Here is a 57,671-nt window from a genome sequence, read left to right as displayed (position 1 = left end):
GGAGTCCAGTCGCAGCCAGCCGCGGGTGGCGAAGTCGGCGAGCGCCTTGTTCACCGTCTCCCGGGAGGCGCCGACGAGCTGGGCCAGCTCCTCCTGGGTCAGGCCGTGTTCGACCCGGACACCGGCGGCCTCGTTTCCGGGCTGCGCCGGCTCACCGAAGCGTTCCGCGAGGTCGAGCAGCGCCTTGGCCACCCGGCCGGGAACATCGGTGAACACCATGTCCGCGACGTTGTCGTTGGTGCGACGCAGGCGGCGGGCCAGCACCCGCAGCAGCATCGCGCCCGCCTCGGGGCGGGAACGCAGCCATGGGCGCAGTGCGGTGTGTTCGAGTGACAACAGTGAGGCGTCGGTGACGGCGGTGGCTGTGGCCGTACGTGGGCCGGGGTCGAACAAGGAAAGCTCGCCAAACAGGTCACCGGGACCCATGACGGACAGCAGGTTCTCCCGCCCGTCGGCAGACTGACGCCCTATCTTCACCTTTCCGGACAGGACCACGAAGACCCGATCACCGACGTCTCCCTCTCGGAACAGCACGTCACCACGAGTGACATCCTGCCGATCAAGGTGGTCGGAGAGGGCCAGCCGGTCCTGCTCGGACAGCCCCACGAACAGCGGTACGCGGGCAAGCAGATCCTCCACGGTCCTGAGCATGCCAGGAGTGAGGGTGGAGGGCACGAGCAGGGACCCCTACACCTCAAATTACCCCGCCGACATACACACGCTGCAACCGACCATGCACCTATTGTCAAGCTCGTCGGCTGATCAGGCACTTTTGGATGACACGTCCGGGTGTTTCCTGCCCGGTTCGGGACACCCGGCCCGGGGAGACGAGCGCGCCGCCGCCCGGACGGGCCGGGTCCCGACAGGTCGATCGTCCCAAGCGGCCCCGGCCCGATCGTCCCCCGCCGCCATCGGACGGTCCGACTGGCCACAGGCAGGACGATCCGCCGCGCGGGCGGTGCGGCCCGGACGGCCATGGACCTCCCGTACCGCCGGAAGGGGGTCCGCGGACAGGGTCCGAGCTGGCCGCGGCAGCGTCGGCGACACCGAGGGCACATCTGGAAGCGAGGTCACTCGATGCCCATCCGGGCCTGGCCCGATTAGCCCGGTATGTCGCGATCCATGTGATATGGCAAGGGAGGCCGCCCGTCGGACCCGCACGCCGGTCAGACCGCCTGACAACTCAGACCGCCTGACAACTCAGACCGCGTGACAACTCAGACCGCCCGACAACTCAGACCGCCCGATGCTTGCCGGGTGGCGGTCGGCGTAGCCGGCGCCGGTATCGCTCCAGCGCCGCCGGCAGACCCTGGTTGGCCAGAGTGTCGACCTCGTCCGGCTGAGCGTTGTCCAGGAAGCCCTCGAGTCCCTTGCCGGTGTCGGCGGCGTTCAACGGACGTTCCACCCGTTCCATCGCCAGCAGAAGACCGAGAAGCAGGAGAGGAAAGCAGACCGCTGCAATGGCAAACATGACCCCCCCATGGTCGCTGACGATCGGCCGCGGGCCGCACCGGGGGTGGGCGTGTCGCGTGTCCGGTGGGCGGTGAGGCACCGGCGGCCACCCCCGGCGGGCGTCGACGACCATGGCGGGCCCGGCCGGTCGAGGGGCCGGATACGCTGCCAGACATGCCCGCCGCCGTCGACGCCGCAACCGAGACGCCGCTCGCGCGGACCCGGCGGGCCCGGCGAATCGTTCGGCTGCTGGGCGAGATCCACCCGGACGCCCGCATCGCATTGCACTTCGACAACGCCCTCGAGCTGCTGGTCGCCACCGTGCTCTCCGCCCAGTGCACCGACAAGAAGGTCAACGAGGTCACTCCAGGAGTCTTCGGCCGCTACCGGACGGCCGCCGACTACGCGGGCGCCGACCGGGCGGAGCTGGAGGAGACCCTGCGCCCCACCGGCTTCTTCCGGGCGAAGGCGAACTCCCTGATCGGGATCGGCACGGCGCTCACCGAACGCTTCGGCGGCGAGGTGCCCCGCTCCCTCGCCGAGCTGGTCACGCTGCCCGGCGTCGGCCGCAAGACGGCCAACGTCGTGCTCGGACACGCGTTCGACACCCCCGGGATCACCGTCGACACCCACGTCGGGCGACTGTCCCGCCGCTTCGGGCTGACCGAGCAGACCGACCCGGTCCGGGTCGAGGCGGACCTGGCCGCGCTGATCGAGCGCCGGGACTGGACCGTCGCGTCCGATCGGATGATCTTTCACGGTCGGCGATACTGCCACGCGCGCCGGCCGGCCTGCGGCGCCTGCGCGCTGGCCCGGCTGTGCCCCTCGTTCGGGCTGGGGCCCACCGAGGCGGAGCCGGCCGCCAGGCTGGTGCGGGGAACACAGGGCGACATCGAAGCGCTGCAGTGACGGACATGTCCACACCAACCTCGCCGTCCGCGCAGCCGCCCCCCGAGCCGTCCACCGATGCCACGGCCGCGCCGCCCTGGCTGCGTACCGTCGCCTCGCGGGCGGGTGCGGAGCTGACCCGCACCCTGCCCGTGCCCGGCCCGGAGGCCGACGGCGCCCGACCCGCCGCCGTGCTGGTCCTGTTCGGTGACGGCCCGGCTGGTCCCGACGTCCTGCTGCTCGAACGGTCCGCGGCGCTGCGCAGCCATGCCAGCCAGCCGGCGTTCCCCGGCGGACGGGTGGACAGCACGGACGCCAACCGCGTCGACACCGCGCTGCGGGAGGCCACCGAGGAGGTCGGCCTCGACCCGGCGGGAGTCGAGGTACTCGCCACCACTCCGCCGTTCTACCTGCGGGCCAGCCATCACCTCGTCACTGCGGTCCTCGCGTGGTGGCACAGCCCGCGCGCGGTGGGGCCGGTCGACCTGGCGGAGACGTCCTCCGTCGCGCGGGTGCCGCTGGCCGAGCTCGCCGATCCGGCGAACCGGATCGCCGTGCGCCACTCGGCCGACCTGCTCACTCCGGCGTTCCGGGTGCACGGCATGCTCGTCTGGGGGTTCACCGCCGGGATCCTCGACGGGCTGCTGCGGCTCGGCGGCTGGGAACAGCCATGGACCCCGGCCGTGATCGTCGACTACCCCTTCCAGCGCCAGCCGAGCTCCGCGCCCACGACAGCCTCACCGGGCGCCGGTGGAGCGCGGCCGACCGGCCCGGCGAGCGCGCCCTGAGCCGGCCGAACCACCCTCCAGACCCGAGAGGCCACTACCGATGACCTGTACCGCGGACCGCGCGGTGGCGGCCGGCCAGCCGCGCCGCGACGATCGGCCCGAGCGCTCCGGCGCGGCCCCGAGCCGCGGCGGCCCCGGTCGACGAGCTGGGCTCGCGCTGCTGACGGTGGTGCTCGCCGTCCTGTTGGGAGCCGCCGGCTGCGGCGGGAAGGGCGGTTCGAGCCCGTCCGCCGGGCCGACCCTGGCAGCGACCGACGGCGCGGACGGCGTCCAGGTGTTCGCGGTGACCGGCCTGCCCAGTATGAAGTTCTCGGCCTCCGAGCTGGTGGCGAAGCCGGGCCGGATCCGGGTCGACTTCTCGGTCGCGGCGGGCTCCGCGCCGCACAACTTCGTCGTCCCCACCATCCCGGGCGCCAACACGAAGATCGTTTCCGCCGGGGATAAGCAGAGCGTCACGTTCACGGTGACCAAGCCAGGGGACTACCAGGTGGTCTGTACGCTGCATCCCAATATGACGGCCACCTTGAAGATCACCTGAGTCGGGCGGGGACGGCGCTGTGCCGAATCTGCTCGACGTCGTCCTGCTGGCGGTCGCTGTCCTCTTCGCGATCTCCGGGTACCGACACGGCTTTCTGGTCGGCGCGCTGTCGTTCGTCGGCTTCCTGGGCGGCGGCGTCCTCGGCGCGAAGATCGCGAAGCCGTTCACCGATCTGATCAACCAGCAGGACCACGGCGCGATCATCGGCCTGCTCGTCGTGCTCGGGCTCGCCATGGCCGGCCAGATCCTCGGGACGGCCCTGGCGGTCGCGATGCGCGACCGACTGACCTGGCAGCCCGGCCGGACCGTCGACGCCCTCGCCGGCGGGGTGCTCTCCGCGCTGTCCGTGCTGCTCGTCGCCTGGCTGCTGGCGACCGCCGTGCAGCGCTCCCCGTACACCTCGCTCGCCCGGTCGGTGGCGAGTTCCCGCGTCCTCGCGGCCGTGGACGCCGGCATGCCGAACCAGGTCCGCGACGCCTTCGCCGACCTGCGGCAACTCGCCAACGGCCAGGAGTTCCCCGAGGTCTTCGCCGGCATCCACAGCCAGCGGATCGTCTCCGCCAGCCCGCCGGACCCGGCGACGACCACCGCCACCGGCGTGCGGGACGCCGCCGCGAGCATCGTCAAGATCCGCGGAGTCGCCCCATCCTGCGGTCAGCGGGTCGAGGGCTCGGGGTTCGTCATCGCCCCGCAGCGCGTCATGACCAACGCGCACGTCGTCGCCGGCGTGCGCCGACCCACCGTCGTCCTGTCGACCGGGACCCTTTCCGCCGAGGTCGTCCTGTTCGACCCGGACCGCGACATCGCCGTGCTGCGCGTGCCGGACCTGCAGCGCCCGCCGCTGCGGTTCCGGTCGTCTCCCGCGGCCGCCGAGGAGGATCCGGCGGTGATCGCCGGATACCCGCAGGACGGGCCCTACACCACCGTCGCGGCGCGCGTCCGCGACCACCAGCGGGCCCGGGCGGCGAACATCTACGAACGCGGCACCGTCGTCCGCGACATCTACTCGGTGCGCGGCCAGGTCCTGCCGGGCAACTCCGGCGGCCCGCTGCTCGCCCCGGACGGGACGGTGCTCGGTGTGGTGTTCGCCGCGGCGATCGGCGACTCCGACACCGGCTACGTGCTCAGCGCCGCGGAGGTCGCCTCCTCGGCGACCGTCGGACATACCGCCATGGCGGCGGTGAGCACCCAGGGCTGCGACTGACCCGCGCCGGTGTCGCTCAGGATTCCAGCCAGGCCGCCAGCTCGGCGTTGATGACGTCCGGGATCTCCTCGTGCGGGAAATGCCCGACGCCGTCGTGCAGCCGCCAGGAGTAGGCAGCGCTGACATAACGGCCCGAGCCCTGCGCCGTGGACGGCAGGAAACACCGGTCGGCCGCGCCGTGGATCTGGAGTGTGTCCACCCGCAGCGAGCGCCGCAGCACGTTCGCGAAACGCGCGCCGTCCGGCCGGAACAGCGACCGGAAGATCCACCGGTGGTATTCCAGCGAGCTGTGCGCGACCCCCGGGATGCGCATCGCCGCGCGGTAGCGCCGCTCCTCCTGCTCGCCCGGGTAGCCGGCCCCGCCCCAGCCCCGCAGCAGCGTCCCGACCTGGGTGGCGTCCCCGGTGACCAGCCCTCGCTCCGGCCGCCACGGCACCTGGAAGCCGAGCATGTACCGACTTGCCGCGCCCTGGCCGCGGGGGTCCACGGCGATCTGGTGGCGGAGCCGGAGCGGGTGCGGCATGGCGAGGACCGCCAGCCGGCGTACGACCACCGGATGGCGGACCGCCGTGGTCCAGCCGAGCAGCCCGCCCCAGTCGTGCCCCACGATGACCGCGTCCCGCTCGCCGAGTGCCCGGATCAGGCCGGCGACATCGTCGGACAGGGTGAACGCGTCGTAGCCCCGCGGCGGCTTGTCGCTCGCCCCGTAGCCACGCAGATCCGGCGCGACGACGCGGTAGCCGGCGGCGGAGAGCGCGGTGAGCTGGTGCCTCCAGGCCCACCAGAACTGCGGGAAGCCGTGCAGCAGGAGGACGAGCGGCCCGCGGCCGAGCTCGGCGATGTGCAGCCGGGTGCCGTTGGCGGACACGTCACGATGCCGCCACGGCCCGTCGATCAGTACGCTGCCGGGCTCGGGAACGGTGTCCTCCATCGCCCTGCCAGGATGGCAGACCCCCTGCCCACCGCCACCGGCGGTGGTGGTGAGCGGCTGGTCCGAGCGTCGGCGGGGCCGCACCCGGACCTGCCTCAGGACCCGGCGGGAGCGCCCGGCGGCGGCGTGGCAACCGAACGGGGCGACGGGCCGGGCCGAGCGGCCTGCGCCGGGGCGCCCGCCGGGGCGGCGGTCGGACTGCGCAGCCAGGCAATGTCGTCACGGACCGTCTGGATGGTCCGTTCGGGCGGTGAGAGCCGGCGGAAACGCAGCACCGCGAAGAGCACCAGCACACCCGCGAGCACCAGGTACAGCAGCGCGGTGAGCCCGTACGCCCAGAACCGCTCGACGCCCGCCCAGGTGAACAGCTCACCCAGGAAGACCGTGATGGCGATCAGCGCCCCCAGGCCAAGGCCCGCCGCGACCCCCAGGAAGCCGATTCCCAGCGTGGCCGACACGGCCTGCCTGGCGAGCTCGGCCTTGGCAAGGTTGATCTCCTGGCGGACGAGCAGTGAGACGTCGCGGGTGGCCAGCGCCACCAGCTCGCCCAGGGAAGGCTCCCGGCCACCCGGCGCCTTCCCGGCAGTAGTCGACGACACGCTTCGTCCTCCCTCTGGCCGCCGCCCGCCGCAGCGGTCGGGCCTCGCGGCCGATTGCCCAGCGCGGGGTGGCACGCGCCGGTGCTCCACCCCGGGTCGGGCCGGCAGGCACCGGCCCGGACCCCGCGGGATCACACCGCCGACGCCGCAGCGGGACCGGCCCGTGCACCGGCCGGTCCAGCACCCCATGTCCTGACCCCAGTCTCCCGCCAACAGGCCTCTCGCAGGGGCGAACGACGCGGCTGACGCGCTGTGACACCCCCGACGGCCCTCCGCGCGAGGGTCCACCGCCGACTGCCGGCGGGCCGCGGCCGGCCGACCGGCAGCCTGGCGGAACGCGGACCGGTAGCGTGCGAACGGTGAGCCAACGACCGTCGGGATCAGTCCTCGCCGCCGACCCGCTTGCCCGCGTCGCCGAGCTTCCCGGCATACGGGAGGCGGCGGACACGGCTCGCGCGGCCGTCGACACCCTGCTGCGGCATCGGATCCTGCGCCGGCAGAGCGCAGAGGTCACCACGGAGGCATCCCTGCGGGCCGCCCGGGCCTGCGCGGCGTTGGAAGGCGAGGACGTCGCGCTGGAGTTCCTGCGCCGCCACCTGACGGACAGCGATGACCAGGCGGCCGGAGAGCTGTCGCCGGTCATGCTGGGAACGGTGCGTCTCTACGGTGAGCTCGGGGTGCTGGCACCCGCCTGGGAGCGGGCGCCCCGGCAGGCGCTGGCGCGCATGCACGTCCTGCTGGGCCGCGGCGTGCTGCCCGACGACGTGCTTGGCCGGCCCCGGGCCGACGCCGGCTTCGGCGAAGCCACGGATCCGCTGCGGCTGGGTCCACCGCCCACCTCGGTGGAGACCTCGATCCGGCTGGATGGCCTGACCGGGCTACTCGTCGCCCCCACCATCGCCCCCGCGATCGTCGTGGCCGCCGTCGTGCACGGCGAGCTGCTCGCGCTGCGGCCGTTCGGCGCCCTGGACGGTGTGATCGCCCGCGCGGCCTCCCGGCTGGTGCTCATCAGCCGAGGTCTTGACCCCAAGGCGCTCACCGCCACCGATGTCGGCCATCTCGAGGCCGGCCAGGACCAGCCAGCCGGCAGCGGGCCCGCGGACGGGACGGCCGCCGCGGGTGCCGAGCCAAGCCCGGCGGATGCCGTGCTGCCCTACCGCGAGGCCGCCGACGCCTACGTGCACGGCGGTGCGGAGGGCGTTGCCGCCTGGGTGCGGCACTGCGCCCGGGCCATGGAACTGGCCGCGCGGGAGTCGCTGGCGGTCTGCGAGGCCCTCGGGCGCGCCTGAGTTGGCCCGGCCTGGCGCCCAACCTCGGAAGGGTGGGGATATGTGGCCTATCGTCCGTTTTGATCAGGTCGGGGCTGGGTAGCTTCTCCTACTGCCGGGGCCAGCGGGCCGCGTCCGCGAGGCGGCCTCACCCCCTTCGAGACCGCCTCGCCGACCGCCCACGGACCGGCCGGCGCTTCACCCGGCCCGCTCGACGCGATCAGCCTCGAATCCTCCATTGGACCACGATCAGGCCCTGTGGATGGCGCTCATCCACAGGGCCCCCGTCGGCGCATGGTGGGCCTCGTCTCCCAACCGACCGGGAATCGAGGCCGCCATGTCCCCCGCCCCGCCCCTGCTGACCGCCGCAGAAGCCCGCGGCCCCGCCGACCGGCCCCTTCTCGTGACCGGTGCCCCGGACCTCCTCGACGACCTGCTTCGCCTCGCCGACGCGGCCGGCGTGGACGCCACGGTCGCTGCCGATCCGGCCGCGGTACGCCGTTCCTGGGCGCACGCACCGCTGGTCGTCGTCGGCATGGACCGTGCGCAGGCCTGCATCGCCGCCGGCCTTCCGCCCCGGCCGCGCGTGGTGCTCGTCGGCACCCGGGTCGAGGACCGCAGCGTCTGGTCGGCCGGCACCCGGCTCGGCGCCGATCACGTGGTCTTCCTTCCCGCGGCCGAATCCTGGCTGGTGCGGATACTGGCCGAGTTCGGCGGACCGACCCGGCGCGCGGCAACGACGATCGGCGTGGTCGCCGGCCGGCGCGGCAGCGGCGCGTCGACGCTGTCCGCCGCGCTCGCTCTCGCGGGTCAGCGCCACGGGCTGGACACCATGCTCGTCGATGCCGATCCACGTGGCGGCGGGCTCGGAACGGCGTTCGCGCGGTTGATGCCGACGGTCGAAGGCGCCCCCCGGCCCGCCGCCCGCCCGCCCTCGCCCGGGACCGCGTCCGGTCGGTACGGCGAGCTGTCGGTGGTCTACTGGGATCAGCAGTGCGGCCCCGAACTCCCCACCGCGGCCATGGAGACCCTGCTGGCCACGGCGAGAGCCACAGCGGACCTGGTGGTCGTCGATCTTCCCTGGCAGCCGGACCCCGCCGCCGCGCTCGCCCTCGAGACCTGCCGCACCACGCTGGTCGTGCTGCGGGCCGATCCCCCGTCGATCCCGACGGCCCGCCGGGTCTGCTCCGCCGTGCGGCGCCGGTGCGGCGACGTCCGTGCCGTCGTGCGGACGGTCGCCGCCGTGGAACTCGCTCCGGCGAAGGTCGGCGAACTGCTGGGCACCCCCCTCGCCGGCGTGATCACGGACGGCGGCGAACCGGCCGGGTCGGTCCCGGTGCAGGGCGACCGCTCGTCGCAGGCGCAACAACCGCCGACGACCCCCGTCCCGCCCCTCGGCGACCGGCTGTTGGCCCGGCTGGGAATCCTCGACGGTCCCGTCGAGTCCGGCGAGTGGTCGTGAGCGGGCGCCGCGGCGGCGCGCCGCCCGCGGAACCGGCCGCCTCGACGGACGTCGGGCCCGCCGAGGGTGCCTCGGCCGGTCCACTTGATCCGTTCCTCGCTGACCCGCACGTCACCGATGTGCTGGTCAACGGGCCCGACGAGGTCTGGGTGGAACGGCGGGGCAAGCTGCTGCGCACCTCGGTCGCCTTCGCCGACGAGGAATCGGTCCGCCGCCTCGCCGTCCGGCTGGCCGCAGCCGCCGGGCGACGTCTGGACGCGGCCATGCCGTTCGCCGACGTCATGCTGCGGGACGGAACGCGGATGCACGCCGTTCTCGCGCCCACGGCCGTGCGGGGCACATGCCTGTCCCTGCGCCGACCCAGCAGGCGGCCGTTCACCTTCGACGAGCTGGTGTTGGCCGGAACGATCAGCCCGTTGGTCGCGGCGGTGCTGCACGCGGTTCTCACCGCACGCCTCGCGGCGGTCGTCACCGGCGGAACCGGAACCGGTAAGAGCACCCTGCTCGCTGCCCTGCTCGGCGCGGTGCGGCCAACCGAGCGCATCGTCCTCGTGGAGGACACCGCGGAACTCGTCGTGACCCGGCCCGGCCTGGTCCGGCTCGAGGCCAGACCGCCCAACATCGAGGGCGCGGGTGAGGTCACCCAGCGCGACCTGGTCCGCCAGGCGCTGCGGATGCGTCCGGACCGGTTGGTGGTCGGCGAGGTGCGCGGTCCCGAGGTGCTCGACCTCCTCGTCGCTCTCAACACCGGCCACGAGGGTGGCCTGAGCACGGTGCACGCCAACGACACCCGTTCGGTGCCCACCCGGCTGGAAGCACTCGCCGCCCTCGCCGGGCTGTCCCGTGCGGCGCTGCACAGCCATGTCGCGGCGGCCCTGCAGGCCGCCGTTCACCTGACCCGGGACCCCGACGGGCGCCGTCGCGTCCACGCGATCGGCGTCTTCCACCGAGCGTCGGACGGGCTGGTGCGGGTCGTGCCCGCGCTCATCACGCCGCCCGTGGCCGCCGGCCGCCACGGCCCGCGGCGGTACGACCCGGTGGCCGCGCCGGGCCTGCCACTGCTGCGCCGCCTGCTGAACGCCCGCGGTGTCGCGCTGCCCGCGTCCGCGCTCGCGGGACGATCGGCGTGAACGCCAGCTCGCCCGGGTCGGCCGGCGCCGGGTCTCACCGCGGGTCCGGCTGGCGCCGGCCCCGCCGCGGAGCGGGCCGCTCGGGAGTCCTCGCGCCGCTCGGCCACCTTCTGATCATCGGCGCGGCGGTGTTGCTCGCCGGGCCCGTCGTCGCGGGAGTCGTGGCCGTCGCCGGCGGCTGCCTCACTCGTGCCTCGCGGCGTGGCAGGCAGCGGCGGCGGCAGGTCGCGGTGCGGGCGCACGCCGAGGACTTTCTCGCGGCCTTCGCGGCCGAGCTCGACGCCGGCGTGCCACCCGGGCCGGCGCTGCGGGTTGCGGCGGGCAGCCTCGGCGATCTCGACACCACGGTTGACTCCGCGTCCGCCTGGATCCCGCTCGACCGGCTGGACGTCGAGCTGACCGGCACGGACGACCCTGGCGCCGTGCTGCACCGGATGGAGGCACCCGCGGTGCGGCAGCTGGGCATCGCCTACCAGGTCTGCACCCGGGCCGGCGCCCGGCTCTCACCCGTCGCCGCGATGCTGGCCACCCTGGCCCGGGCGGACGCCGTGCGGGCAGGCGAGCTGTCCGCGGCGCTGGCCGGTCCGCGGGCCTCCGGGCGGCTGGTCGCCGCCCTGCCGCTGGCCGGCCTCGCGTTGGGATCACTCGCCGGGGCCGCCCCGCTGCACGCGTTGGTGGCCACCCCCGGCGGCATCGCCTGCCTCGTCGTCGGCGGACTCGCCGACCTCGCCGGCCTACGTTGGCTGCGGGCGTTCGCGGACGGAGTGGAACGGCGGGCCGCTCCGGTTGCCCTCGACGCAGCCGGGTCACGCCCGCGGCCCAGCCCGGCCGCCGAACGGTCGCAGCTGATCGCCGATCTGCCTCTCGCGTTGGATCTGATCGCCGTCTGCCTACGCGGCGGCTCGACCGTCGGCGCAGGACTCTCCGCCGTCGGCACCGCCACCGGCGGCGTGCTGGGCCGGGAGCTGCGCGGCGCCGCCAGCGCCCTCGCGGCGAGCGCCGACGTCGCCGCCGCCTGCGCGCCGCTGATCGCCGCCGTCTCCACCCGGAGGTCCGATCCGCTGGCCCGGCTGCTGCGACGGCCTCACCCGTCCACCTCTCGCTGGCCGGCGGTAGCAGGCGCGGCGGTCGCGGCCTTCGAGCGGGCACAGACCTCCGGTGCGAAACCGGCAGCCGCGCTGACCCGCCTCGCCGAACGCGCCCGGGACGACGCGCACGCCGAGATCATCGCGGCGGCGCGGCGGGCGGGTGTGCTCGCCGTCGCGCCGCTCGGCCTGTGCTTCCTGCCCGCCTTTCTGCTGCTCGGAGTCGTGCCCGTCGTGCTCGGCTCCCTTCCCGGCCTGCTGCCCGCCTGAGCGAGCCCCGTCCGCCGGGCTCCCGATGGCCTCCCGCGCCCTCGCGCGCGTCCCGCTCCCAACCCGGAGGTGCCACCGTGATGCTGCCGTTCGACCTTCCGTCCTTCGGCGCCCTCCCGCGCCGCCCGCGGATCCGATCCGCGCTGCGCCGGGCCCTGTCCGCGCGGCGGTCCGGCACTCGACCCGACCACGGCATGTCCACCGCCGAGTACGCGGTGGGCACGCTGGCCGCAGTCGCCTTCGCTGGCGTCCTCTACGCGGTGGTGTCGAGCGCCGCGACCCACTCGCTGATCTCCTCGGTCGTGCAGCGTGCACTGTCCGTGTCGTTCTAGGCAGCTATGCGGCACCCGACGCCGGCCGGACCGTGACCAGGCGGACCGTGGCCAGGCGGACCGTGGCCAGGCGACCGCTGAACTCGCGGTCGGACTGCCGTCGCTGTTCGCGGCCTTCTTCGTGGCGGCCTGGCTGCTCGGCGCCGTGTCCGGTCAGGCCCGCTGCGCGGACGCGGCGCGAGTCGGTGCCCGGCTGGCGGCCCGCGGCGAATCGGATTCGACGGTGACGCGCGCAGTGGCCCGAGCCGCGCCGCCGCGTGCCGACATTCGGCTCCGACGCCATGAAGGTCTGGTCGATGTCGAGGTGTCGACCCGGCTCGGCCGGCCCGGTCTCGACAGGTTCGTCCCCGACCTGGTCGTGTCCGCGCGTGCCGTCGTTCCGGACGAGGCCGCCGTCGTCGAGAGCCCCCCGACCGACGCCGCCACATCCGCCGCCACCGCCACCGAAGCCCCCGCCGAACCACCCAGCTGCCCCGCCGCGCCCTGCGGCGGCCCCGGACCGTCGTGACCACGGCTGCGCGCGCGGGCGGGAGCGTCCCGCCCGGCGCTGCGGCAGAGCACCGCGACGGCGGCTCGGCGACCGTGTGGCTGCTCGCGATGATGTTCGCCCTGCTGTCCCTGGCCGGCGTCGCGTTCACCGTCACGGTGATCGGCGGCGTTCGGCAGCGGGCCGCCGGCGCCGCTGACCTGGCCGCACTGTCCGCGGCCGGCACGCCACCCGCGGACGAGGGCTCGGTGTGTGCGGTGGCCGCTCGGGTCAGCGCTGCCAACGGCGGGCGGCTGGTCAGCTGTCACATCGTCGCCGACGCGGTCGAGGTGGCCGTTCGGGTCCGGCTGCCGGCGGTGATCGGCGTGCGAGCCGAGGTGATCGGCCACGCCCGCGCCGGGCCGTGGGGCCGCGCGGGCGGCGCCTACCAGCCGGAACCCGTTCAGGCGGTTGGTCAGGACCGCACGTCGGCGGATCGGGCGGCCGTGCGGTCGTCGGCCTCGTCGTCGCCGCGGCGCCGCAGATCGGCCACCCTGGCGACGATCCGGTCGCCGCGGCGCGGGTGGGAGACCGGCTGCGGCGAGGGCGCGGAGACCGCCGGCTTGGAGTCGGATCGCGCCGGGGTGGGAACTCGTACGGCGGACCGACCGTCGGAGGCGTCCCCGGAGCGGGTGTCGTGAGGCTCCGCGTTCTGGATTCCGGTGTCGCGGGCCTTCGCGATGTTCACGCCGGACCGCTCGCTCTGGTCGCGCGCGCCGGTGGCTCGGCGATCCGCTGCCGCCGCGGTGACGGGCCGCTTGTCGGCGGACGCGGCCGTGGTGGCGAGCGGTTCCGTGGCCGCCGTCGGCGTGGGAGCTCCAGCCGGCTTCGACGTGCTGGGAACGGCCGTGGCGGACGCCCCTGCCGGCGTGCCCGCCCGAGCCGCGGCGCGGCGCGGGGCGGGGTTCGCAGGCGCGGCGATCGGGGCCGTCGCGGTGCGAGCCGTGGGGGCGGTGGCGTTCGGGGCGGTGGCGTTCGGGGCGGCGCTCGCAGCCGCGGACGCCGCCACCGCGGGGGTCGGTGCGGGGGCCGGGCGGCTCACCGCGGCCAGCTCCCGCTCCCGCTGCCGCTGGATCTTCCGCCGCTGGTGGTCCCGCGCCACGCCGTATCCGAGCAGATGAACGCCAGCGACCGCGAGTACCCCCGCAGCCAGGCCCAGCAGGAACAGGCCCCAGATATCGAAGGAAAGGGACTGCCCCATGATCATTACATCTGTGTGGCCACTGTTCTCGAGGACGAGGTCAGCGCCAAGAACGCCGACCACCAGCAACACCACGACACCGACGGTTACCACCGGGACCTCCAGAACCATCCATGGGTGCGGGACCGGCCACGAAAAGCCGCTGGGCTCGGCCTACCCTCATGAGGAGGCGGCGGAACCGCACGGGCGCAGGTTGATCCGCGTCCGCAAGGTGACCCGCGCTTCAGTCGAGCGCGGCGGTCACCGCAGCGAGCAACCGCCACGCCGCTGCCTTGTCGAGTGGCTCGTTGCCATTGCCGCACTTGGGCGACTGGACGCACGACGGGCAGCCAGCCGGACATTCACAGGCGCGTACCGCGTCCCGGGTCGCGGCCAGCCAGCCACCGACCCGCAGGAAGCCCCGCTCGGCGAAACCCGCGCCGCCGGCGTGACCGTCGTAGACGAACACGCTCGTCCGGCCCGTGTCCGGATGCAGCGCGGTCGACACCCCGCCGATATCCCAGCGATCGCAGGTCGCGAACAGGGGAAGCAGGCCGATCGCCGCGTGCTCCGCGGCGTGTACCGCACCGGGGACGTCGGCGGCCTCGATGCCGGCGTCGGCGAGCAGCACGTCGGTGACCGTGTACCAGACGGCGCGGGTCCGCAGCTGGCGCGGCGGCAGGTCCAGCGGCTCCTGGCCGAGCACCTCGCCCGTGGCGAGCAGCCGACGCTGGTACCCGACCACCTGGTTGGTGACCTCGACGACCCCCAGGTGCACCGCCACGTCCTGCAGGATCCGCTCCCGGGTCGACTCGACGATGCGGATGTCGGTGTGCTCCCGCGCGATCGTCGTCCACTCGGGCGACTCCTCGCGCACGAATGCCACCGAATCGAGCAGGTCGAGGTCGTCGACCACGAAGCTCGAGCCCTGATGCAGGTAGACGGCGCCGGGATGCACCGCGGAGTGGGCGGCGGCCGCGTCCACCGTGCCCAGCAGTCGCCCGGTGGCCGACTCGACGATGCGGACCGGCGGGCCGCCGGTTCCCCGGATGTCGACGTCCGGCCGGGACCGCTGGGTCCAGAACCAGCCGGTGGCGCGCCGCCGTAGCCGACCGCGGCGGACCAGGTCGTCGACAACCCGCGCGGTCGTCGGGCCGAACAGCTCGAGGTCGCCCTCGGCGAGGGGGAGCTCGGCGGCGGCGCATTCCAGCTGGGGGGCCAGGACGTAGGGATTCTCCGGGTCGAAGACGCTGGCCTCCACCGGGCGGCCGAACACCGCCTCAGGATGGTGGACGAGGTAGGTGTCGAGCGGGTCGTCCCGGGCGACCAGGACCGCCAGGGACCGCTGCCCGTCTCGACCGGCACGGCCCGCCTGCTGCCACAGCGACGCGAGGGTGCCCGGGAAGCCCGCGGTGATCGTCGCGTCGAGGCCGCTGATGTCCACCCCGAGCTCCAGAGCCGAGGTGGCCGCGACGCCGAGCAGGTCGCCGGCCCGCAGCCGTCGTTCCAGCTCACGGCGCTCCTCTGGCAGGTAGCCGGCCCGGTAGGCGGCGACCCGATCCGCGACGTCCGCCGCTACCCGGCCGAGTTCACGGCGCGCGGTCACCGCGATCACCTCGGCGGACCGACGGGACCGCACGAACACCAGCGTGCGGACGCCATCGGCGACAAGATCGGCCAGCAGGTCCGCCGACTCGGCGGTGACCGAGCGGCGCACCGGCGCGCCGTTCTCGCCCTCGCCGTGCTGCTCGCCTGGGTCCTCGCCGCCACCTCGGGACGGCTGACCCGTCCACAGCAGCGGAGGTTCGTAGAGCACGAAGTCCATCGGCCCGCGCGGCGCACCGTCGCCGTCGACCACCTCGACGTCGACCCCCGTGAGACGGCCGGCGGACAGCCCGGGGTCGGCGACCGTCGCGGAGGCGAGCAGAAAGATCGGGTTCGCGCCGTACTTCGCGCAGATCCGCCGCAGCCGGCGGATCACCGCGGCCACGTGCGCGCCGAACACCCCCCGATAGCCATGGCACTCGTCGATGACGACGAAGCGAAGGCCGCGCAGGAACTGGGCCCACCGCCGGTGCTGCGGCAGGATCCCGCGATGGAGCATGTCGGGGTTGGTGAACACGAGGCCGGCGTGCGCCCGGACCCAGTCCCGTTCGGCGGCCGGGGTGTCACCGTCGTACGTCGCGGATCGCACGGCGAGGCGCAGTGCTCGCACGGACCGGAGCTGGTCGTGCGCGAGCGCCTTCGTCGGCGCGAGGTAGAGAGCGCGCGACGTCGGCTCGGCCAGCAGGCGGGACAGCACGGGCATCAGGTAGCCCAGCGACTTGCCGGAGGCGGTGCCGGTCGCCAGCACCACGCTTCGGCCGGCGTGAGCCGCCTGCGCGGCCGCGACCTGATGGCTCCACGGCTCGTCGATACCCGCTGCCGCCCACCGTGTCCGCAGCACCGGATCGACCCACTCCGGCCAGGGGGCATGCCGTCCCGGCCGGGCCGGGACCTGCTCCACGTGCGTCACGCAGCGGGCGCGCCGCACATCGCGGAGCAGCCCGGCGAGGACCGTGTCCGCGCCGTCGATATTGGCCGGCGAACCCACGACCGTCGAGGATATCCGTGACCAGGATGTGATCATGATGCGCCGTCCGTCGCGGGGGCCGGGCACCGCAGGGAGGCGGGTATCTCCGGGCGGCAGGTCAGGCGGACGCGCGGGCCCGCGCCGGTCGCCGACGGTCGGACGATGGCCGACGACTGTCGACCATCCGACCAACAACCCGGACCACAACCGCGGGGCGGGACCGCCGACCGACCCCCGGGGAGACAAGATCGGGGATAGATTCCACCAGACATCGTTCTGCCGCGCCGCCGCGATTCGGATCCAGCGATCTGTGTCGCGGGCCACCGGATTGATCCCTCTCATGGGAGGGTAATGGCGCCGTGATGTCGGTCGCCCGATGCCCGGGCCGGCCAGAGGTATACAAGGAGGATCCGTGGACCTGTCGCTCACGACTCGCCAGGAAGACAACCACACGGTCGTCGTGGTGGGCGGCGAGATCGACGTGTACACCGCGCCGAAGCTCCGCGAGCAGTTGATCGACCTCGTCTCGGCCGGGTCCTACCACCTCGTGGTCGACATGGAGGGCGTCGAGTTCCTCGACTCGACCGGCCTCGGCGTGCTCGTCGGTGGCCTCAAGCGGGTTCGCGCGCACGAGGGCTCCCTGCGTCTGGTCTGCACCCAGGAGCGCATCCTCAAGATTTTCCGCATCACCGGCCTCACGAAGGTCTTCCCGATCCACTCCTCGGTGGAGGATGCACTCGCCGCCCACGAGTGATCAGCCGGACATCACGCCTTCGGAAAGGCAGGGCCGCCGTATGCCCACCGTTGAGCTGCGGTTCGCCGCGCTGGACGGGCACGTCCGAACCGCTCGAATGATCGCCACGGCGGTCAGTCGACGGGCGGGCATCCCCGTCGGCGCGGCCGACGAGATCAAACTTGCGGTCACGGAAGCATGCGCCCGGGCGGTGCGGGTCAACCGCAAGCACGCGCCGACGTCCCCGGTGCACGTGGCGCTCATCGACGCGCCTGACTCCTTCACCATCAAGGTCGCGGACTGCGGCCGGACCTGGGACGAGGTCGCGGCCGGACCGGACGGCGGGCTGGCCCCCGCGTCCACCCTGCTCGACCTCGAGCCCACGTCGGATGATCCGCCCTGGTGGGCCGCGGCGACGGACGATGACAGCGACGACGGTGGTGGCTTTCCGCCCGGCCTCGGACTCGCACTCATCGAGGGACTCGTCGACGAGGTCGAGGTCACCCGCGGCCCCGACGGTGTGGGCACGGTCGTCGCCATGACGTGGCACCTCGGCCTCGACGCCGCGCTCGCCAAGCACTCCTGACCCGTCACACCGGCGGTCGACCGCCCGGCCGCCGTCACCGGCGGCCGGGCATCTGCGTCTCACGCGTTGACGGCCTCGACGCGGGCGAACCCCGCCAGCGGCCAGCCTGGACCCTGCGGCGGACTTCCGCGATGACCGGCGACGGAGCCTGAATGTCGCCACACATAGCCCGGAAGCCGAAATTCCCGACAAAACAGCATGGGCGAAGATTGCCGTGGTTTGCGCGAATGATCCGGCCTGAGAGCCCAAATTCGGCGACCGCGCCGTCAGCCAGAGAAAAAGCAGCGCGCGTCACATCGATGTGATTAGACTCCGCCGCATCTCGCGGACGGTTGGACGACCGTCGGGGATTCCCCATGTGCTCCCAGGACGAGCCACCGGATGCATCGAAATCGGGATGAATCCGACGGATCTCAACCCGGACGTCGCCCGATGCGGCGGCCGGCCACCTTCTATCCGTACGGTCCGCATTTACCGAACTGGCACTGACGGGCCATCCGGGCAGGGGTGGAGGGCGCACGGAGAAGACCGGGAGGAGCCATGTCCCCGACCCAAGCCCTCCAGTCGGAGAGCACTGGAATCAACCTTAGTGGCGGATCCCTAGGCCTGGTCGCCGGTGTGGCGATCGTCGCAGCCCTCGCGCTCGTCGTGGCCGGTTACCTGGCACGGGAGGTGCTGGCCGCGGATCCCGGCACCACCCGGATGGTGGAGGTGGGCCGCGCGGTGCAGGAGGGTGCCGCCGCCTATCTGAGACGGCAGTTCCGGACGTTGGCCGGATTTGTCGTCGTCATCCCGTTCGTGCTGCTTGTTCTTCCGGCGGACGACACCGGAGCCAAGGTCGGGCGGTCAGTTTTCTTCGTCATCGGAGCGCTCTTCTCGGCGCTCGTCGGATTCGTCGGGATGTCGCTCGCGACCCGCGCGAACACCCGCACGGCGGCGGCAGCCATGACGCAGGGCGAGCGGGCCGCGGTCCGCATCGCGTTTCGGACCGGCGGCGTCGTCGGAATGTTCACCGTCGGCCTCGGCCTGCTCGGCGCGGCCGTCGTCGTCCTTGTCTTCCGGGACACCGCACCGCAGGTCCTGGAGGGATTCGGATTCGGCGCCGCCCTGCTGGCGATGTTCATGCGGGTCGGTGGCGGCATCTTCACCAAGGCGGCGGACGTCGGGGCGGACCTGGTCGGCAAGGTCGAGCAGGGGATCCCGGAAGACGACCCCCGTAATGCCGCGACGATTGCCGACAACGTCGGCGACAACGTCGGCGACTGCGCCGGCATGGCCGCCGACCTCTTCGAGTCCTACGCCGTCACCCTCGTCGCCGCGCTCATCCTCGGGGTCAGCGCGTTCGGCGAGCGCGGCCTCGTCTTCCCGCTGCTGATTCCGGCGGTCGGGGTCATCACGGCCGTGATCGGGATCTTCGCGGTATCACCGCGTCCCGGCGACCGCACGGGGATGTCGGCGATCAACCGGGGCTTCTTCGTCTCCGCCGTGGTCTCGGCGATCGGCGTGGTGATCGTTTCGTGGCTGTACCTCCCGACGAGTTTCGACGGCTTTCCCGGGCTGGCCGCCAGCACCCAGTCGGGCAATCCCCGCGTGATCGCGATCAGCGCGGTGCTCATCGGTGTCGCTCTCGCCGCCGCCATCCAGGTCCTGACCGGCTACTTCACCGAGACCTCCCGCCGGCCCGTGCAGGACATCGCCCGGGCATCCAACACCGGGCCCGCCACGAACATCCTCGCCGGCATCGGCGTGGGGCTGGAGTCGGCCGTCTACTCGGCGCTGCTGATCGCCGCGGCCGTCTTCGGTGCCTACCTGCTCGGCTCTGGCAGCGTGACGATCGCGCTGTTCGCGGTGGCGCTGGCCGGCACCGGCCTGCTGACCACGGTCGGCGTGATCGTCTCGATGGACACCTTCGGCCCGGTGAGCGACAACGCCCAGGGCATCGCCGAGATGTCCGGCGAGATGGACGAGGCCGGCGGCGCGATCCTCACCTCCCTCGACGCCGTCGGCAACACGACGAAGGCCATCACGAAGGGCATCGCGATCGCGACCGCGGTCCTGGCCGCGACGGCGCTGTTCGGCTCCTTCACGGACACCGTGACCACCGCGCTCGCGGCGGCGGGCGTAAGCCCGGAGGCCGGCCGCGGCACCGTCGGCGGGCTGAACATCGCCTATCCCGACGCCCTGGTCGGACTGGTGATCGGCGCGGCTGTCGTGTTTCTCTTCTCGGGGCTCGCGATCAACGCGGTCGGGCGGGCCGCCGGCCGGGTGGTGCTCGAGGTCCGCAAGCAGTTCCGCTCCAGGCCCGGCATCATGTCCGGCACCGAGCGACCCGACTACGGCGCGGTCGTGGACATCTGCACGCGCGATTCGCTGCGTGAGCTGATCACCCCGGGCACGTTGGCGGTGCTGGCCCCGATCGCGGTCGGCTTCGGCCTCGGGTATCCCCCGCTTGGGGCATTCCTTGGCGGCGCGATCGCCGGCGGCGTCCTGATGGCGGTGTTCCTCGCCAACTCCGGCGGCGCCTGGGACAACGCGAAGAAGCTGGTCGAGGACGGCTCGTACGGCGGCAAGGGCTCGGAGGTCCATGCCGCCACCGTGATCGGCGACACAGTGGGCGACCCGTTCAAGGACACGGCCGGCCCGGCCATCAACCCGCTGCTCAAGGTCATGAACCTGGTCAGCCTGCTGATCGCGCCGACGGTGGTGAAGTACTCGGTCGGAGTCGACCGCAACACGCCGCTGCGGGTCGCGGTCGCGCTCGTCGCGGTCGCCGCCATCGCGGCGGCGATCGTTGTGTCCCGGCGTCGAGGCTCGACGATCGGTGATGATCCAACGGTCGCGCAGCCGACACCACGCGACCCCGAGAAGATCAACGCCTGATCAGGCTGCCCGCCGGCCCGGCAGACCAGGCCGGGCCGGCGGAGCCGCATCGGCCGACCCGGCACACGGTGCGTGGGTGGCGCGGTGCGTGAATCCAGTCGCCACGCCCTGCCCACTTCATGCTTTCGTGGGACTACGTAGGGTGTCATCGGCGGGCCGGAGTTGGGGCGGCCGGTGCGGCCGTGTTACACCGTCGTGCGGGCCCTGACGGGCCGTCGAGGCATGATCGGGAATACCCGGGGTAGGCGTCGGACCACCCGGCGATGCCTGGACGGGAAGCTCCGCACATCCCGACGGCGGCGTACGGTCTGGCGGGGCGGCGCTCTCACTCCGGCAACCGCCGCCCGCCCGATCAGCACTCGCCGGATGCCCGTTCGGAACCATGCGAGAACCAGAACCACGCTCCGCCCGAGCAACATCCGCCATATCCGGGACCTACGCTCCGGAGGGTCGACCTACGCTTCGCCCACCGGGCACCGCATTGAGCACGCCGCAGCGAGGAGAGAAGTGCCACCGCGCACGAAGACGACGACACGGACGACCGCGCGGTCTTCCGCACCGGTCGCCGAGGCCAGCGAGCCCGCGGCAAACGGCGCACCGCCGAGTCCCGGCGCGAGCGTGACCTCGGCCGAGGTGCCCCCGGCCGCGCGCACGGCCGACCAGGCCGCCCCGAGCCCGAGCCGGACCGCGACGGGTCGGACCACCCGGCGGGCCGGCAGCCGAACGGCGGCGGCCGGTTCGAGCGGCTCCGCCAGCGAGGATGCCGAGCCCAGTCCCGGGTCGGGAACCCGGCTGGTGATCGTCGAGTCCCCGGCCAAGGCGAAGACGATCGCCGCCTACCTGGGCCCGGGCTGGCAGGTGGAGTCGAGCATCGGGCACATTCGTGATCTCCCGCGCAGCGCGGCCGATGTCCCGGCGGCGCACCGCGGCAAGCCGTGGGCCCGGCTCGGCGTCGACGTCGACAACGACTTCGAGCCGCTCTACGTCGTCACGCCGGACAAGAAGCTGCAGGTCAGCAAGCTCAAGGCGCTCGTCAAGGACGCCACCGAGCTGTATCTCGCGACAGACGAGGACCGCGAGGGCGAGGCCATCGCCTGGCACCTGCTCCAGACGCTGAAGCCGACGGTGCCGGTCAAGCGGATGGTCTTCCACGAGATCACCCCGCAGGCCATCCTCCGCGCCGTCGACAACCCGCGGGAGATCGACGAGAACCTCGTCAACGCGCAGGAGACCCGCCGCATCCTGGACCGGCTCTACGGCTACGAGGTCTCCCCCGTGCTGTGGAAGAAGGTCATGCCGAAGCTGTCGGCGGGCCGGGTGCAGAGCGTCGCGACCCGGGTCCTCGTCGAGCGGGAGCGGGCCCGGATGCGGTTCCGCGCCGCCGAGTACTGGAACATCGAGGGCCTGTTCGGGGCGACCGTCGCCCGCGACGGCTGGGCCGCCGACCCGGACGGCAACGGTTCACCGACCGCCGGCAAGGCCGGCGCCGGGGTGGAACGCACCCCGCTGCCGGCCACCCTGGTCGCGCTCGACGGCAGCCGGATCGCCACCGGCCGGGACTTCGCCCCCACCGGCGAGCTGACCACGGCGGGCGTCACCCGGCTCGACGAGCAGGGCGCGCGTGAACTCGCCGAGCGCCTCGCCGACGCGGCGTTCGCCGTGCGCTCGGTGGAGACGAAGCCGTACCGCCGCTCCCCGTACCCGCCGTTCATGACCTCGACGCTGCAGCAGGAAGCCGGGCGCAAGCTGCGGTACTCCAGCCAGCGCACCATGCAGATCGCGCAGCGGCTGTACGAGAACGGCTACATCACCTACATGCGAACGGACTCGACGAACCTGTCCGAGACCGCGCTCACCGCGGCCAGGGCGCAGGCCCAGACGCTGTACGGCGCGGAGTACGTGCCGGCGAAGCCCCGCACGTACACCAAGAAGGTCAAGAATGCCCAGGAGGCGCACGAGGCGATCCGTCCCGCCGGCGACCATTTCCGCACCCCGGGCGAGGTGCGCGGCGAACTGGACACCGACTCGTACCGCCTCTACGAGCTGATCTGGCAGCGCACCGTCGCCAGCCAGATGGCCGACGCCCGCGGCACCAGCGCCACGATCCGCCTCGGCGCGACCTCGTCGGCCGGGGAGAACGCCGAGTTCTCCGCCTCCGGCAAGGTCATCACCTTCCCCGGGTTCCTGCGCGCCTACGTCGAGGGCGCCGACGACCCGGACGCGGAGCTCGAGGACCGCGAACGCCGCCTGCCCGACGTGCGCGAGGGCGACCCGTTGACGACCCGGTCGCTGATGCCGCGCGGGCACAGCACCAGCCCGCCGCCCCGCTTCACCGAGGCGAGCCTGGTGAAGACGCTGGAGGAGCTCGGGATCGGCCGGCCGTCGACCTACGCGTCGATCATCGGCACCATCCAGGACCGCGGCTACGTGTGGAAGAAGGGCTCGGCGCTGGTCCCGAGCTTCGTCGCCTTCGCCGTCGTCGGCCTGCTGGAGGACCATTTCGGACGGCTGGTCGACTACCGGTTCACCGCGTCGATGGAGGACGACCTCGACGACATCGCCGCCGGCACGGCGGCGTCCACCGACTGGCTGACCCGCTTCTACTTCGGCAATGGCGTCGGTGGTGGTGGTGACGGCGCCGCCGCGGTCGCCGACCCGGGGTTGAAGACGCTGGTCAGCGAGCGGCTGGGCGAGATCGACGCCCGGGAGGTGAACTCGATCCCGCTCGGCGCGTCCGAGGACGGCACCACGGTGGTGGTCCGGGTCGGCCGGTATGGCCCCTACGTCCAGCACGGCGAGGGCCGGGCCAGCGTTCCCGACGACCTCGCGCCCGATGAGCTGACCGTCGAGCGGGCCCTGGAGCTGCTGGCGGCGCCCAGCGGCGACCGGGAGCTCGGGGTGGACCCGGCGAGTGGCGCGACCATCACCGCGAAGGCCGGGCGGTTCGGGCCGTATGTCACCACCGACACGGATCCGCCGCGCACGTCCAGCCTGCTGCGCACCATGTCGCTGGAGACGCTGACCCTCGACGACGCCGTGCGACTGCTGTCACTGCCGCGCAACCTCGGCGCCGCCGAGGACGGCGAGGAGGTGACCGCGCAGAACGGCCGCTACGGCCCGTATGTGAAGAAGGGCGCCGAAAGCCGGTCCCTGGAGTCCGAGGAGCAGTTGTTCAGCGTCACCATGGCCGAGGCGCTGGCGCTGCTCGCGCAGCCCAAGGCCCGGGGCCGCCGGCAGGCCGCGCAGACACCGCCGCTGCGCGAGCTGGGCACCGACCCGGCCACCGAGCGGCCGATGGTTGTCCGCGAGGGCCGCTTCGGGCCGTACGTGACCGACGGGGAGACCAACGCGAGCCTGCGCAAGGGCGACGCCGTCGAGACGATCAGCGATGCGCGCGCGGCGGAGCTGCTCGCCGACCGCCGTGCCCGCGGACCGGCCCCGAAGCGCGCCACCCGCGCCGGCGCGAAGTCCACCCCGGCCAAGTCCGGAACCGCCAAGTCCGGAACCGCCAAGTCCGGAACCGCCAAGTCCGGAACCGCCAAGTCCGGTACCACCAAGTCCGGAACCGCCAAGTCCGGGACGTCGAAGGCCGCCGCGTCGAAGGCCGGCGCTGCCAGGACGGCCACCGGCAAGTCCGGCGCGGCGAAGTCCACCGCGGCGAAGTCCACCGCGAAGAAGAGCAGCACCGGAAAGGCCGCAGCCACGAAGTCCGACGCGGCGGATCCCGACACCGGCGCGGTTGGTGACGACGCCCGTCAGGCGGACTGATGGTCCCGCCGATCGGCCGGTCCCACGGATCGGCCGACACGGCGCGGGCTGAGCCTGTCGTGGCGTTCCCGGCCGCCTCGGTCGCGCCGATCAGTGCTGCCGAGCACGCTGCCGCCACCGACCCCGCGGGCTCGCCGGCCGAGCCCGCTGCCAGCGTCCCGGACGGCGACGCCGCAGCCGGGCCTGCGGCGCCCGTGGACGACTCCCGGCCGGCCGACCCCCCGGCGGGTGCCTCACCGGGCAATCCCGCGGCAGGTGCCGGACGTCGCTCGCGGCTGGGACGCCGGCCCGCGGGCGGGACGGAGACGGCCGGTCGCCGTCGCTCCTGCGCGCGGCGCATTCCGAGCCGGCACCCCGTCACGACGGTTCCCTCCCCGCCGCCCCGGTCGGGCGGCGCGACCGGAGACGACAGCGACATCCGGGCCGTCCTGCGCATCCCCGAGTTCCGCCGGATGTGGATCCAGCTCAGCCTGTCCAGCCTTGGCGACTGGCTGGGCCTGCTGGCCACGACCGCCCTGGTCACCCAGCTGCAGACGAGTTTTTCCGGGCAGGCCTACGCGATCGGCACGCTGCTGATCGTCCGGCTGATGCCCGCGCTGATCCTCGGGCCGCTGGCCGGGGCGCTCGCCGACCGCCTGGACCGCCGGCTGACCATGGTCGTCACCGACGTGATCCGGTTCGGGCTGTTCGCGTCCATCCCGATCATCGGCACGCTGCAGTGGCTGCTCATCGCGTCGTTCCTGGTGGAGGCGGTCACACTGGTGTGGGCGCCGGCGAAGGACGCCAGCGTCCCGCACCTGGTGCCGCGGGAGCGGCTCGCCGCCGCCAACACCCTCAGCCTGATCATGACGTACGGCACGGCGCCGCTCGCCGCCGCGATCTTCACGCTGCTCTCGACGATCTCGCGGACGCTGGGCTCCAGCGTCTCGTTCTTCCGGGACTCGTCGGTCGACCTGGCCCTCTACTTCAACGCCGCGACGTTCCTCGGCTCGGCCGTCGTCATCTGGGGCCTGCGCGGTATCGGCCGGGCGGCCCGTCCGGAGGCCGGTCCCGAGCCCGGCTTCCTCGCCTCGATCACCGAGGGCTGGCGCTACGTCGGGCAGGACCGGCTGGTCCGCGGCCTGGTCGTCGGCATCCTGGGCGGGTTCGCCGGCGCCGGCTGCGTGATTGCCCTCGGCCGGCTCTACGTCGAGATCCTCGGCGGCGGCGACTCGGCGTACGGCGTGCTGTTCGGCGCGGTGTTCGTCGGCCTGGCCGCCGGGATGGGCGCCGGCCCGAAGCTGCTCGGCGACTACAGCAGAACCCGCCTGTTCGGCGTCTGCGTGACGGGCGCCGGCGTCACCCTCGTTGTCGTCGCCGTCATCCCGAACCTCGTCATCGCGTGCATCCTGGTCGTCGCGGTCGGCGCGTTCGCCGGCGTCGCCTGGGTCACGGGTTACACGCTGCTGCAGGCCGAAGTGTCCGACGAACTGCGGGGACGCACGTTCGCGCTGGTGCAGTCGCTGGTCCGCATCGACCTGTTGCTGGTGCTCGCTGCGGCACCCGGCCTGGTCGGCCTCATCGGCTCGCACGGCATCCACCTCTGGGGGGACATCACCGTTCGTGCCGATGGTGTGACCGTCGTGCTCCTCTGTGGTGGACTGCTCGCGGTGGCCGTCGGCCTGTTCGCCTACCGCCAGATGGACGAGCAGGCCGGGATCGCGGTCTGGCCCGAGCTGTGGAACGCGCTGCGCGGACGCCGGCCCACGCCGACGCGGCCCCGCCACGCCGGCCTGTTCATCGCCGTCGAGGGGATCGAGGGCGCCGGCCGCACCACCCAGGTGGAGATGCTGCGGTCGTGGCTCGCCGAGCACGGCCGCGAGGTTGTCATCACGAGCGAGTCCGGCGGAACCGAGACCGGCGCCGGGCTGCGTTCGCTGCTGTTCGATCCGGCCGCCCGGCTGCACGCCCGCACCGAGGCCCTGCTGGCCGCCGCGGACCGCGCCGAGCACGTGGCCCGGGTCATCGAGCCGGCTCTGGCCAGGGGCGCAATAGTCGTGACCGACCGCTACACCGATTCCTCGCTCGCCGGCCAGCCCGTCAGCCCGGCCACCGGCGCCGACGACGTCGCTATGATCAACATGTGGGCGACGCAGGCCCTCGTCCCCGACCTGACCGTCCTGCTCGACCTCCCCGCGGAGGTGGGGATGCGCCGAGCGAACGCCCTCACCACGGCCCTGACCGACCCCACGAGCCCGAACGACACAGGATCCCCGAACGACACGGCAACCCCGAACGGCACAGCAACCCCGAACGACGCGGTTCGGGCCGCGGACATCGACGACGAGGTGCTCGCCCACCAGCGGCAGCTACGCGACGGCCTGCGCCGACTCGCCCAGGACCCGACGCGGCGCTACCTCGTCGTGGACGCGACCCGTCCCCGGGACGAGATCCACGGCGAGATCCGGGCCGCGGTGGCCAGCAAGCTCGCCCTCGCGGCCAAGCCCGCACCGGTCTGAGCCCGCACCGGTCTGAGCCCGCCGTCCCGGCCCCTTCCCGCCGGGCCGGTGTCCGGCGCGGGGCATGATGTGCGGATGACGGTCTGGGACGCGCTGGTGGGGCAGGACGCGGTCGTCGCGACGCTGCGGGCCGCCGCCGCGGCCGCCCGGTCCGGCTCGACGACCGGTCCAGGCGCCACGGGCGGACAGCGGTCCGGGATGACCCATTCCTGGCTGTTCACGGGTCCGGCGGGCGCCGGCCGGGAGGACGCGGCCCGCGCCTTCGCCGCGAGCCTGAGCTGCGAACGGGAGCCTCCGGGCTGCGGAGAGTGCCCGGGCTGCCACACGGTGCTCACCGACACTGCCACCGATCTTCGTACCGTCACCCCCGAGGGCCTCTCCCTCGGAGTGAAGGACGTCCGTGCCCTGGTTCGGGACGCGGCGAGCGCCCCGGCCGGCGGCCGGTGGCGGATCCTACTGTTGACCGAGGCGGACAGGCTCACCGAGTCCGCGGCGAACGCGCTGCTCAAGGCATTGGAGGAACCGGCGGAGCGAGCGGTGTTCCTGTTGTGTGCGCCGTCGGTCGAGGACGTCCTGCCCACCATCCGGTCCCGCTGCCGGACGGTCGCCCTGCGCCTGCCCGCCGCTGCCGACGTGCGGGCCATGCTCCTGCGCGACGGCGTCGACGAGCGCACCGCGCGGGCAGTGGCAGCGGCGTCCCAGGGCCACCTGGGTTTCGCGCGCCGCCTGGCAACCGACGAGGCGGCCCGGGCCCACCGGACGGCGGTGCTGCGCATCCCGACCCGGCTGGGCCGCGTCGGCGACTGCCTGGCGGCGGCCGCGGCCCTGGTCGAGGCGGCCACCGCCGACGCCGAGGCGGCCAACGCCGAACGGGACGAGGCCGAGACCGCGGCGTTGAAGACCGCCCTCGGGGTCGGCGCGACCGCGGCGGGCGGCCGGTCGGCGTCGGCCCGCGCCCCGAAGGCCGGCGCCAAGGCCCGCGCGATGACGGTCCGCGGCGCCGTCGGCGCGCTCAAGGAACTCGAACGCAACCAGAAGAGCCGGGGCCGCCGCACGGTCCTGGACTCCCTGGACCGGGCCCTGGTGGACCTCGCCGGGCTGTACCGCGACGTGCTTGCCGAGCAGCTCGGCGCGCCGGTCGAGCCGATCCATCCCGACCATGCGGCCGACGCCGCCAGCCTGGGCGCGGCCTCGACGCCCGAGCGGACGCTGCGGCGGCTGGAGGCCGTGCTGGCGACCCGGTCGGCCCTGGCCGACAATCCCGGGCTCGTGCCGCTGCTCGCCGTCGAGTCGCTCGTCCTGGCCCTGCGCGAGGACTGACGTTCGGCGCCGGGCGGCCCGCGAGTCAGGCGAAAGCGCCCACGTGCCGGTCAGCCGGGCATATTCTGATCCGCGGCACGGTCCGGTCGGTGCGCGCGCCAGGAGGTGAGGGCCGGATGCCGATGATGTGCGCGGTGGCGTTCTCCCCGCGCGGCCGGCTCTACTACGCCGATCCGGGTGAGCTCACGCCGCGGGTCGGTGACCGGGTGCTCGTGCCCACCGACGCCGGGCCGGAGGTCGCCACCTGCATGTGGGCGCCCCAGTGGGTGTCGGAGGAGATCGGGGAACTGCCGGTGCTGGCCGGGCTGGCGGGGCAGGACGCCGTGGACCGCGCCGAGACGTCGCGGCGCCGCCGCGCCCAGGCCCGGGTCGCCGCGCGGCGGCTCGCCCGCGAGCACCACCTGGCCATGAAGATCGTCGGGGTGGACCACACACCCGACTCCGGCGCCTTCACCATCTACTTCACCGCGGACGGCCGGGTCGACTTCCGGGAGCTGGTCCGGGATCTCAACCGCACGCTCGCCGCCCGGGTGCACCTGCGGCAGCTCTCGGCCCGCGACAGCGCCCGGGTCCAGGGCGGCATCGGTTCCTGCGGGCGGGACCTGTGCTGCGCCACGTTCCTCACCGACTTCGAGCCGGTGAGCCTACGGATGGCCCGCGATCAGGACCTGGCGCTCAACCCGATGCGTATCAGCGGCGCCTGCGGGCGGCTGATGTGCTGCCTGCGCTACGAACACCCGTTGTACGAGGAGTTCGCCGACGCTGTTCCCGCCGTCGGTGAGCGGGCCCGCACGCCGGCGGGCGAGGGCCGGGTCGTGCGGCACGACGTGCCCCGTCAGGAGGTGGTCGTCGCGCTGGACGGCGGGGGGCGGAGCTCCTGTGCACGGGCGTCGGTGTGCCCCTCCCGGCAGGCACACGACGCCGCCCACGGGCCGGCCGACGATCACGGGTCGAAGCGGTAGCCCATCCCGCGCAGGGTGGTGACGAGCCGACGCTGCGGCGGACGCCCTTCCACCTTCGTGCGGACCCGTCGAACATGCTCGGTGACGGTGGCGGGGTCCTGGAATCGGGTTCCCCAGACCTGTTCGAGCAGTTCCTCCCGGCTGAACACCCGTCGCGGGTGGCGGGCGAGGAACGCCAGCAGCTCGTACTCACGCGCGGTCAGGTCGATGCGTTCACCCGCGACCGCGACCTCGCGGGCGCGCAGGTCGATGGAGACGTCCCCGTAGACCAGCGGGTCGTTGCCGTCGCCGCTGCGCTGGGGCGGCGGCTCGGCCGGCCGGCGGCGCAGCCGGGCCCGGACCCGGGCGACCAGCTCCCGCAGGGAGTAGGGCTTCACGACGTAGTCGTCGGCACCCAGCTCCAGGCCGACCACCCGGTCGACCTCCTCGGCGCGCCCGGTGAGCATGATCACCGGCACTTCGCTCGTCTGGCGCAGGCGGCTGAGCACCGCGAACCCGTCCATCCGCGGCATCGCCACGTCCAGCACAACCAGATCGATCTCCGTCGTCTGGAAAAGGCGCAGCGCGGCTTCGCCGTCCGCGGCCTCCAGCACGCGATAGCCGAATCTCTCCAGGCTTCGCGCAAGTGCTACGCGAGATGCCTCATCGTCCTCGGCGACGAGGAGTGAGGCTCCTCGCGTCGTCGCTGCAGGCGCAGCGTCCCCGGCCCCGGTCATGGAGCGAAACCCTACGCATCCTCTCCGGAACCACTGCGACCGGGGTGGCGATTTGCGCCCTTCGACACGCCAATGTGAGCAAATTCTTGCCAGAAGCAACTGTTTACTTACTTTAAGTAGCGAAAATGTGGGGTCGTGCCAGCCCCCACCCACCGGCGAACCCGCGCCGGAACCGGCCTGCGGCCACCGTCAGCGTCGACCCGGAGCGCCGTCTGGCATACTCAACCCCGGCCGGCAACTTCCCGGCCGATCGCCGGAGTAGCTCAGTGGCAGAGCAATCGCCTCGTAAGCGATAGGTCGCGGGTTCAATCCCCGCCTCCGGCTCACACCCCGTCTGACCAGGGCCGGACCAAACTAGCAGCGATCACGCTGGAGTAGCGCACCGGTCCGAGTCCTCAACTAAGTGCCACAGACGTCCCCGGGCCGAGTTGCGTCCGCTTCCGAGCCCGTACGCGAGGCCGCCCACGAGCCCGACCACCCCGCCCAGGAGCCCGATCGCGAGCCGGCCCAAGGGCCCGCCCCCGAACCCGCCTCAGAACCCGCTCAGGAGCCCGAGCCCGGCCACAAGCCCGCCCGCGAGCACACTGTTCCGATCCTGGACCAGGACGGTCCTGGGGGTTGCCGGGCAGCCCGGGTGAGCTAGCGGTGCGCGATCATTCGGCAGAGGTGTCGTGACCCCGTTGGCGTACATCGGCGGTTCGATTCCCGTCGCCGGCCCGCGCTCCCCGGCAATCATGGTCCGCCGACAGACCCGCGGCCGTCGCCGTCCCGGAGCACAGAGCACCGCCAGAAGCGACGTTCGCCTCTCCATCCACGCGACCCGTCCGGGCCGGTGCATGAAGAGGCGTCGCCGTCGTGCGGGTCGGCCGGTCACGCGGACTTCGGCTCGGCCTCCTCGTGCTCGCCGGACTCCTGTGCCTCGGCGTCGCGCAGCCGCTTGATCGAGGCGAGGATCTCCCGCTCGGCCTCCTTGCGGTCCACCCAGGAGGCGCCCTCGACCGACTTGCCGGGCTCCAGATCCTTGTAGACCTCGAAGAAGTGCTGGATCTCCAGACGGTCGAACTCCGGCAGGTGCCGCAGGTCCCGCAGGTGCTCCTGGCGGACGTCCGCCACCGGGACGCACAGCACCTTGTCGTCCGGGCCCTTCTCGTCGGTCATCTCGAACATGCCGATCGTCCGGCAGCGCACGAGACAGCCGGGGAAGGTCGGCTCCTCCAGCAGGACCAGCGCGTCCAGTGGATCACCGTCCCGCCCGAGAGTCCCCTCGATGAAGCCGTAGTCCGAGGGGTAGTGGGTGGAGGTGAACAGCATCCGGTCAAGCCGGATACGCCCGGTGTGGTGATCCATCTCGTACTTGTTGCGCTGCCCCTTGGGGATCTCGATGGTCACATCGAACTCAAGGTCCACTCCGCTCCCTGTCTCCTTCATGCTCAGGCCCGCCCGGTCCGTTCCGGGCGGCTGCCACGTGTGCGCCGCTCCCGGCCGCCGGCGCTGGCCGGCCGCCGTTCGCGCGGGCGGCCGGGCGTGGGTAGCCCGCGCCGGTTACGCGCCACGGCCCCGGCGGTACCCGGACGGGTACCGCGCATGACGACCGCTACCCCTCCCAGTCTCGCGGACGCCACCCCCCGCCCGAGCCACCCGGTCGGCATCGCCACAACGCGATGCCGCACGGTTCGCCCAACCGGATGGTTCTGGCCGGTGCCCGCCGGGCACGGCATCGACTCCCCCGCCTCCGGCCGCGCCACCGGGCGCTTCTGTCCTGGTCTGCCGAGTCCACGGCAGGCAGTCCGGTGACAGTCCTCGCGGAGCACCGCCGGGCTGGCACCTCGTGCCATACGGTGACACACCCCGACCGGTGACCGCCACCGCGGACGTCGGCCCGCACTCCGGCCCGCACCGGCCGAACGGCGGCAACGGCCACGCAGCCGGGCCACGTGACCCCGCAGGCGGCACGGCTTGCGTAGTGTCCGGCGAGTGACCTCACCCGCGCCGGTCGCCCGGACAGGTGCGCTGACCGCGCTCGCCGGCGCCCTGCTCGCCGGTTCCCTGGCCGCGGGCCCCGCCGCCGGTCGCCCGGCCGCCGCGCTGGGCGCCGGGGCGCCCACCAGCGCCCGCACGATCCTCACGGGCCTCGATCCCGCGGCGCCCACACCCAGCCCCACGGCTCTCACCGCCCGGCTCGCCGGTCCGCTCAGGGACCCCGTCCTGGCCGGGCCGGCCGCGTTCGTCGTCGACGCGCTGACCGGGAAGGTGCTGCTCGACGTCCGGGGACGGACGCCGGCCACCCCGGCCTCCACGCTCAAGACCGCGGTCGCCACGGCGGCCCTCGCCACGTTTCCCGACACCCGGCTGCGGACGTCGGTGGTCTACAGCCCGCCCGCCGGCGGCGCCGCGACGGCGCCGGGCGGCACCCTGTGGCTGGTCGGTGCCGGCGATCCGACGCTCACCGCCTCCCCAGCGTCCGACGACTACCCGACGCTCGCCCGGCTCGCGGACCTCGTCACCCAGGTCCGCGCCGCGGGCATCACCTCCGTCAGCCGGGTGGTCGGCGACGCGTCGCTGTTCGCGGGCCCTGACCGGGCGCCCGGCTGGCGCGACAACTACGTGACCGACGGCGACGTCGCACCGGTGTCCGCGCTCGAGCTGGACGCGGGACGCCCGGCTCCCGGTGCCACGGGACCGCGCGCCGCCGATCCGCCGGCGGCGGCGACGGCCGCGTTCGCCGGGGCGCTCACGGCGGCGGGGATCCACGTCGGCTCGGTCGGCACGGGGCGGGCCGAGCCGTCGGCCCACCAGCTCGCCGCCGTGGACAGCCCGCCGGTCCGGGTCCTCGTCGGGAAGATGCTGTCGGAGTCGGACAACGATCTGGCCGAAAGCCTGGGCCGGCTGCTCGCTCGCCACCGCGGTCTGCCCGCGTCGTTCGCCGGGGCGGTCCGCGCCGTGACCGGCACCCTCACCGAGCTGGGCCTGCCCACGGCGGGGGCGACCCTGTACGACGTCAGCGGACTGTCCACAGGCGACCTGATCGAGCCCGCGACCCTCGTCGCGCTGCTGCGGGCGGCCGTCCTCCCCGTCCGCCCCGCGCTGCGCGATCTGCTCACCGGGCTGCCCGTGGCCGGTTTCTCCGGGACCCTCGGCGACCGGTTCGGCTCCGGCGACACCGCGGCGGGGGCCGGCGAGGTACGGGCGAAAACCGGCACTCTGCGCAACGTCAGCAGCCTCGCCGGCCAGGTCGTGGACGCCGACGGCCGGCTGCTGCTGTTCGCGTTCCTCTCCCCGGCCGAGGAGGCCGGCGGGACCAAGACCGCGCTGGACCGGATCGCCACCGCCCTCGCCGGCTGCGGCTGCCAGGCGCCGGCGCGAGCGGCCGGCTCGCCCGCGCCGGCCCGCTGATCTCCGCCGCACCGGCACCGAACCAGCCTGTGGAACCAGCCCGCGCGGTCCATGCCGACCGTGCCGCGCCGGCCGGACACGCCGTCCCCGCCAGGTGTTCGATACACCAGCCCGGACCGGCATCCACGACGCGGGGGGCAGACCTGGGTCCAGCCCGGTACGCTCGGATTCGTGGATGCCGAGCTGGTCGACTGGGAACTCGCCGTGACGACGGCGAAGAAGCTGGTCCGCCCCGGCCCGCAGATCAGCCGTGAGCAGGCCGCCGAGGTCGTCGCCGAGCTGCGTCGTCTCGCGGTGGAAGCCGAGCGGCACGTCGAGGACTACACCCACCTCACGCCGGCCGGCGCGCCGACCCCGATCAACGTGGTGGACCGGCCCGAGTGGGTGCGCTCGAACGTGGCGGGCCTGCGCGTGCTGACCACCCCGTTGCTCAGCAAGCTCTCCGAGCAACAGCGCAGCAGGTTCTCGGCCGCCGTCGGGCGACGGGTCACCGGAGTCCAGCTCGGCACGGCGCTGGCGTACCTCGCCGGCAAGGTGCTCGGCCAGTTCGAGATCTTCCTTCCGCCCGAGGAGTATCTGGACGCTCAGGCGAAGTCGCTGGACGCCGACGCGGCGGCAGCGGTCGGCCGGCTCAGCCTCGTGGCGCCCAACATCGCCCACGCCGAGGCCACGATGGGCGTCGTGCCGCGGGACTTCCGGATGTGGGTGTGCCTGCACGAGCAGACCCACCGCAGCCAGTTCACCGCCGTGCCGTGGCTGCGAGCCCACCTCGAATCCGAGATCACCGCGTTCATCGAGGCCACCGACCTCGATCCGGATGTGCTCGCCGACCGGGTGCGCTCGGCGGTGGCGGCCCTGCGCGGAGCGGTGTTCGACCGCGGGCCGGACAGCCCGAGTGTCGTCGAGGCGCTGCAGACACCGGCACAGCGAGCCGTGCTCGACCGACTCCAGGCGATCATGACGTTGCTGGAGGGCCACGCGGACCAGGTGATGGACGCCGTGGGCCCCCGGGTCGTGCCGACCGTCGCCAACATCCGGTCGAAGTTCGAGGGCCGGCGCGACGGCGGCTCGCCGGTGGACAGGTTCATCCGGCGCCTGCTCGGCCTGGACCTGAAGCTTCAGCAGTACCGCCAGGGCGGCGCGTTCGTGCGGGCCGTCGTCGCCGAGGCGGGCGTGGGCGGCTTCAACACGGTGTGGGAGTCGCCGGCGACGCTGCCGACCCGGGCCGAGCTGACCGACCCGACCGCGTGGATGCAGCGCGTCCTGGGCAGTCGTCCGTCGATCTCGGCGTGACCGGCATGGCCCGCGGAGTCGTCGGCGTCTCCACGGTCCGGCCGCCCCGGTGATCTCCACGCTCACCGGCGATCATCCCGATGGTCCGCCGCGCGACCGCCCGAGCCGGGGTCCGATTCCCGCGGTGGCCGCCGTGCGGCTGGCGGTCCGCTCCGCCATCGCCGATCTCGACCCGGATGAACTGGTCCTCGTCGCCTGCTCCGGCGGGCCCGACTCGCTGGCACTGGCCGCGGCGCTCGCGTTTGTCGCCCCCCGGCGGGCACTGCGCGCCGGTCTGCTCGTCGTCGATCACGGTTGGGACGAGAACTCCACGACTCGCGCGCACGGCGTCGCGGACCTCGGCCGGGAGCTGGAGCTCCGGCCGGTCGAGGTGCTGTCCGCGCACACCCCGCGTTCGGAGGGCGCCGCCCGGGAGGCCCGCCGCACCGCGCTCTTCGCCGCGGCGGACCGGTTGGGTGCCCGCGCCGTGCTGCTCGGACACACCCTGGACGACCAGGCGGAGACCGTGCTGCTGCGGCTCGCCCGCGGTGCGGGGGCCCGGTCGCTCGGCGGCATGCGCCCCCGCGACGGCCTGCTGCGCCGGCCGCTGCTCGGCCTTCGCCGCACCGACACCCGCGCCGCCTGCGGCGCGCAGCGACTCGCGGTGTGGGACGACCCGACCAACGCCGACCGCGCCTTCGCGCGGGCGCGGGTGCGGCACAGTGTGCTGCCGCTGCTGGAAGCCGAGCTCGGCCCGGGCATCGCCGAATCGCTGGCCCGGGGCGCCACCCTGCTGCGGGCCGACGCGGACGCGCTGGACTCCACCGCCGCCGCCACGTTCGCCACCACTGCCACGTTCGCCACCACTGCCACCACTGCCGCCGGGTCCGCCGGCCCGGCTGGCGCCGAGGTCCGCTTCGAGGTCGGGGAACTGGCCGCCATGCCCGCCGCCGTGCGTGGGCGGGTGCTGCGCCGCGCCGCCGTCGACGTCGGATCATCCCCGTCGGCCCTGCTCGCCGAGCACATCTGGGCGGTGGAGGAGCTCGTGACCCGGTGGCGCGGCCAGAAACCGGTCCCGTTGCCGTCGGGCGTGCTCGCGCGCCGCTGGGCCGACCAGATCACACTGACCGGACCGGTGGTCGCGACGCGGTCACCGGTCGGATCGGCCGGCCGGGGACCGGGCAGCACCCCGTCGGCGTACACGGAGGAGGACGACCAGGTGAGTCAGGCCGCGACGACGACGCCCGACGCCGGCAGCCCACGCGACGACGCGCCGGCGACCAGCCCTCATCCCGACATCGACGAGGTCCTGGTATCCGCCGACGAGATCGCCGCGAAAATCGTCGAGCTCGCGACACGGGTCGACGCGGACTACGCCGGCCGGGAGATTCTGCTCGTCGGCGTGCTCAAGGGCGCCGTGATGGTGATGGCCGACCTCTCCCGGGCCCTGCAGGTGCCACTGACCATGGAGTTCATGGCAGTGTCGTCGTACGGGTCGTCGACATCGTCCTCAGGCGTGGTGCGCATCCTCAAGGACCTTGACCGGTCCATCGAAGGTCGGGACGTGCTCGTCGTCGAGGACATCATCGATTCCGGCCTGACCTTGTCCTGGCTGCTGAAGAACCTGCGCTCCCGGGGACCCGCCTCGCTGGAGGTGCTGGCGCTGTTCCGCAAGCCGGAAGCGCTCACCGTGGACATCGATGTCCGCTATGTCGGCTTTGATATTCCCAGCGCTTTTGTCGTGGGGTATGGCCTTGATTACTCAGAGTATTATCGCACTCTCCCGTTCGTCGGCACGCTGACGGCGGCGGCGATCGAGCGCGGTGCTCGCGGCTGACCGGCCGAGCGGGCGCGGACCGGGCGAACCGGGCGGGCCACCAACCTGGATGCACCCCGGTGGATCCCCGTGCGCCCCGGTCGGAACAGCACAGGCCGCCGATCCGTTGGTCGGATGTGCGCGCGGTGAGACACGCGCACCGGCGGTACCCTCGGCACAAGGGAATCCCGATCGAGGGCAGTACACACGTCAGGAGGGTGGAGCGCTCGTGTCCGGCGCTCCAGACAGATGACTCCAAGAAGAATCTTCCGCGGCTGGGTGCCACTACTGCTCCTGGTCCTGTTCGTGATCATCCTCACGACGGGCGTCTTGTCGGGTCCCAGTGAGTACGCCAAACGCGACCTGAACTTCGTCCAGCAACAGATCGACGATGGCAAGGTGGCGAAGGCCAAGATCCAGGACTCCAAGCAGCTCATCCAGATCCAGACGAAGGACGGCCGGAAGTACGCGTCGTCCTACGTCACCCAGCAGGGTGCCAATCTGGCCAATGAACTGCGGACCAGTCGGGTCCCGTACGACGTTTCGGTCGACCGCGGAAACATCCTGGTCTCCCTCCTGCTCAACCTGCTGCCGGTGCTGCTCGTGGTGCTCCTGCTGTTCTTCTTCATGAACCAGATGCAGGGCGGCGGCAACCGCGTCATGAACTTCGGCAAGTCCAAGGCGAAGCTCGTGAGCAAGGACACGCCCAAGACGACCTTCGGTGACGTGGCCGGCGCGGACGAGGCCATCGAGGAGCTCCAGGAGATCAAGGAGTTCCTGGAGAACCCGGCCAAGTTCCAGGCGATCGGCGCGAAGATCCCCAAGGGGGTCCTGCTCTACGGGCCGCCCGGAACCGGCAAGACCCTGCTCGCCCGGGCTGTCGCCGGCGAGGCGGGGGTGCCGTTCTACTCGATCTCGGGTTCCGACTTCGTCGAGATGTTCGTCGGTGTCGGCGCCAGCCGGGTCCGTGACCTGTTCGAGCAGGCCAAGGCGAACGCACCGGCGATCATCTTCGTCGACGAGATCGACGCCGTCGGCCGGCACCGCGGCGCCGGCCTCGGCGGTGGGCACGACGAGCGCGAGCAGACCCTCAACCAGCTCCTCGTCGAGATGGACGGGTTCGACGTCAAGGGCGGCGTTATCCTGATCGCCGCGACGAACCGGCCCGACATCCTCGACCCGGCGCTGCTGCGGCCCGGTCGGTTCGACCGGCAGATCGTCGTCGACCGGCCCGACCTGCTCGGCCGGGAGGCCATCCTGCGGGTGCACGCCAAGGGCAAGCCGATCGGCCCCGACGCCGACATGCTGATCATCGCTCGTCGGACCCCCGGCTTCACCGGTGCCGACCTGGCCAACGTGCTCAACGAGGCCGCGCTGCTGGCCGCCCGGTCGAACCTGAAGTTCATCTCCTCCGCGCTGTTGGAGGAGGCGATCGACCGGGTGATGGCCGGTCCGGAGCGCAAGACCCGCGCGATGAGCGACCGGGAGAAGAAGCGCATCGCCTACCACGAGGGCGGGCACGCACTCGTGGCCCACGCGCTGCCGAACGCGGACCCGGTGCACAAGGTCACGATCCTGCCCCGGGGCCGCGCGCTCGGCTACACGATGCAGCTCCCGCTGGAGGACAAGTACCTGTCCACCCGCTCGGAGATGCTGGACCGGCTCGCCGTCCTGCTCGGCGGTCGCACGGCCGAGGAGCTGGTCTTCCACGACCCGACCACAGGCGCCAGCGACGACATCGAGAAGGCCACCCAGATCTCCCGGGCGATGATCACCCAGTACGGGATGAGCGACAAGCTCGGCGCGATCAAGTTCGGCACCGAGAACAGCGAGGTGTTCCTCGGCAAGGAGGTCGGGCATCAGCGCGACTACTCCGAGGAGGTCGCCAGCGAGATCGACGTCGAGGTTCGGCGCCTGATCGAGTCGGCGCACGACGAGGCGTGGGAGGTGCTGGTCACCTACCGCGACGTGCTCGACAACCTCGTGCTGCGGCTGATGGACACGGAGACGCTGAGCAAGGACGAGGTCGCGGAGACCTTTGCGACGGTGGAGAAGCGCCCGGTGCGCGGTATTTACACCGGAGTGGGCCGGCGCATCCCGTCGGACCGCCCACCGGTGCAGACACCGGCCGAGCTGGGCCTCGTCCCCACCGCCGTCGCGGACCTGGTGAAGGAGCCCGGCCACGGCAGCGCCGGTAACGTCGGTCCCGGCCATGGCAATGGCCGGGACCGCGTCGGCCCGGCGGGCAACGGTGCGCCGGGAACGTCCGGTGTCGAGCCCACCGGCGCTCCGCACGGCAGCCAGGGCGGTTACGGCCCCGGCGGGAACGGCGGCCAGGGTGGCTACGGACCGCCGAGCGGGAATGGCGGTCCGGGCGGCCATGGTTATCCCCATGGCCAGGGGGCTCCGGGCAGCGAGGCGCCGCCCGACGGGCCACAGATCCACAACCCCTGGGCCCCGCCCTGGCCGAACGACGACGATAGGAGACGCCGTTGACGTCCGACTCCCACGACGGGTTCACCTCGGTGGACGAGGGGATGGACGCCGGCAGCACGGCATCGGACAGCTTCGGCGGCCCCGGCACCGGCGCCGCTACCGGCGCCGCTACTGGTGCCGGTCCGGCGGCCGCGGCCGCGAAGCGTGATCGGGCGCGCCCCCGGCAGGTACGCCCGTTCGACCACGAGCGGGTGGCCCGGGCCGTCCGTGAGCTGCTGATCGGCATCGGGGAGGACCCGGACCGGGAGGGCCTGCGCAAGACGCCCGACCGGGTCGCCCGCGCCTACCAGGAAGCGGTGGAAGGACTCGGCCGTGAGCCGAGCGAGGTCCTGACCACCGTTTTCGACGAGGGCCACGACGAGATGGTGCTCGTACGGGACATCGACTTCTCGTCGCTGTGTGAGCACCACCTGGTCGTCTTCTCCGGCCAGGCGCACGTCGCCTACATCCCGAACGACAAGGGTCAGATCACCGGCCTGTCGAAGCTGGCCCGGCTGGTGGACCTGTACGCCCGCCGGCCGCAGGTCCAGGAGCGGCTGACCTCCCAGGTCGCCGACGCGCTCGTCGACGTCCTCGAGCCCCGCGGGGTGATGGTCGTCGTCGAGGCGGAGCACCTGTGCATGTCGATGCGCGGTGTCCGCAAGCCAGGGGCGACCACGGTGACCTCGGCGGTTCGCGGCCAGTTCCTCAGCACCGCGACCCGTAGCGAGGGAATGTCCCTGATCCTGCGTGGCGGCGGCCGCGGCCGCTGACGACCCCCGGCGGCCCGCGACCTGCCCTGCACGCAGGGTGAACGCGGGCCGCCCGGCTGGAACTCGCCCGGCTGGAACTCGCCCGGCTGGAACTCGCCCGGCTGGAACTACAGCCGGCAGGCCTGAATGCCGGACACGAGGATGCCGCGGGCACCGATGTCCCACAGGTCGTCCATCGTCCGGTTGACGTCCGCCCGGAGCACCATCGCGCGCACCGCGACCCACTCCTCCCGCGCGAGCGGAGAGATCGTCGGCGACTCGTAGCCCGGCGTGATCGAACACGCCTTCTCCAGCACGGCCGTCGGGACGTCGTAGTCCATCATCACGTAGCGGCGGGCCACCAGAACGCCCTGCACCCGGCGCAGCAGCCGCTCGTGCCCGACCGACAGCACCGCACCACGCTTGGCGATGACGACCGCTTCGGAGCGCAGCACCGGCTCGCCCAGCAGTTCCAGCCCGGCGGCCCGCAGCGTGCGGCCGGTCTCGACCACGTCGGCCACCGCGTCCGCGACCCCGAGGCGAACCGCCGTCTCGACCGCGCCGTCCAGCGTCACGACCCCGGCCGGCGTGATCCCGCGACCGGCGAGGTCCGCCCGCACCAGCGCGGGGAACGACGTGGCGATCCGTTTGCCGTGCAGGTCGGCGACGTCCGCGTACTCGCCCTCCGGGGCCGCGTAGCGGAAGGTGGCGTGAGCGTAGCCGAGCGGCAGCAACTCCTCCGCCGCGGCGCTGCTGTCCAGCAGCAGATCACGCCCGGTGATCCCGAGATCGAGCCGTCCCGACCCGACATACACGGCGATATCGCGCGGTCGCAGGAAGAAGAACTCGATGTCGTTCTCGAGATCACTGACCACCAGCTCCGCGCCATCCCGCCGGGCCTCGTAGCCGGCGTCGGCAAGCAACTGGTTGGAGGCCGCGGACAGCGCCCCCTTGTTGGGAACCGCAATACGAAGCATCGTCACTACTCAGCGTCTACACGAATGGACCAGGGCGCGTTCACAGGTGGGAGTATACGTCGTCCAGGGAAAGGCCCAGCGAAACCATGAGCAGCTGACTCCAGTAGAGCAGCTGCGAGATCTCCTCAGCTGCCCGCTCCCGACCTTCGTACTCGGCCGCCATCCAGGCCTCCGCAGCCTCCTCGACAAGTTTCTTGCCGAGATGGTGAACCCCCTTGTCGAGGGCGGCGACCGTACCCGACTCCGGTGTCCGCTGGCGCCATTTTTCGGCAACCTCAACAAACAGCTCGTCGAATGTCTTTCTGTTAGCTGAGGTAGCCGCACCGGCGGTTGCCGCGAAGCCCGGCGCCACGCCTGCCCCCTCGGCGGCGCGCGCCTGACCGGACGCGCCCCCGCCCGCCTCGGGCCGCGCGGAGACCCCGGGCGTCGACGGACCGGGCCGATCGGCAGGAATCATGCCCGGCATGCTACCCGCAGGCGGCGGACCGACTGCCGCGTCAAGTCCCTGCCCGCCCGGTGACCTCCACCGATGCCGGCAAACCCGGTGCCCCGTCCACTGACTTGCTGGTTGACTGGACGACTGTGTCCCCGCCCGCCATTGTCGCCACGGATCTGGACGGCACGCTGCTCCGCGGCGACGGCACCGTCTCGGCCCGCACCCGCGCGGCCCTGCTCCGGGTGCGCGCCTGTGGTGCGATGGTCGTGTTCGTGACCGGCCGGCCGAGTCGCGTGATGGCCGGGGTCGTCGCCCAGACGACGATGTCCGGCCTCGCGATCTGCGCCAACGGCGCGTTGGTGCTCGACCTCAACTCGGGCCGGGCGGTCCGCCACCGCTATCTGGAGCACGCGACGGCGCTGCGCCTGGCCCGGGACATCAGGGCCGCGGTGCCGGACGTGACGTTCGCGGTCGAGAGCGGCCTGCGGTTCGGCCGCGAACCGGCGTTCGAGACCATGTGGCCGGATCCCCAGGAACTGGTCGCGGCTCTCCCCGACCTGGTGGTCACGCTGCCGGCGACGAAGCTGCTGGTGTGCCGCGGCAACGGCCGGTTGGCCGAGGTCTACGACGTGATCGTCGAACTGGCCGGGACGGACGCGGTGGTGACCACGTCGAGTGCGAACCTGGTGGAGATCGCCGGCGCGGGAGTGTCCAAGGCGGTGGCGCTCGCCGAGCTGGTGGCCGACTCTGGGCTCGGGGCCGCGGATGTGATCGCGTTCGGCGACATGCCGAACGACCTGCCGATGTTCGCCTGGGCCGGCTACTCGGTGGCCGTCGCCAACGCGCATCCGGACGTGCTCGCCGCCGCCGACGAGATCACCGCGTCGAACGACGAGGACGGGGTCGCCCTCATTCTGGAACGTCTGTTCCCGCCGTCGGACTGACGTCCGGCGACTCGCGCGGGACCTCGGAGGCGCCCCGCGTCTCGGCGGGTGCGACCGAGCGCGGTCCGGTGGGATCGGTCCGTCGCGGTGTCAGCAGCCCGGCGTAGGTGCTCATGTAGGTGGCGAGAATGGCCTGCGGATCGGATGCACTCAGCGCGGCGTACTCGTCGAAGATCTTTCCGTAGATCCGGATCTGGTCGGGGTGGTCGTATCCCGTCGCCTCCAGTGTCTCGACCACGACGAGGCTTTCGTCGAGAATCGTGAACCCCTGGACGTGCGGGTATTCGAGCTGCGCGCTGCTCGGAACTATCCGGACCATGACGTTCGGCAGCTCGGCCACGGCGGCGATTCTTCCGATCTGGCCGATCATGTACTCGGGCGGGGCGAACCGGTTCCCAAGCACCGACTCCATCAGAATGAACTCGAACCGTCGACCGGATTCATAGAGCAAATTCTGCCGTCGAATCCGTTGGCTCACCTTCTCCGCCGTGCGCTGGTACCAGGTGCCCTCGTCACCGCCGATGGTGATGCGGTGGTAGCCGTTCACCACCCGGCGCGCGTACTCGCTGATCTGGATCAGACCCGGCAGCAGGATGGGCTCGAACTCCCGGATCAGGGTCGCCTGCCGCTCGGCGTCGAGGACCTCCTGCTGGTCCAGGCTCACGCCGAGTAGCCGGGCCGCCTCCTCGCCGCCGGCCCCGACGCGCCGCCGGGAGGGCCGGCGCACGGGTTCGGACCGCCCCCGCACGGCCAGCTCCACCAGGTGCCGAACCTCGTCGGGCGGCGCCTGCAGGGCCTCGGCGATCCGCTCGGCGTCGGCTGGACTGACCCGGAGCAGACCGTTCTCAATCTTGGAGACGCTGCTCTGGCTGATGCCCACGGCAGCGGCCAGCGCCTGGCCGGTCATCCCCCGCTCGTGCCGCAGCCGCGCCAGCTCGGCCCCGAGCTCCTGTGCGGACGCGGGCAGCGGCGGATCCGGGGCCTCCGACTCCATCGCCACCTCCGCCACCATCTCGACCGCCGGCCCGACCGGCGGGGGGGTGCCCTGCCGTCACGCCCTCGCGGGCAGGTCCCGCGCGGCGGCCAGGAACACCTCGCGGGGAATGCGCACCAGCGCCTCGCCGGGCGGCATCGGACCGGCCGGGAGCCGCTGGTCCGGGACGCTGTATCCCTGGACGAAGATGTCCTGGTCCTCGTCGTTCACGTACACCGTCGGGCAGTTCGCGCTGGCGCACGTTGCGCCGGCGATCGGGACGAGCTGCATGGCTCCTGTCCTTTCCGCACCGTTGCGCACCATCCTAGAGATCCAGACCTCCCGTCTGGATCGGGACGTCGCGCGTCGGTGACTCTCCTCGATCGCCGCGAACCAGAATATTCGCGCGATTCGCCGCATAACATCAATTTGCCTATCGGCCCGGCCAAAAACAGTTACTCTGAGTCACAGGTATCCCGGCCAGACCCTCTGCCGATGAATATCACTGGCACTCTAGGTGCTCACGTAACTACCTAGAGATTTAAGCGCTCCGAGGGAATCGGGCCGTGCAGAGTGCGGTAAATACTACCCAACCCCCCGAAGCGTGAGGTCAGCCGGCTACCAGTGCCAGCCCGGTCGCAACGGAGCGAGAACGGACCCTCAGCGAATTGAGCCTTCTCGAGTCACTACATAGAGTTATATTGTGAATATTTGTGCCCACATGTTCCTGCGATGCTTCCGCGGGCGGCCCCTTCCTTGAAACCTCGTGGTCGCCATGGCCGGTCGCGGGCCGCGCACAGCCGGCCGTCGAACCCCGGGTCCGGAGCCCGGCGGCCGGGCCGGGGACAGCGGGACCAACCCCCCGCAACCCCGTCGCGCCATCGGCCTGGACATGGACGCCTTCCCGCTCGCCCACGCATCATGTGACGCGTCGGCCACCCGCCGGGAACCCGCGAGGTCCCGACCCGCCCGCCAACCCCAGGCTGGGAATATTCCAGTATTTCCTTGAGATTCAGCGCATCGCGCCGGATGATTGGGAAGGCCACCCGTCCCTCCTGACCGCCCGTCCCCCTGACCCGCTGCGACGCCGAGCACGCCGGAAGACCGCCGGCCCGAGCGTCCGTGTCCCGCCTGCCCCACGACTGCCGAGCCGCGTCGGACCAGGCTGTGACAAGCCGCCCGAACGCCCGGTGACCCGCCGTCAGATGGGAAGGTCGCATGCGCCCAACCGTCCAGCGACCGTCACGGCCCGTCCCGGCCACGAGCCGCGCGCAGATGCCAGCCACCGCGGGCCCAGGCATGACCGTTCTACGCCGACCGCGCCGGTGAGCGCGCTCGCCCCCACCGCGCTGGACGGCACCGCCATCCTCGGGACGCTGCCGTCGTGGCCGCTGGCCGTGACCGTGGCGACGGTCGCGGCGACGATGGTGACGGCCCAGGCGCTCGCCCGCGGCCCCGGGCGCCGTCGGTCCCACCTTCCAGCCGCCGGCCAGGACCCGGACCGCGGGACGACGTTCGATCATGTCCCCTTCGACTCGCTGTCCGACCGGATGTCCGTCCTGCTGCGCGACTTCCTCGCCGCCGCCGTTCCCAGGCCGGGCCGGCCGGCCCGGGTCGACCTGCGAGCACCGGCCACGGACTGGTTCGTCGATGCCTTCACCGCGGCGTCCGACCTGCTCGTCGGCACCTGCCAGACCGACTGTCCCGACCCCCTCGCCGCCGCGGTCCGCGAGGCCGAGCGGCGCTGGATGCTGCTCGACGGCTGGACCCGGCTGGCGTCGGGATCTGGCCGAGCGGCGCCGGGACCCGAGCCGGTGGGTCAGGGTGAGCCGGACGACCCCGGCGGCCTCGGCCCGGAGCAACGGTGGCGCTGACCGGTCAGCACCCCGGTTCGGCGGCGGGAGAGGCCGGGTTGTGCCGCGGCCGACGGCAGCAACGCGGGCGAAACACCACGACCCCGGCAGGGCGGGTCTGCGCCCTCTGGTCGTCGGCACGGGCCAGGATAGGTGCATGGCCACCCCCGTCCATCTGGAACCGGCCTCGTCCGGACTGCCGGCGCACGAGGTCGACGCCGAGTTCCTCGCGCTGCCCCGCTCCGCCCTCACCGACGCGGCCCTGCAGACCGCCCGCGACCTCGGCGTCTCCCATGCGGACATCCGCATCGAACGGTTTCGCGAGTCGTCGCTGTCCTTCCGGGACGCCTCCCTGGAGAGCCGGCACGAGGGCGCGACCGTCGGCCTCGCCGTGCGCGTCGTGCATGGCGGCGCCTGGGGCTTCGCCGCCGGCGTCGACCTGACCACCGACGAGGCGGTCCGGCTGGCCCGGGAGGCCGTCGAGATGGCGCGGGTCGCGGCGCCCTTGAACTCCGAGCCCGTCGAGCTCGCCCCGGAGCCGGCGCACGGCGACGTCGTCTGGGTGTCGGCGTACGCCGCCGACCCGTTCGACGTCGACGCGCGCGACCGTATCGAGCGGGTCGGCGGGCTGTGCCGAACCCTCTTCGCCGCGCCCGAGGTCGATCACGTCGAGGGCAGGTTCGACGCCGTGCGGGAGAACAAGTACTACGCGGACCTCACCGGCACGACGACGACCCAGCAGCGGGTCCGGGTGCTCTGCCAGATCGAGGCGACCCGGGTGGACCCGGGCGGTGGCTTCGAGTCGATGCGCACGATCGCCCCACCGGTCGGCCGGGGCTGGGAGTGGATGGTGGCCGGCCCGGCGGCCGGCTGCTGGGACTGGGACGGCGAGATCGACCTGATCCCCGGTCTGCTGGTCGAGAAGTCGAAGGCGGCCTCGGTGCAGCCCGGGCCCTACGACCTCGTCATCGACCCGTCGAACCTGTGGCTCACGATCCACGAGTCCGTCGGCCACGCCACCGAGCTCGACCGGGCGCTCGGCTACGAGGCGGCGTACGCCGGCACCTCGTTCGCCACCCTCGACCAGCTCGGGACGTTGCGCTACGGCTCACCGACGATGACGGTCACCGGCGACCGCACGGCCCTGCACGGTCTGGCCACGATCGGCTACGACGACGAGGGTGTGCAGACCCGGCGGTTCGACATCGTCCGCGACGGGACGCTCGTCGGCTACCAGCTCGACCGCTCGATGGCGGCCCGCAACGCGGCCGTGCTCCGCGCGGAGCGGTCCAACGGCTGCGCCTTCGCCGACTCCCCCGGCCACGTCCCGATCCAGCGGATGGCGAACGTGTCGCTGCTGCCGGCGCCGGGCGGCCCGTCGACCGAGGAGCTGATCAGTCGGGTCGACCGCGGCATCTACGTCGTCGGCGACAAGAGCTGGTCGATCGACATGCAGCGGTACAACTTCCAGTTCACCGGGCAGCGCTTCTACGAGATCCGCCACGGCCGCGTGGTCGGCCAGCTCCGGGACGTGGCCTACCAGGCGACGACGACGGACTTCTGGGGCTCCCTCGAGGCCGTCGGCGGCCCCGGGACCTACGTGCTCGGCGGCGCGTTCAACTGTGGCAAGGGGCAGCCCGGCCAGGTCGCCGCGGTCAGCCACGGCTGCCCGTCGGCGCTGTTCCGCGGCGTCAACGTCCTCAACACCCGGCGGGAGGCCGGCCGATGAGCCAGATGACCGGAACCGAGCCGCACGCCGACCGGGCCGGCTCCGTGCCGGCGTCCGCACCCGAGATCGTCGAGCGGGCGCTCGCGCTGTCCCGGGCCGACGGCTGCGTGGTGATCGCCACCGAGACCAGCACGGTGAACCTGCGCTGGGCCAACAACACCCTGACCACGAACGGGTCGAGCCGCGACCGGTCGGTGACGGTCGTCAGCGTCCTCGGGCGGTCGTTCGGGGTCCGGTCGGCCTCGACGATCGACGCGCCGGGCGGCGCCGACGGCCTGGCCGGGCTCGTCCGCGCCGCTGAGGAGGCCGCCCGGGAGGCGGCGGACGCCGAGGACTTCGCCGACCTGCTGGGACCGGCGACCGCCGGCGGATCCGCCAGCGAGGGCGCCTTCACCGACCCGGCGGTCCGCACCAGCACCTCGGTGTTCACCGCGTTCGCCGGTGATCTCGCGGAGGCGTTCGCGGCGGCGCGCGCCGAGAGCCGGCGCATGTTCGGCTTCGCCGAGCACACGGTCACCACCACGTGGCTGGGTACGTCGACCGGGCTGCGACTGCGGCACAGCCAGCCCACCGGCAGCGTCGAGTGGAACGCGAAGAGCGGGGTCCCCGGCGGATCGGTGTGGCACGGGCAGTCCACCCGGGACTTCACGGACGTGGATGTCGCGGCCACGGACGCGCTGCTGCGGTCCCGGCTGGTCTGGTGCGAGCGGTCCGTCGACCTGCCGGCCGGACGCTACGAGACGCTGCTGCCGCCGTCCGCGGTGGCCGACCTGATGGTGAACCTCTACTGGTCCGCCGCCGGCCGGGACGCCGCCGAGGGCCGCACGGTGTTCAGTCGGGCCGGCGGCGGTACCCGCCTCGGCGAGGCCCTCGGGCCAACGGGGCTCCGCCTGGCGAGCGATCCCAGGGACGCCGAGCTGGCCTCGACCCCGTTCGTGACCGCCGCCGCCTCGTCGTCGACGTCGAGTGTGTTCGACAACGGCCTGGCGCTCGGCGCCACCGACTGGATCCACGACGGCCGGCTCGCGGCGCTCGTGCAGACCCGCGCGTCGGCACGCTCGGCGGGCGGCCCGGTCACCCCGATGGTCGACAATCTGATTCTCGACGGCGGCGGCACCGCGTCGCTCGAGGACATGATCGCCTCGACCTCGCGCGGGCTGCTGCTGACCAGCCTCTGGTACATCCGCGAGGTCGACCCGGAGGTGCTGCTGCTGACCGGGCTGACCCGCGACGGCGTCTATCTGGTCGAGCACGGGGAGGTCACCGGGGCGGTGAACAACTTCCGGTTCAACGAGTCCCCGGTGGACCTGCTCGGCCGCACCAGCGAGATCGGCGCGACGATCCGCACGATGCCCCGGGAGTGGGCGGACTGGTTCACGCTCGCCCGGATGCCACCGATGCGGGTCGCCGACTTCAACATGAGCTCGGTCAGCCCGGCGAACTGATCCCGCGGGGTCCCCTGCCGTCGGCGGGTGGCCTCACGGGTGGATTCAGAGGTAGGCGCCGCGGCCGAACGTCTCGCCGCCGGGCTGCTGCTGGCCCTGACCGCTCGGCAGGGCCCGGCGGCGCATTTCCTCGAGCTGCGCGCGGGCGGCCATCTGCTGCGCGAGCAGCGCGGTCTGCAGGCCGTGGAACAGGCCCTCCAGCCAGCCGACGAGCTGCGCCTGGGCGATCCGCAGCTCGGCGTCGGACGGGATGCTCTGCTCGTCGAGCGGCAACGACAGCCGGTCCAGCTCGGCGCGCAGCTCCGGCGCCAGCCCCTCGGAGAGCTCACGGATCGAGCTTCGGTGGATCTCCCGCAACCGGACCCGGCTGGCCTCGTCCAGCGGCGCCGCGCGAACCTCCTCCAACAACTGCTTGATCATGGTGCCGATACGCATCACCTTGTCGGGCTGGGAGACGAGATCGGCGATGGGATTACCGTCGCCGGCCGCCGTCGCGCCCGCCTCGGCGCTCGGCAGGCCCGTCCCGTCGAGATGGCCGGGCGCCTGCACGGCCTCGTGCAGCGCGCCGTCCGGTCCGACGACCACGACGCGAGGTTCCGGTTGATCCGTCATGACTCCTATCCTGCCCCCTCCGCCGCCGACGCACGGCACCGCTTCGGCAACCGTTCAGCCCGGCACCGCGGCAGTCAGGCCCCGCCACGGCGACGGTCAGGCCGGCGGTGACGGTCAGGCCGGCACGGTCAGGATCACCTTGCCGACGTGGCCGAGGTCAGCGAGGTGCTGATGGGCCGCGACCACGTCGGTGATCGGCAGGATCCGGTCGATCACCGGCCGGATCGCACCGCGCTCGATCGCCGGCCACACCTCGGCACGCACCGCCGCGACGATCGCGGCCTTCTCGGCGAGCGGCCGGGCCCGCAGCGACGCCGCGTGCACCGAGGCCCGCCTGCCGAGCAGGGTCGCGAGATTGAGCTCGCCCTTCACGCCGCCCTGCATGCCGATGACGACGAGCCGGCCGCCGACGGCCAGCAGCTCGACGTTGCGGGGCAGGTAGGCGGCTCCCATGATGTCGAGGATCACGTCCGCGCCATGCCCGTCGGTGGCCGCGCGGATGACCTCGACGAAGTCCTCGTCCCGATAGGACACGGCGATGTCGGCGCCGAGCTCGCGAACCCGGGCGAGCTTCGCCGGGGAGCCCGCCGTGGTGGCGATGACCGCGGCCGGCCGCAGCGCGCGGACGGCCTGGATGGCGAACGTGCCGATGCCCGACGCGCCACCGTGCACGCAGAAGACCTCGCCGTCGCGCAGGCCGCCGACGCCGAAGACAGTGGAATGCACCGTGCAGGCGACCTCGGGCAGGGCCGCCGCCTCGACGAGATCAATCCCCGCCGGAATCGGCAGCACCTGGACCGCGGGCACGTTCACCCTGGACGCGTACCCCCCGCCGCTGAGCAACGCGCACACCCGCGCGCCGGGCTCCAGTCCGATGACCCCGGGCCCGACGGCGGCGACCGTACCGGCGCACTCCATCCCGAGAATCTCCGAAGCGCCGGGCGGCGGCGGGTAGAACCCCTGACGCTGAAGCAGGTCAGCCCGGTTGACCGCGGTGGCGGCCACGTCGAGCGCGACCTCGCCGGGCCCGGGCGGGGGCGGATCCGCCACGGTCGTCCAGGACATGACCTCAGGCCCGCCAGGGGCCGACACCGTCACCGCGCGCACCCGTCCACGCTATCTCCGCGGAGCCGCCGGCACCGCCGCCGAGGCCCCCGTCGCGGCACGGGCCTGGCGGGCTACCAGCGGTCGCGGTGCAGGACCGTCTCCAGCGGCTCCCGCCTGGCGGGACGGAAATCCGTCCCCTTCGTGTAGGCGACGGGCAGCAGAACCCCCTGGCTGTACCCCGCCGGGATGCCGAGCAGCTCGGCGACCTCGGCGGCGTACTGCAGGTGCAGGGTCGTCCAGGCGCTGCCCAGGCCCCGCGCGCGCAGCGCGAGCATGAAGCTCCAGGCCGCCGGGAACAGCGAACCCCAGAACCCGGCCTGGTAGGCGGGCGGGATCTGCTCGACGTCCCCGGCCAGGCAGCCCAGCACGAGCACGGGCACCCGGTGCAGGTTGTCGGTGAGATAGCGGGCCGAGTCGGTGACCCGCTGGTGGGCGGCCGCGCTCTCGCCGTCCGCGGACCCCGGCTCGGCCGCCCGGGAGTCGAGGTAGGGCAGCGCCGCGCGCCGGTAGCACTCGGCGATCCCGGCGCGCAGCGTCGGATCGGTCACCACGATCCAGTGCCAACCCTGCGCGTTGGAGCCGGACGGGGCCTGCAGCGCGATCCGGAGGCAGTCCTCGATGATCTCCGGCTCGACCAGGCGGTCGAGGTCGAGCCGGCGGCGCACGCTGCGGGTGGTGGTCAGCAGTTCGTCGGACGTGAGGCCAAGCTGGGCCACGGTGGACTCCTTCGTCACGGCTGCCGTCCGGCTCGCCCGACCCGCCGGCTCAGACGGGCTCGGGTTCCGGTTCCGCCGGCGCGTCCGGTGCGGGTTCGGTGTAGGGCGACGGCTCGTGCGGGGCCGGCGGCAGATCGGGCGTGTCGGGTAGCAGCGGCCCCGGATCGTCCGGGATCGGCGCGTCGGGGTCGAGGGGCGGCGGCGGGGAGTCCGGGCGGTGCGGACGGATTCCCGCGGATGCCTCCGCGCGCGCACCCTGCGGGTTGGACGGGGGGAACGGGCTGGACATAGGACCCGCCGTACCCGGCAGACAGCGCCGCGGAAACATCGTCCCAGCATCCCACGCCGTCGCGGCGACCCGCGCAGCGCCGCCGACGCCCCGCACCGGCGGTTCGAGCCCCGGATCAACCTGGTCAACCGCCATCCCACCGGGGGCACCACGGCGGGGGTCATGACATCCCTGCATCGACCTGGAAGACGAGATGGTTTCCCGCGGAGGTCGGGCAGCGCACCGACCCTGCCCGACCCCGCTCGACCGTTCGGGCCTGCCAGCGGCCTGACCTGGACGTTCCGGCCGGCGGCGGCGGGCTCGACGATCGCCACGCTGGTTGCGGACGGTTCGAGACACCACGTCCGTCTCACCGTGTTTACGGTGTGGCCATCGATCACCACCGAAGGGCCACTCCCAACACTAGGTACAACCGCTAGCGTCAGTCGCACATCACCCTGAACTCATGGTTCTCTGCAATCAGCAACAGACCACCACAGCATCGACTGTCTGGCCGGCTACGGGGATGCGCCGGCCTGGACGCGCCCGGGGAGCGTGCCAGTGGAAGCGGTCGCGAGCGACGACGAACACGAACATCCCCACAGACAGGCGGAGTTCCGTGCCTTCTTCGAACGACACCATCGAGAGCTCAGTCGCTTCGCCTACCTGCTGATCGGGGATCACGACGCCGCCGACGACATCACCGCCGACGCGCTCACCGCGGCCTGGACGCACTGGGACCGCGTGCGCGCGGCGGACCTGCCGCTGGCCTATGTACGCCGCATCGTCGCCAACCTCGCGGCCGACCGCGTCCGCAAGGTGGTGCGCGAACGACGTGGGCTGCTTGCCCTCGGCCAACGGGCCGAGCGGTCCGCACCGGTGCCCGACGTGCCGGCGGTCGTGGACCTGCGGACCGCGCTGATGGCGCTGCCGCCGGGGAAACGGGCCTGCGTGGTGCTGCGGTACGCCTTCGACCTCTCCGAGGGTGAGGTAGCTCGCACGCTGGGGATCTCCATCGGCACCGTAAAAAGCCAGACTGCTCGCGGCGTCGCCGATCTGGAGCGGATCCTCAAGGGCGGTGCGCTGTCGCCGGCCGAGACGACGACGGAGGAGGTGACCCCGGGCGTGACCGTGAACCGCGGTGTTGCCCGCGGCGGCTCGACGAGCCGCCCGGAGGCCTCCCGGGTGGTGAGCGCTGCGCGGCCCGACCCGCCGCGCCCCGGTGGTGTGCAGGAGGGTGGCCAGCCCGGCGGCCCCGGTCTGTCCACGTTCGCCCGCCCGCGGGGGCCGCTGTGGCGGGTCGGCGAGATCTAGATGGCCCCGGGCACGTCGGAGTTCGAAGGCTCCGACCAGCGGCTGCCGGCCGGAGCACACGCGCCCTCCGACGCCCGACACGCCGACGTGTTCCCCGTCGCCGGCCCCGCGTCCGAAACGCCACCCGCTGACGGCAGCGCGCCCGGCCCGGCCCGGGACGGGAACTCCTGGTTCCGGGGCACCGGGCCGCGACACGAGGAGGAGTTTGGGCCGGAGCCGCCTGGCGCGGCGGGATCCGGACGGCGCCTTGGCGCTGTCGCGGGGCGACGAGGCGCGGACGGCGGGCGTCATGGCCGCGTCCTGGACGCCAGCCGTGACGGTCGCGACGCCGCCGCCGCGCCCTTCCCGGCGGAGTTGCGCGGTCTACTCGGCACCGAGATGAGCCTGCACCGGCCCGATTCGGACCAGATCCGGCGGCGGATCGCCGCCGCGACCGGCCACGGCCCCTACCTCGGACCGTTCCCCGCCCCGACCGTGTTCACCCCGTACGACGGCACCGAGGGCCCCGCGGTGGGCCCCTCAACCCGCAACCGACCGGAACTCGCGGCCGTCGTCGCGGCGCGCCACGCCCGCCCGATCGACCTCGACGACGGCGATGATCCGGCCGGCGTGGTGATCGACCGGCCGACCGGGCTCGGTCGGATCCGGGTAGCCGACCGGTCGGACTCCGAGTCCGACTTCGACGGCTCGACGAGTCCCGCCGATCCGATGGCCCGGGGCGGGCGGCTCCTGCAGGCGGTGCGGTTCCCTCCTGACGACCACCCCGACCAGTACGACCAGTACGACCAGTACGACGACGACCACGACGGCCAGGACGGTCAGGACGAGCCGGCTGTTCCGCTGGCTGCCGGCGACGGGGCCACGCCCGACCGCCTCGCCGCCACCGCGGCCCGGACCGCCGTGATTTCCCCCGCCGGCCCTGGCCTCGTCGCCGCGCCGGATGGTCTCGCCGTCCCGACGGAGGCGGCCCTGGACCACCGGGCCGCCGGCTCCGACCTCCACCTGCGGGCGCCTGACAGCCCGGCGCCGCTCTACACACCCGGCGGCGGGCGTCGGTCGCGGCACCGCGGTCGCCGTCCGAGCCGCCGGTCGGAGCCCGCCGCGTCCCGGCCGAAGATGCGCGGGCGACGGCGGGGGCTCGTCGGCGCGGTCGGCGCGGTCCTGGGCCTGACGACGGCTTCGGCCCTGGCGCTGTTCGGCATGCCGGGATCGAACTCGCTCGATCCCTCGACCAGCACGGTCACCGCCCCGCCCCATCCGAGCGCGTCGTCCTGGACCTCGACCACCGGCACCCCGACCCGCCTGCCCACGACCCCCTCGGCCACGCCTGCCATCCCCCCGGGTGACGGCGTGTCCGACCGATCGCCGGCTCCGCCCACGAAGTCCTCGACCGCGCCAGGGACGTCCGGCTCCCGACCCGCTGGCGCCTCGCATCCCGCAGCCCCGGCCGCCGGGGTGGAGCGCGCTCCGACCCCGGAGCAGACCGGCATCTACACGGCGACGACCGCCCGGTTCCCGGCCGGTTCGCGCGTCCAACTTCCCGCCGCTGCCGCGGACTGGGTGCTGTTCGGTTCCGGCTGGGAGGGTGTTCAGGCTCGGGCGGCGCTGCCGATCCCGCTGCTGAAGACCCTCGTGGTCGGCACCCCCGTCAGCTCGGCCTCCGGTTTCGACTGGATCGGCGGGTTCCCGGCACCGTTCGGCGTCAACCAGACCGGCCGGCTGTCGGTGCGCGGCTCGGCGACGGTGTCGACGTACGTGCTGGGCTCCCGCGAGCTGCAGATCTACCTGGGTTCGCCATCGGGGCAGGCGCGGATCACAGTGGGCTCTGTCAAGGACTCCCGCTCCTTCGTCGTGTCGCTGCCCGCACCGCTGGCCGACGGCTCCTCCGACGCCCTGATCACGCTCACCCTGCCGGCCGGCATCGGTGCGACCACGGTGTCGATCGCCGGGGTGGGATCGGCGCCTTGGACGCTCGCGGCGGTCGTCCTGCGCTGACCCGTCCGAGCCATGGGATGGCCTGAAGCGGCCGGCTGGCCGCGAGAACTGTCCGGGACAGGCCGCCATGACGCCGCACACAACGTCTCTACCCCTTTATTGGGATGGCCTGTGGATAGAACAGGTCACGAAAAAAAATGAAAAATCTTGTCGACCACGGCAACCAAACGGGCCCCACGGACGACTGTCCTGGTGAATGCTCCTCCGGCCCCCGCGCCAGGAGGTCCGGCGGGCATTCCGGCTCGGCCGTCCCGGCTAACCCCCCCCAGCCGGGCGGACGGGCCGCACCGCGATCCCGGGGCTGGCCGGTCCGGCCAAGGCTGGCCAGCCCCGGTCATCCAGCCGGCCACGTGGACCGTCGACGATGTGACCTACCAGCCAGGGAACGCACCGGCCCGCACGCCGAGGGGAACCCGAGAGGTAGCGTCGAGGGCGTGCGCCGGCTGTTGTTTGCACCCTCGTGGATCGCGCGTCATCTGCTCGCGCTCGCCCTGATCGCCGTGTTCATCCGGATGGGGATCTGGCAGCTGTCCAAGGGCGAGTCCGCCCAGGGCACCCTGCAGAACCTCTTCTACGGGGTCGAGTGGCCGATCTTCGCCGCCTTCGTCGTCTTCTGGTGGGTCAAGATGATGAAGGAAGACCTGGCGCCGAAGGACCCGAACGCCCCGCAGTGGGGGGTCGGCGGCCGGATCGCTCCCGAGACGGCCTGGCAGCCGGATTCCGGCGGTCCCAGAATGCTGACCGCGGGCGACTCCTCCGAGCCGGACGAGGAGGTCGACGCCTACAACCGCTACCTCGCCGCGCTGTACGAGCGCGACGCGTTGCGCGATGCCCTGCGCCAGCTCACCCCCGCACAGCTCGAGAACGCCCGCCGGCCCGACCAGCGGCAGATCTCCCCCCTCGACCAGCTCGACCAGCTCGACCATCCGAACCAGGTTGACGATCCGGCTCGGGCTGAGCGCCCGGGCGGGGCCGGAACCCCGAAGCACATCAACGGAGTCCGCTGATGACGGATCTGCCCGCCCCCTCCCGCACCGCCGGAGGACGCTCCGCCGCACCGGCGATCCGCGCCGCCCTCCTGCGGTACCGCGTCATCGCCTACGTCGTCGGCGTGGGACTGATCGTCCTGGTCTGCATCGGCCTGCCGCTGAAGTACGCCGGCGGCAACAGCGCCGTCGTCGCCGCGGTCGGCCCGGTCCACGGCGTGCTGTACGTCGTCTACCTGGCCGCCACCTTCGACCTGGCCAGCCGCACGCGCATGCCACTGCCGCGGATGGTCCTGGTCATGCTTGCCGGCACCATCCCGTTCCTGTCGTTCGTGGCGGAGCGCTGGGTCAGCGGCCAGATCCGCGGCCAGTTCCTGACGCCCCCGGCGGGCGCCGCCGCCCCGGTCCGGCCCGGCACCGCCGCCGGGGGATCCGCGGGGGCGACCGCCCGCTGACCGCCCGCCAGCGGGTTCGTGGGGCGGCCTGGTCCGCGCGTCAGGTCGATCGCCGGTCCGGGCTTACTGGCAGGGGGCGGCGTCGCGGGCCGAGGCGGCGCTGGCCCGTGGGGGCACCACCACGAGTCGTTGCGGCCGTCGCCGGGCGGGCACCCGCACCGTCAGGACCTCGCCGCGGGCGAGCCATCGCGGCGGGGACCGGCGGGTTCCGCCGACCGCCAGACCGGCAGCCCGGATCTGGTCGAGCTCGGTGCCGAAGACGAACACCCGCCCGTCCGTCCAGGTGATCAGTTCGGAGCGGGTGGCGCTCGGCCGGGCAAGGAGCAGCCGGCACCGCGTCGGTTCCCACACCACCGTGATCGTCTGGGCCGCCGCGCCGCGCCGCGCGGCCCGCTCGGCGATCCGGTGGGCGACCGGCGGCGATCGCCGCGGGCCGACGGGCAGCGGTTCCAGATCGGCGATCACGACGAGGCCGGCCTCGTCCACGGCGACCGGTGGAGTCGGGTCGTCGTCGGTGTCCGCCGCCGTGACCGCGCCGAACACCCCGTCGAGATGCACCCCGCGCGCGGCCGGTAGCCCGCGGGCCGACGCGGCCAGCATCGCGGTCAGCGCCGCGCGCCGTACGTCGGCACCGTCCAGTCGGGCGAGCCCGCAGACAGTCATCGGCGCCTCCGTCTCTGAGCCCCGCTCGCCGTGCCCGGCACGCGGCAGACAGACGCGTCGAGGGCGGCCGAGGGGAGTCCTCCAGCGCCGGAACGTAACAGCTCCGCGACCCCGCGACCCCGCGGTCACGTGGAATGAACCAGACGGGCCGCGAAAGGTCCGTCCGCGGAGTTTCGCCGCGAGGACAAGGCCTCGCGGCTAACGGGTCAGTTGACCGTCATCTGACGCCCACGCCGGATCTCGCGCCTTCCCGCTTCATCGCGCGGGCGGCGATGACGGGATGCGCCGGGCAGTCGATCAGATGATCGTCGAAACCCTCCACCGTCGGCCAGCTCTGATGGCACGATCGGCAATGGGTCGTGGCCGGATCGGTCCACCGTTCGTCACAGCCAGAACAACTGGCCGTGACGGGCAGATGAACTCCGGCTGCGGGTTGCCGGCGGCGCGAAACCTGGATGGGCAACGACGCCTGATGGCTGGCCTGATCGGAATCAGGGTGGAGGGTCACGGATATCGCGCGGGGACGCCGGGGCGAAGAGACGGCGGCCGGGATCGCGCGAGGGGATGTCGACCGACGGGGAGGCACCCGGTCATCCTGTCGCAGACCTGCACAAGCGTCACGCAACCGGTCGTCGAGTCTTCCGGGTGTTTGTCCAGCGCCGAGGCCCCAGGGGGCGGTCGAGTCGGGGCCATTTCGCCCAGTCCGGGCATCTTGCGCAACCTTTCCGGCTGGCAGTGCAAGCCCTCCGTGGCGCACATCATTGAACACAGGCGACACAACTAATGAACACACAGACACCTGTTGACGAACGACGGAACGACCTGCACCAGCCAGACTGGCTACGGTCACCCGTATGACGGGTTCCGCCACCGAAAACCGCTCGCTCGCAACGCCGAACGGGGACACCCGGACGGGCGTGGGCCCGCTGTTGCGGCAGTGGCGTCAACGACGCCGGCTTAGTCAGCTTGAGCTAGCCCTTCGGGCGGACAGCTCCGCCCGCCATCTGAGCTTCGTCGAGACCGGACGGTCGACACCCAGCCGGGCGATGGTCCTGCGACTCGCCGAACATCTCGACGTTCCCATCCGGGACCGCAACACACTGCTGGTCGCCGCGGGCTACGCACCGGCCTATCCGGAGACCCCCCTGGCCGACCCGGCGATGGCCGCCGTGCGCGACGGGCTTGTCCGCCTGCTCGACGCCTGCGCGCCGAACCCGGCACTGGTGCTCGACGGGCAGTTCGACGTGCTGATGACCAATGACCCGGTGCTCGCGCTGCTCGACGGTGTCGCACCGGAACTGCTCCGACCACCGATCAACGTGATGCGCCTCGCGCTGCATCCGCACGGCCTCGCCCCGCGCATCGTGAATCTGCCGCAATGGCGGGCTCACCTGCTGGAGCGGATGCACCGGAACATGATTCCGCGGGCACCGTCCGCACTGCGCGCCCTCTACGAGGAGGTCGCCGCCTATCCCGTCCCGGACTCCGCCCGCGACAACGATCAGACCGACAACGATCCGACTGACAACGATCCGACTACGGACCTGTCACCGGCCGACCCGCCGGCACCGACCGCGCTGGCGCTGCCCCTGCACATCCTCGTCCACGGCCAGCTGCTGTCGTTCGTCTCCACCATGACGACGTTCAACACCCCGATGGACGTGACCGTCTCGGAACTGGCGCTCGAAATGTTCCTGCCCGCCGACCAGCAGACCGCCCGCGCCCTACCGTTGCGAGTCATGAAGCATGAGTAAGCCTCTGCCTCGCAGCCGTCGTCGACAGGACGGCGCTCCCGGTCTGAC

At 72.8% G+C, this 57,671-nt stretch carries 50 protein-coding genes, 1 tRNA gene and 1 pseudogene (1 of these 52 running past the window's edge); 35 read left to right on the top strand and 17 right to left on the bottom strand.

Annotation, left to right across the window (positions count from 1 at the left end; genetic code table 11):
• Both MXD60_RS11280 and MXD60_RS11275 read right to left on the bottom strand, forming a co-directional pair.
• Positions 1-675, bottom strand: partial view of a Crp/Fnr family transcriptional regulator gene (locus MXD60_RS11280; RefSeq protein WP_518467750.1) — the 5' portion only. 51 nt of this gene lie to the left of the window's left edge; 675 of the gene's 726 nt are visible here — the first part of the coding sequence; the start codon lies at positions 673-675; its stop codon lies beyond the left edge, outside the window.
• A 559-nt stretch (positions 676-1,234) separates the two neighbouring features.
• Complete coding sequence (locus MXD60_RS11275; RefSeq protein WP_248818971.1) at positions 1,235-1,471, bottom strand: hypothetical protein; 237 nt, start codon at positions 1,469-1,471, stop codon at positions 1,235-1,237.
• 155 nt (positions 1,472-1,626) lie between these two features.
• On the opposite strand from MXD60_RS11275, the gene nth reads away from it, so the two are divergent.
• The 4 genes from nth to MXD60_RS11255 are packed head-to-tail and all read left to right on the top strand — an operon-like array spanning position 1,627 to position 4,870.
• Entirely contained in the window at positions 1,627-2,361 is a 735-nt protein-coding gene (gene nth, locus MXD60_RS11270) for an endonuclease III (protein WP_248818970.1), read from the top strand.
• 5 nt (positions 2,362-2,366) lie between these two features.
• Complete coding sequence (locus MXD60_RS11265) at positions 2,367-3,128, top strand: NUDIX hydrolase (protein WP_248818969.1); 762 nt, start codon at positions 2,367-2,369, stop codon at positions 3,126-3,128.
• Positions 3,129-3,168: 40 nt separating this feature from the next.
• A complete protein-coding gene (locus tag MXD60_RS11260; RefSeq protein WP_248818968.1) occupies positions 3,169-3,666 on the top strand; it encodes a cupredoxin domain-containing protein in 498 nt (165 codons plus the stop codon).
• Between the two features lie 19 nt (positions 3,667-3,685).
• Positions 3,686-4,870, top strand: a complete 1,185-nt coding sequence (locus tag MXD60_RS11255) for a MarP family serine protease (RefSeq protein WP_248818967.1) — start codon at positions 3,686-3,688, stop codon at positions 4,868-4,870.
• A gap of 16 nt (positions 4,871-4,886) precedes the next feature.
• On the opposite strand, the gene MXD60_RS11250 is transcribed toward MXD60_RS11255, so the two are convergent.
• A complete protein-coding gene (locus tag MXD60_RS11250) occupies positions 4,887-5,801 on the bottom strand; it encodes an alpha/beta fold hydrolase (RefSeq protein ID WP_248818986.1) in 915 nt (304 codons plus the stop codon).
• A 95-nt stretch (positions 5,802-5,896) separates the two neighbouring features.
• Entirely contained in the window at positions 5,897-6,400 is a 504-nt protein-coding gene (locus MXD60_RS11245; protein ID WP_248818966.1) for a phage holin family protein, read from the bottom strand.
• A gap of 359 nt (positions 6,401-6,759) precedes the next feature.
• Between MXD60_RS11245 and MXD60_RS11240 the strand changes: the two genes are divergently transcribed.
• From MXD60_RS11240 to MXD60_RS11200, 9 genes are all read left to right on the top strand, one after another.
• On the top strand, positions 6,760-7,689 hold the full coding sequence (locus MXD60_RS11240; protein WP_248818965.1) for a hypothetical protein: 930 nt from the start codon (positions 6,760-6,762) through the stop codon (positions 7,687-7,689).
• A 316-nt stretch (positions 7,690-8,005) separates the two neighbouring features.
• The gene (ssd, locus tag MXD60_RS11235; RefSeq protein WP_248818964.1) at positions 8,006-9,130 is read left to right on the top strand and encodes a septum site-determining protein Ssd; all 1,125 of its coding nucleotides are present in this window, start codon (positions 8,006-8,008) and stop codon (positions 9,128-9,130) included.
• The gene (locus MXD60_RS11230; RefSeq protein WP_518467745.1) at positions 9,127-10,260 is read left to right on the top strand and encodes a TadA family conjugal transfer-associated ATPase; all 1,134 of its coding nucleotides are present in this window, start codon (positions 9,127-9,129) and stop codon (positions 10,258-10,260) included. Before ssd ends, MXD60_RS11230 begins: the two co-directional genes overlap by 4 nt.
• The gene (locus MXD60_RS11225; RefSeq protein ID WP_248818962.1) at positions 10,257-11,615 is read left to right on the top strand and encodes a type II secretion system F family protein; all 1,359 of its coding nucleotides are present in this window, start codon (positions 10,257-10,259) and stop codon (positions 11,613-11,615) included. The genes MXD60_RS11230 and MXD60_RS11225 overlap by 4 nt, the downstream gene beginning before the upstream one ends.
• 80 nt (positions 11,616-11,695) lie before the next feature.
• On the top strand, positions 11,696-11,947 hold the full coding sequence (locus MXD60_RS11220; protein WP_248818961.1) for a DUF4244 domain-containing protein: 252 nt from the start codon (positions 11,696-11,698) through the stop codon (positions 11,945-11,947).
• Positions 11,925-12,455: a TadE family type IV pilus minor pilin gene (locus tag MXD60_RS11215; RefSeq protein ID WP_308222436.1), complete on the top strand. Its 531-nt coding sequence runs from the start codon at positions 11,925-11,927 to the stop codon at positions 12,453-12,455. Before MXD60_RS11220 ends, MXD60_RS11215 begins: the two co-directional genes overlap by 23 nt.
• Positions 12,452-13,114: an Rv3654c family TadE-like protein gene (locus tag MXD60_RS11210; protein WP_248818959.1), complete on the top strand. Its 663-nt coding sequence runs from the start codon at positions 12,452-12,454 to the stop codon at positions 13,112-13,114. The genes MXD60_RS11215 and MXD60_RS11210 overlap by 4 nt, the downstream gene beginning before the upstream one ends.
• A 138-nt stretch (positions 13,115-13,252) precedes the next feature.
• A complete protein-coding gene (locus MXD60_RS11205; protein WP_248818958.1) occupies positions 13,253-13,594 on the top strand; it encodes a hypothetical protein in 342 nt (113 codons plus the stop codon).
• Positions 13,591-13,839: a hypothetical protein gene (locus MXD60_RS11200; protein ID WP_248818957.1), complete on the top strand. Its 249-nt coding sequence runs from the start codon at positions 13,591-13,593 to the stop codon at positions 13,837-13,839. The genes MXD60_RS11205 and MXD60_RS11200 overlap by 4 nt, the downstream gene beginning before the upstream one ends.
• Positions 13,840-13,897: 58 nt before the next feature.
• On the opposite strand, the gene sftH is transcribed toward MXD60_RS11200, so the two are convergent.
• Positions 13,898-16,282, bottom strand: coding sequence for a DNA 3'-5' helicase SftH (gene sftH / locus MXD60_RS11195; protein WP_248818956.1), 2,385 nt, complete (start codon positions 16,280-16,282; stop codon positions 13,898-13,900).
• Positions 16,283-16,637: 355 nt separating this feature from the next.
• Here sftH and MXD60_RS11190 point away from each other — a divergent pair, with 355 nt between their 5' ends.
• From MXD60_RS11190 to MXD60_RS11155, 7 genes and pseudogenes are all read left to right on the top strand, one after another.
• The gene (locus MXD60_RS11190; RefSeq protein ID WP_248818955.1) at positions 16,638-16,979 is read left to right on the top strand and encodes an STAS domain-containing protein; all 342 of its coding nucleotides are present in this window, start codon (positions 16,638-16,640) and stop codon (positions 16,977-16,979) included.
• A gap of 40 nt (positions 16,980-17,019) precedes the next feature.
• Positions 17,020-17,544, top strand: coding sequence for an ATP-binding protein (locus MXD60_RS11185; protein ID WP_248818954.1), 525 nt, complete (start codon positions 17,020-17,022; stop codon positions 17,542-17,544).
• A 540-nt stretch (positions 17,545-18,084) separates the two neighbouring features.
• A complete protein-coding gene (locus tag MXD60_RS11180; RefSeq protein ID WP_248818953.1) occupies positions 18,085-20,424 on the top strand; it encodes a sodium-translocating pyrophosphatase in 2,340 nt (779 codons plus the stop codon).
• A 507-nt stretch (positions 20,425-20,931) separates the two neighbouring features.
• Entirely contained in the window at positions 20,932-24,192 is a 3,261-nt protein-coding gene (topA, locus tag MXD60_RS11170; RefSeq protein WP_518467741.1) for a type I DNA topoisomerase, read from the top strand.
• Positions 24,192-26,690, top strand: a complete 2,499-nt coding sequence (tmk, locus tag MXD60_RS11165) for a dTMP kinase (protein WP_248818950.1) — start codon at positions 24,192-24,194, stop codon at positions 26,688-26,690. The genes topA and tmk overlap by 1 nt, the downstream gene beginning before the upstream one ends.
• 75 nt (positions 26,691-26,765) lie before the next feature.
• A complete protein-coding gene (locus tag MXD60_RS11160; RefSeq protein ID WP_248818949.1) occupies positions 26,766-28,010 on the top strand; it encodes a DNA polymerase III subunit delta' in 1,245 nt (414 codons plus the stop codon).
• Positions 28,011-28,126: 116 nt separating this feature from the next.
• Positions 28,127-28,945: pseudogene (locus MXD60_RS11155) on the top strand (PSP1 domain-containing protein); the annotation flags it as partial.
• A gap of 8 nt (positions 28,946-28,953) precedes the next feature.
• Here the strand turns inward: MXD60_RS11155 and MXD60_RS11150 are convergent.
• Positions 28,954-29,688: a response regulator transcription factor gene (locus MXD60_RS11150; RefSeq protein WP_248818948.1), complete on the bottom strand. Its 735-nt coding sequence runs from the start codon at positions 29,686-29,688 to the stop codon at positions 28,954-28,956.
• Positions 29,689-29,940: 252 nt separating this feature from the next.
• Between MXD60_RS11150 and MXD60_RS11145 the strand changes: the two genes are divergently transcribed.
• Positions 29,941-30,012, top strand: a tRNA-Thr gene (locus tag MXD60_RS11145).
• A 546-nt stretch (positions 30,013-30,558) separates the two neighbouring features.
• Here MXD60_RS11145 and MXD60_RS11140 read toward each other — a convergent pair.
• Positions 30,559-31,095 (bottom strand): inorganic diphosphatase, encoded by a 537-nt coding sequence (locus MXD60_RS11140; protein WP_308222438.1) that lies wholly within the window; start codon positions 31,093-31,095, stop codon positions 30,559-30,561.
• Between the two features lie 567 nt (positions 31,096-31,662).
• Between MXD60_RS11140 and dacB the strand changes: the two genes are divergently transcribed.
• The 5 genes from dacB to folE all read left to right on the top strand — a co-directional run bounded on the left by dacB (position 31,663) and on the right by folE (position 39,417).
• On the top strand, positions 31,663-33,081 hold the full coding sequence (dacB, locus tag MXD60_RS11135; RefSeq protein ID WP_248818946.1) for a D-alanyl-D-alanine carboxypeptidase/D-alanyl-D-alanine endopeptidase: 1,419 nt from the start codon (positions 31,663-31,665) through the stop codon (positions 33,079-33,081).
• 171 nt (positions 33,082-33,252) lie between these two features.
• The gene (locus tag MXD60_RS11130; RefSeq protein ID WP_248818945.1) at positions 33,253-34,374 is read left to right on the top strand and encodes an Rv3626c family coenzyme F420 biosynthesis-associated protein; all 1,122 of its coding nucleotides are present in this window, start codon (positions 33,253-33,255) and stop codon (positions 34,372-34,374) included.
• A gap of 52 nt (positions 34,375-34,426) precedes the next feature.
• Positions 34,427-36,190, top strand: a complete 1,764-nt coding sequence (gene hpt / locus MXD60_RS11125) for a hypoxanthine phosphoribosyltransferase (RefSeq protein ID WP_518467760.1) — start codon at positions 34,427-34,429, stop codon at positions 36,188-36,190.
• A 228-nt stretch (positions 36,191-36,418) separates the two neighbouring features.
• Positions 36,419-38,665 carry an ATP-dependent zinc metalloprotease FtsH gene (gene ftsH / locus MXD60_RS11120; RefSeq protein ID WP_248818944.1) on the top strand — a complete coding sequence of 749 codons (2,247 nt, stop codon included), beginning with the start codon at positions 36,419-36,421 and terminating at the stop codon, positions 38,663-38,665.
• Positions 38,662-39,417, top strand: a complete 756-nt coding sequence (gene folE, locus MXD60_RS11115; RefSeq protein WP_248818943.1) for a GTP cyclohydrolase I FolE — start codon at positions 38,662-38,664, stop codon at positions 39,415-39,417. Before ftsH ends, folE begins: the two co-directional genes overlap by 4 nt.
• Before the next feature lie 107 nt (positions 39,418-39,524).
• On the opposite strand, the gene hisG is transcribed toward folE, so the two are convergent.
• Together hisG and MXD60_RS11105 are read right to left on the bottom strand one after the other, a co-directional pair.
• Positions 39,525-40,373 (bottom strand): ATP phosphoribosyltransferase, encoded by an 849-nt coding sequence (gene hisG, locus MXD60_RS11110; protein WP_248818942.1) that lies wholly within the window; start codon positions 40,371-40,373, stop codon positions 39,525-39,527.
• Positions 40,374-40,413: 40 nt separating this feature from the next.
• Positions 40,414-40,830, bottom strand: coding sequence for a phosphoribosyl-ATP diphosphatase (locus MXD60_RS11105; RefSeq protein ID WP_248818941.1), 417 nt, complete (start codon positions 40,828-40,830; stop codon positions 40,414-40,416).
• A 125-nt stretch (positions 40,831-40,955) separates the two neighbouring features.
• Between MXD60_RS11105 and MXD60_RS11100 the strand changes: the two genes are divergently transcribed.
• Positions 40,956-41,753, top strand: coding sequence for a Cof-type HAD-IIB family hydrolase (locus MXD60_RS11100; RefSeq protein WP_248818940.1), 798 nt, complete (start codon positions 40,956-40,958; stop codon positions 41,751-41,753).
• On the opposite strand, the gene relB is transcribed toward MXD60_RS11100, so the two are convergent.
• Both relB and MXD60_RS11090 read right to left on the bottom strand, forming a co-directional pair.
• Complete coding sequence (gene relB / locus MXD60_RS11095) at positions 41,719-42,747, bottom strand: type II toxin-antitoxin system RelB family anti-toxin (RefSeq protein ID WP_248818939.1); 1,029 nt, start codon at positions 42,745-42,747, stop codon at positions 41,719-41,721. The two genes, MXD60_RS11100 and relB, sit on opposite strands and share 35 nt — an antisense overlap.
• Before the next feature lie 57 nt (positions 42,748-42,804).
• Positions 42,805-43,017 carry a hypothetical protein gene (locus MXD60_RS11090; protein ID WP_248818938.1) on the bottom strand — a complete coding sequence of 71 codons (213 nt, stop codon included), beginning with the start codon at positions 43,015-43,017 and terminating at the stop codon, positions 42,805-42,807.
• Between the two features lie 1,034 nt (positions 43,018-44,051).
• On the opposite strand from MXD60_RS11090, the gene MXD60_RS11085 reads away from it, so the two are divergent.
• From MXD60_RS11085 to MXD60_RS11075, 3 genes are all read left to right on the top strand, one after another.
• The gene (locus tag MXD60_RS11085; RefSeq protein WP_248818937.1) at positions 44,052-44,600 is read left to right on the top strand and encodes a hypothetical protein; all 549 of its coding nucleotides are present in this window, start codon (positions 44,052-44,054) and stop codon (positions 44,598-44,600) included.
• A 136-nt stretch (positions 44,601-44,736) separates the two neighbouring features.
• Entirely contained in the window at positions 44,737-46,308 is a 1,572-nt protein-coding gene (locus tag MXD60_RS11080) for a TldD/PmbA family protein (protein ID WP_248818936.1), read from the top strand.
• A 5-nt stretch (positions 46,309-46,313) separates the two neighbouring features.
• Entirely contained in the window at positions 46,314-47,753 is a 1,440-nt protein-coding gene (locus MXD60_RS11075; RefSeq protein ID WP_518467758.1) for a metallopeptidase TldD-related protein, read from the top strand.
• Positions 47,754-47,798: 45 nt separating this feature from the next.
• Here MXD60_RS11075 and MXD60_RS11070 read toward each other — a convergent pair whose 3' ends face one another.
• From MXD60_RS11070 to MXD60_RS11055, 4 genes are all read right to left on the bottom strand, one after another.
• Positions 47,799-48,365 carry a bacterial proteasome activator family protein gene (locus MXD60_RS11070; protein ID WP_248818934.1) on the bottom strand — a complete coding sequence of 189 codons (567 nt, stop codon included), beginning with the start codon at positions 48,363-48,365 and terminating at the stop codon, positions 47,799-47,801.
• 114 nt (positions 48,366-48,479) lie between these two features.
• On the bottom strand, positions 48,480-49,457 hold the full coding sequence (locus tag MXD60_RS11065) for a zinc-binding dehydrogenase (RefSeq protein ID WP_308222437.1): 978 nt from the start codon (positions 49,455-49,457) through the stop codon (positions 48,480-48,482).
• Between the two features lie 86 nt (positions 49,458-49,543).
• Positions 49,544-50,188 (bottom strand): nitroreductase family protein, encoded by a 645-nt coding sequence (locus MXD60_RS11060; RefSeq protein WP_248818984.1) that lies wholly within the window; start codon positions 50,186-50,188, stop codon positions 49,544-49,546.
• Positions 50,189-50,237: 49 nt separating this feature from the next.
• On the bottom strand, positions 50,238-50,477 hold the full coding sequence (locus MXD60_RS11055; RefSeq protein ID WP_248818932.1) for a hypothetical protein: 240 nt from the start codon (positions 50,475-50,477) through the stop codon (positions 50,238-50,240).
• Positions 50,478-51,011: 534 nt separating this feature from the next.
• Between MXD60_RS11055 and MXD60_RS11050 the strand changes: the two genes are divergently transcribed.
• From MXD60_RS11050 to MXD60_RS11035, 4 genes are all read left to right on the top strand, one after another.
• Complete coding sequence (locus MXD60_RS11050; protein WP_248818931.1) at positions 51,012-51,770, top strand: SigE family RNA polymerase sigma factor; 759 nt, start codon at positions 51,012-51,014, stop codon at positions 51,768-51,770.
• Entirely contained in the window at positions 51,771-53,765 is a 1,995-nt protein-coding gene (locus MXD60_RS11045; protein ID WP_248818930.1) for a hypothetical protein, read from the top strand.
• 434 nt (positions 53,766-54,199) lie between these two features.
• Positions 54,200-54,772: a hypothetical protein gene (locus MXD60_RS11040; RefSeq protein WP_248818929.1), complete on the top strand. Its 573-nt coding sequence runs from the start codon at positions 54,200-54,202 to the stop codon at positions 54,770-54,772.
• A complete protein-coding gene (locus MXD60_RS11035; protein ID WP_248818928.1) occupies positions 54,772-55,206 on the top strand; it encodes a DUF3817 domain-containing protein in 435 nt (144 codons plus the stop codon). The genes MXD60_RS11040 and MXD60_RS11035 overlap by 1 nt, the downstream gene beginning before the upstream one ends.
• 63 nt (positions 55,207-55,269) lie before the next feature.
• Here MXD60_RS11035 and MXD60_RS11030 read toward each other — a convergent pair whose 3' ends face one another.
• Positions 55,270-55,869, bottom strand: coding sequence for a hypothetical protein (locus MXD60_RS11030; protein WP_248818927.1), 600 nt, complete (start codon positions 55,867-55,869; stop codon positions 55,270-55,272).
• 217 nt (positions 55,870-56,086) lie between these two features.
• On the bottom strand, positions 56,087-56,377 hold the full coding sequence (locus tag MXD60_RS30305; protein WP_518467733.1) for an FDXHR family putative zinc-binding protein: 291 nt from the start codon (positions 56,375-56,377) through the stop codon (positions 56,087-56,089).
• 346 nt (positions 56,378-56,723) lie between these two features.
• On the opposite strand from MXD60_RS30305, the gene MXD60_RS11025 reads away from it, so the two are divergent.
• The gene (locus MXD60_RS11025) at positions 56,724-57,623 is read left to right on the top strand and encodes a helix-turn-helix transcriptional regulator (protein ID WP_248818926.1); all 900 of its coding nucleotides are present in this window, start codon (positions 56,724-56,726) and stop codon (positions 57,621-57,623) included.
• Positions 57,624-57,671: the final 48 nt, after the last annotated feature.

The organism is Frankia sp. AgB32 (assembly GCF_023243045.1).
In the GTDB taxonomy this organism is placed as follows: Bacteria; Actinomycetota; Actinomycetes; order Frankiales; family Frankiaceae; genus Frankia.
This window is presented reverse-complemented; position numbering and strand designations above follow the sequence as displayed.

Bases quoted from the DNA above. Each gene is read 5' to 3' on its own strand.
- MXD60_RS11275 (WP_248818971.1), bottom strand. From the start codon at position 1,471: ATGTTTGCCATTGCAGCGGTCTGCTTTCCTCTCCTGCTTCTCGGTCTT.
- nth (WP_248818970.1), top strand. From the start codon at position 1,627: ATGCCCGCCGCCGTCGACGCCGCAACCGAGACGCCGCTCGCGCGGACC.
- MXD60_RS11265 (WP_248818969.1), top strand. From the start codon at position 2,367: ATGTCCACACCAACCTCGCCGTCCGCGCAGCCGCCCCCCGAGCCGTCC.
- MXD60_RS11260 (WP_248818968.1), top strand. From the start codon at position 3,169: ATGACCTGTACCGCGGACCGCGCGGTGGCGGCCGGCCAGCCGCGCCGC.
- MXD60_RS11250 (WP_248818986.1), bottom strand. From the start codon at position 5,801: ATGGAGGACACCGTTCCCGAGCCCGGCAGCGTACTGATCGACGGGCCG.
- ssd (WP_248818964.1), top strand. From the start codon at position 8,006: ATGTCCCCCGCCCCGCCCCTGCTGACCGCCGCAGAAGCCCGCGGCCCC.
- MXD60_RS11220 (WP_248818961.1), top strand. From the start codon at position 11,696: ATGCTGCCGTTCGACCTTCCGTCCTTCGGCGCCCTCCCGCGCCGCCCG.
- MXD60_RS11200 (WP_248818957.1), top strand. From the start codon at position 13,591: ATGAACGCCAGCGACCGCGAGTACCCCCGCAGCCAGGCCCAGCAGGAA.
- sftH (WP_248818956.1), bottom strand. From the start codon at position 16,282: ATGATCACATCCTGGTCACGGATATCCTCGACGGTCGTGGGTTCGCCG.
- MXD60_RS11185 (WP_248818954.1), top strand. From the start codon at position 17,020: ATGCCCACCGTTGAGCTGCGGTTCGCCGCGCTGGACGGGCACGTCCGA.
- MXD60_RS11180 (WP_248818953.1), top strand. From the start codon at position 18,085: ATGTCCCCGACCCAAGCCCTCCAGTCGGAGAGCACTGGAATCAACCTT.
- tmk (WP_248818950.1), top strand. From the start codon at position 24,192: ATGGTCCCGCCGATCGGCCGGTCCCACGGATCGGCCGACACGGCGCGG.
- MXD60_RS11160 (WP_248818949.1), top strand. From the start codon at position 26,766: ATGACGGTCTGGGACGCGCTGGTGGGGCAGGACGCGGTCGTCGCGACG.
- MXD60_RS11150 (WP_248818948.1), bottom strand. From the start codon at position 29,688: ATGACCGGGGCCGGGGACGCTGCGCCTGCAGCGACGACGCGAGGAGCC.
- ftsH (WP_248818944.1), top strand. From the start codon at position 36,419: ATGACTCCAAGAAGAATCTTCCGCGGCTGGGTGCCACTACTGCTCCTG.
- hisG (WP_248818942.1), bottom strand. From the start codon at position 40,373: ATGCTTCGTATTGCGGTTCCCAACAAGGGGGCGCTGTCCGCGGCCTCC.
- MXD60_RS11105 (WP_248818941.1), bottom strand. From the start codon at position 40,830: ATGATTCCTGCCGATCGGCCCGGTCCGTCGACGCCCGGGGTCTCCGCG.
- relB (WP_248818939.1), bottom strand. From the start codon at position 42,747: ATGGAGTCGGAGGCCCCGGATCCGCCGCTGCCCGCGTCCGCACAGGAG.
- MXD60_RS11090 (WP_248818938.1), bottom strand. From the start codon at position 43,017: ATGCAGCTCGTCCCGATCGCCGGCGCAACGTGCGCCAGCGCGAACTGC.
- MXD60_RS11080 (WP_248818936.1), top strand. From the start codon at position 44,737: ATGGCCACCCCCGTCCATCTGGAACCGGCCTCGTCCGGACTGCCGGCG.
- MXD60_RS11075 (WP_518467758.1), top strand. From the start codon at position 46,314: ATGACCGGAACCGAGCCGCACGCCGACCGGGCCGGCTCCGTGCCGGCG.
- MXD60_RS11070 (WP_248818934.1), bottom strand. From the start codon at position 48,365: ATGACGGATCAACCGGAACCTCGCGTCGTGGTCGTCGGACCGGACGGC.
- MXD60_RS11055 (WP_248818932.1), bottom strand. From the start codon at position 50,477: ATGTCCAGCCCGTTCCCCCCGTCCAACCCGCAGGGTGCGCGCGCGGAG.
- MXD60_RS11045 (WP_248818930.1), top strand. From the start codon at position 51,771: ATGGCCCCGGGCACGTCGGAGTTCGAAGGCTCCGACCAGCGGCTGCCG.
- MXD60_RS11035 (WP_248818928.1), top strand. From the start codon at position 54,772: ATGACGGATCTGCCCGCCCCCTCCCGCACCGCCGGAGGACGCTCCGCC.
- MXD60_RS11030 (WP_248818927.1), bottom strand. From the start codon at position 55,869: ATGACTGTCTGCGGGCTCGCCCGACTGGACGGTGCCGACGTACGGCGC.
- MXD60_RS11025 (WP_248818926.1), top strand. From the start codon at position 56,724: ATGACGGGTTCCGCCACCGAAAACCGCTCGCTCGCAACGCCGAACGGG.